61 protein-coding genes and 2 pseudogenes (1 of these 63 only partly in view) are annotated in these 54804 nt (G+C 63.2%); 30 read left to right on the top strand and 33 right to left on the bottom strand.

What is annotated here, in order from left to right; genetic code table 11:
* The 8 genes and pseudogenes from ureC to ureG all read left to right on the top strand — a co-directional run.
* Positions 1-160: the final stretch of an urease subunit alpha gene (gene ureC, locus ACR65N_RS13155; RefSeq protein ID WP_440457394.1), read on the top strand. 1553 nt of this gene lie to the left of the window's left edge; the window shows 160 of its 1713 coding nt (coding positions 1554-1713); its start codon lies off the left edge, out of view; its stop codon occupies positions 158-160.
* Between the two features lie 42 nt (positions 161-202).
* Entirely contained in the window at positions 203-475 is a 273-nt protein-coding gene (locus tag ACR65N_RS13150; protein WP_440457393.1) for a hypothetical protein, read from the top strand.
* A 49-nt stretch (positions 476-524) separates the two neighbouring features.
* Positions 525-761: pseudogene (locus tag ACR65N_RS13145) on the top strand (type II toxin-antitoxin system RelE/ParE family toxin); the annotation flags it as partial.
* Positions 762-849: 88 nt separating this feature from the next.
* Positions 850-1092, top strand: a complete 243-nt coding sequence (locus ACR65N_RS13140) for a hypothetical protein (RefSeq protein ID WP_440457392.1) — start codon at positions 850-852, stop codon at positions 1090-1092.
* Positions 1093-1145: 53 nt separating this feature from the next.
* Complete coding sequence (locus tag ACR65N_RS13135; protein WP_440457391.1) at positions 1146-1814, top strand: TIGR02117 family protein; 669 nt, start codon at positions 1146-1148, stop codon at positions 1812-1814.
* Positions 1815-1929: 115 nt separating this feature from the next.
* Entirely contained in the window at positions 1930-2463 is a 534-nt protein-coding gene (gene ureE / locus ACR65N_RS13130; RefSeq protein WP_440457390.1) for an urease accessory protein UreE, read from the top strand.
* Positions 2464-2469: 6 nt separating this feature from the next.
* Positions 2470-3141 carry an urease accessory protein UreF gene (locus tag ACR65N_RS13125; protein WP_440457389.1) on the top strand — a complete coding sequence of 224 codons (672 nt, stop codon included), beginning with the start codon at positions 2470-2472 and terminating at the stop codon, positions 3139-3141.
* Positions 3142-3222: 81 nt separating this feature from the next.
* The gene (gene ureG / locus ACR65N_RS13120) at positions 3223-3843 is read left to right on the top strand and encodes an urease accessory protein UreG (protein ID WP_440457388.1); all 621 of its coding nucleotides are present in this window, start codon (positions 3223-3225) and stop codon (positions 3841-3843) included.
* A 12-nt stretch (positions 3844-3855) separates the two neighbouring features.
* Here ureG and ACR65N_RS13115 read toward each other — a convergent pair whose 3' ends face one another.
* The 7 genes from ACR65N_RS13115 to ACR65N_RS13085 all read right to left on the bottom strand — a co-directional run bounded on the left by ACR65N_RS13115 (position 3856) and on the right by ACR65N_RS13085 (position 13726).
* Entirely contained in the window at positions 3856-4560 is a 705-nt protein-coding gene (locus ACR65N_RS13115) for a Crp/Fnr family transcriptional regulator (RefSeq protein WP_440457387.1), read from the bottom strand.
* Positions 4561-4662: 102 nt separating this feature from the next.
* Positions 4663-7998, bottom strand: a complete 3336-nt coding sequence (locus ACR65N_RS13110; protein WP_440457386.1) for an efflux RND transporter permease subunit — start codon at positions 7996-7998, stop codon at positions 4663-4665.
* Positions 7999-8011: 13 nt separating this feature from the next.
* On the bottom strand, positions 8012-9223 hold the full coding sequence (locus ACR65N_RS13105; RefSeq protein WP_440457385.1) for an efflux RND transporter periplasmic adaptor subunit: 1212 nt from the start codon (positions 9221-9223) through the stop codon (positions 8012-8014).
* A gap of 327 nt (positions 9224-9550) precedes the next feature.
* Positions 9551-10543, bottom strand: coding sequence for an ABC transporter substrate-binding protein (locus tag ACR65N_RS13100; protein WP_440457384.1), 993 nt, complete (start codon positions 10541-10543; stop codon positions 9551-9553).
* A 22-nt stretch (positions 10544-10565) separates the two neighbouring features.
* Entirely contained in the window at positions 10566-11432 is an 867-nt protein-coding gene (locus tag ACR65N_RS13095; protein ID WP_440457383.1) for an ABC transporter permease, read from the bottom strand.
* The gene (locus ACR65N_RS13090; protein ID WP_440457382.1) at positions 11429-12316 is read right to left on the bottom strand and encodes an ABC transporter permease; all 888 of its coding nucleotides are present in this window, start codon (positions 12314-12316) and stop codon (positions 11429-11431) included. Before ACR65N_RS13090 ends, ACR65N_RS13095 begins: the two co-directional genes overlap by 4 nt.
* Before the next feature lie 624 nt (positions 12317-12940).
* Positions 12941-13726, bottom strand: coding sequence for an ABC transporter ATP-binding protein (locus ACR65N_RS13085; RefSeq protein ID WP_440457381.1), 786 nt, complete (start codon positions 13724-13726; stop codon positions 12941-12943).
* A gap of 127 nt (positions 13727-13853) precedes the next feature.
* Between ACR65N_RS13085 and ACR65N_RS13080 the strand changes: the two genes are divergently transcribed.
* Complete coding sequence (locus ACR65N_RS13080; RefSeq protein WP_440457380.1) at positions 13854-14267, top strand: cupin domain-containing protein; 414 nt, start codon at positions 13854-13856, stop codon at positions 14265-14267.
* A gap of 93 nt (positions 14268-14360) precedes the next feature.
* On the opposite strand, the pseudogene ACR65N_RS13075 reads toward ACR65N_RS13080, so the two are convergent.
* From ACR65N_RS13075 to ACR65N_RS13055, 5 genes and pseudogenes are all read right to left on the bottom strand, one after another.
* Positions 14361-14714, bottom strand: a pseudogene (locus tag ACR65N_RS13075) (endonuclease domain-containing protein); the annotation flags it as partial.
* Positions 14715-14870: 156 nt separating this feature from the next.
* On the bottom strand, positions 14871-16325 hold the full coding sequence (hydA, locus tag ACR65N_RS13070) for a dihydropyrimidinase (protein ID WP_440457379.1): 1455 nt from the start codon (positions 16323-16325) through the stop codon (positions 14871-14873).
* 25 nt (positions 16326-16350) lie between these two features.
* Entirely contained in the window at positions 16351-16776 is a 426-nt protein-coding gene (locus ACR65N_RS13065; RefSeq protein WP_440457378.1) for a VOC family protein, read from the bottom strand.
* Between the two features lie 205 nt (positions 16777-16981).
* Entirely contained in the window at positions 16982-17185 is a 204-nt protein-coding gene (locus ACR65N_RS13060) for a hypothetical protein (protein WP_440457377.1), read from the bottom strand.
* Between the two features lie 49 nt (positions 17186-17234).
* Entirely contained in the window at positions 17235-18488 is a 1254-nt protein-coding gene (locus ACR65N_RS13055) for a Zn-dependent hydrolase (RefSeq protein WP_440457376.1), read from the bottom strand.
* 291 nt (positions 18489-18779) lie between these two features.
* Here ACR65N_RS13055 and ACR65N_RS13050 point away from each other — a divergent pair, with 291 nt between their 5' ends.
* The gene (locus tag ACR65N_RS13050; protein WP_440457375.1) at positions 18780-19424 is read left to right on the top strand and encodes a TetR family transcriptional regulator C-terminal domain-containing protein; all 645 of its coding nucleotides are present in this window, start codon (positions 18780-18782) and stop codon (positions 19422-19424) included.
* 9 nt (positions 19425-19433) lie between these two features.
* Here the strand turns inward: ACR65N_RS13050 and ACR65N_RS13045 are convergent, their stop codons facing one another.
* Entirely contained in the window at positions 19434-20468 is a 1035-nt protein-coding gene (locus ACR65N_RS13045) for a YeiH family protein (RefSeq protein ID WP_440457374.1), read from the bottom strand.
* Between the two features lie 109 nt (positions 20469-20577).
* Here ACR65N_RS13045 and ACR65N_RS13040 point away from each other — a divergent pair, with 109 nt between their 5' ends.
* Entirely contained in the window at positions 20578-21459 is an 882-nt protein-coding gene (locus ACR65N_RS13040; protein ID WP_440457373.1) for a LysR family transcriptional regulator, read from the top strand.
* Between the two features lie 72 nt (positions 21460-21531).
* Positions 21532-22125, top strand: coding sequence for a hypothetical protein (locus ACR65N_RS13035; protein WP_440457372.1), 594 nt, complete (start codon positions 21532-21534; stop codon positions 22123-22125).
* 42 nt (positions 22126-22167) lie between these two features.
* On the opposite strand, the gene ACR65N_RS13030 is transcribed toward ACR65N_RS13035, so the two are convergent.
* The 3 genes from ACR65N_RS13030 to ACR65N_RS13020 all read right to left on the bottom strand — a co-directional run bounded on the left by ACR65N_RS13030 (position 22168) and on the right by ACR65N_RS13020 (position 24009).
* The gene (locus tag ACR65N_RS13030) at positions 22168-22368 is read right to left on the bottom strand and encodes a hypothetical protein (protein WP_440457371.1); all 201 of its coding nucleotides are present in this window, start codon (positions 22366-22368) and stop codon (positions 22168-22170) included.
* A gap of 275 nt (positions 22369-22643) precedes the next feature.
* Positions 22644-22943: a putative quinol monooxygenase gene (locus ACR65N_RS13025; RefSeq protein WP_430304329.1), complete on the bottom strand. Its 300-nt coding sequence runs from the start codon at positions 22941-22943 to the stop codon at positions 22644-22646.
* Positions 22944-22986: 43 nt separating this feature from the next.
* Entirely contained in the window at positions 22987-24009 is a 1023-nt protein-coding gene (locus ACR65N_RS13020) for a zinc-binding alcohol dehydrogenase family protein (RefSeq protein ID WP_440457370.1), read from the bottom strand.
* 97 nt (positions 24010-24106) lie between these two features.
* On the opposite strand from ACR65N_RS13020, the gene ACR65N_RS13015 reads away from it, so the two are divergent.
* Positions 24107-25003: a LysR family transcriptional regulator gene (locus ACR65N_RS13015; RefSeq protein WP_440457369.1), complete on the top strand. Its 897-nt coding sequence runs from the start codon at positions 24107-24109 to the stop codon at positions 25001-25003.
* A gap of 156 nt (positions 25004-25159) precedes the next feature.
* Here ACR65N_RS13015 and ACR65N_RS13010 read toward each other — a convergent pair whose 3' ends face one another.
* Positions 25160-25744, bottom strand: coding sequence for a flavodoxin family protein (locus ACR65N_RS13010; RefSeq protein ID WP_440457368.1), 585 nt, complete (start codon positions 25742-25744; stop codon positions 25160-25162).
* A 104-nt stretch (positions 25745-25848) separates the two neighbouring features.
* Positions 25849-26196 (bottom strand): DoxX family protein, encoded by a 348-nt coding sequence (locus ACR65N_RS13005; RefSeq protein WP_440457367.1) that lies wholly within the window; start codon positions 26194-26196, stop codon positions 25849-25851.
* 133 nt (positions 26197-26329) lie between these two features.
* Between ACR65N_RS13005 and ACR65N_RS13000 the strand changes: the two genes are divergently transcribed.
* On the top strand, positions 26330-26902 hold the full coding sequence (locus ACR65N_RS13000) for a TetR/AcrR family transcriptional regulator (RefSeq protein WP_440457366.1): 573 nt from the start codon (positions 26330-26332) through the stop codon (positions 26900-26902).
* Between the two features lie 63 nt (positions 26903-26965).
* On the opposite strand, the gene ACR65N_RS12995 is transcribed toward ACR65N_RS13000, so the two are convergent.
* Complete coding sequence (locus ACR65N_RS12995) at positions 26966-27769, bottom strand: AraC family transcriptional regulator (protein WP_440457365.1); 804 nt, start codon at positions 27767-27769, stop codon at positions 26966-26968.
* 74 nt (positions 27770-27843) lie between these two features.
* Between ACR65N_RS12995 and ACR65N_RS12990 the strand changes: the two genes are divergently transcribed.
* Entirely contained in the window at positions 27844-28785 is a 942-nt protein-coding gene (locus ACR65N_RS12990) for an NmrA family NAD(P)-binding protein (protein WP_440457364.1), read from the top strand.
* Positions 28786-29104: 319 nt separating this feature from the next.
* Here ACR65N_RS12990 and ACR65N_RS12985 read toward each other — a convergent pair whose 3' ends face one another.
* The 5 genes from ACR65N_RS12985 to ACR65N_RS12965 all read right to left on the bottom strand — a co-directional run bounded on the left by ACR65N_RS12985 (position 29105) and on the right by ACR65N_RS12965 (position 34395).
* A complete protein-coding gene (locus tag ACR65N_RS12985) occupies positions 29105-29860 on the bottom strand; it encodes an alpha/beta hydrolase family protein (RefSeq protein ID WP_440457761.1) in 756 nt (251 codons plus the stop codon).
* A gap of 108 nt (positions 29861-29968) precedes the next feature.
* Positions 29969-30466, bottom strand: a complete 498-nt coding sequence (locus ACR65N_RS12980; RefSeq protein WP_440457363.1) for a P-loop nucleotide/nucleoside kinase family protein — start codon at positions 30464-30466, stop codon at positions 29969-29971.
* 491 nt (positions 30467-30957) lie between these two features.
* A complete protein-coding gene (locus tag ACR65N_RS12975; RefSeq protein ID WP_440457362.1) occupies positions 30958-31578 on the bottom strand; it encodes a hypothetical protein in 621 nt (206 codons plus the stop codon).
* Positions 31579-31700: 122 nt separating this feature from the next.
* Complete coding sequence (gene preA, locus ACR65N_RS12970) at positions 31701-33014, bottom strand: NAD-dependent dihydropyrimidine dehydrogenase subunit PreA (protein ID WP_440457361.1); 1314 nt, start codon at positions 33012-33014, stop codon at positions 31701-31703.
* A 19-nt stretch (positions 33015-33033) separates the two neighbouring features.
* The gene (locus ACR65N_RS12965) at positions 33034-34395 is read right to left on the bottom strand and encodes an NAD(P)-dependent oxidoreductase (RefSeq protein ID WP_440457360.1); all 1362 of its coding nucleotides are present in this window, start codon (positions 34393-34395) and stop codon (positions 33034-33036) included.
* Positions 34396-34618: 223 nt separating this feature from the next.
* Here ACR65N_RS12965 and ACR65N_RS12960 point away from each other — a divergent pair, with 223 nt between their 5' ends.
* From ACR65N_RS12960 to ACR65N_RS12930, 7 genes are all read left to right on the top strand, one after another.
* Positions 34619-35050 (top strand): hypothetical protein, encoded by a 432-nt coding sequence (locus tag ACR65N_RS12960; protein ID WP_430304316.1) that lies wholly within the window; start codon positions 34619-34621, stop codon positions 35048-35050.
* 200 nt (positions 35051-35250) lie between these two features.
* Positions 35251-35715 (top strand): FliM/FliN family flagellar motor switch protein, encoded by a 465-nt coding sequence (locus ACR65N_RS12955; protein WP_440457359.1) that lies wholly within the window; start codon positions 35251-35253, stop codon positions 35713-35715.
* Positions 35716-35962: 247 nt separating this feature from the next.
* Positions 35963-36298, top strand: coding sequence for a DUF2325 domain-containing protein (locus ACR65N_RS12950; protein ID WP_440457760.1), 336 nt, complete (start codon positions 35963-35965; stop codon positions 36296-36298).
* The gene (locus tag ACR65N_RS12945; protein ID WP_440457358.1) at positions 36291-36533 is read left to right on the top strand and encodes a hypothetical protein; all 243 of its coding nucleotides are present in this window, start codon (positions 36291-36293) and stop codon (positions 36531-36533) included. Before ACR65N_RS12950 ends, ACR65N_RS12945 begins: the two co-directional genes overlap by 8 nt.
* A gap of 151 nt (positions 36534-36684) precedes the next feature.
* Entirely contained in the window at positions 36685-37023 is a 339-nt protein-coding gene (locus ACR65N_RS12940; protein WP_440457357.1) for a hypothetical protein, read from the top strand.
* Between the two features lie 76 nt (positions 37024-37099).
* Positions 37100-38647 carry a cryptochrome/photolyase family protein gene (locus ACR65N_RS12935; protein WP_440457356.1) on the top strand — a complete coding sequence of 516 codons (1548 nt, stop codon included), beginning with the start codon at positions 37100-37102 and terminating at the stop codon, positions 38645-38647.
* A 44-nt stretch (positions 38648-38691) separates the two neighbouring features.
* Entirely contained in the window at positions 38692-39396 is a 705-nt protein-coding gene (locus ACR65N_RS12930) for an SDR family NAD(P)-dependent oxidoreductase (protein ID WP_440457355.1), read from the top strand.
* Positions 39397-39399: 3 nt separating this feature from the next.
* Here ACR65N_RS12930 and ACR65N_RS12925 read toward each other — a convergent pair whose 3' ends face one another.
* Genes ACR65N_RS12925 through ACR65N_RS12915 form a run of 3 tightly spaced genes read right to left on the bottom strand, consistent with a single transcriptional unit; the run spans position 39400 to position 40978 of the window.
* Positions 39400-39825: a DUF3429 domain-containing protein gene (locus ACR65N_RS12925; protein WP_440457354.1), complete on the bottom strand. Its 426-nt coding sequence runs from the start codon at positions 39823-39825 to the stop codon at positions 39400-39402.
* On the bottom strand, positions 39822-40820 hold the full coding sequence (locus tag ACR65N_RS12920) for an NAD(P)/FAD-dependent oxidoreductase (RefSeq protein WP_440457353.1): 999 nt from the start codon (positions 40818-40820) through the stop codon (positions 39822-39824). Before ACR65N_RS12920 ends, ACR65N_RS12925 begins: the two co-directional genes overlap by 4 nt.
* On the bottom strand, positions 40817-40978 hold the full coding sequence (locus ACR65N_RS12915; RefSeq protein ID WP_440457352.1) for a DUF2256 domain-containing protein: 162 nt from the start codon (positions 40976-40978) through the stop codon (positions 40817-40819). Before ACR65N_RS12915 ends, ACR65N_RS12920 begins: the two co-directional genes overlap by 4 nt.
* Positions 40979-41171: 193 nt before the next feature.
* Between ACR65N_RS12915 and ACR65N_RS12910 the strand changes: the two genes are divergently transcribed.
* From ACR65N_RS12910 to paoC, 6 genes are all read left to right on the top strand, one after another.
* Positions 41172-42917: a flagellin N-terminal helical domain-containing protein gene (locus ACR65N_RS12910; protein WP_440457351.1), complete on the top strand. Its 1746-nt coding sequence runs from the start codon at positions 41172-41174 to the stop codon at positions 42915-42917.
* A gap of 196 nt (positions 42918-43113) precedes the next feature.
* Positions 43114-44757 carry a Na+/H+ antiporter gene (locus ACR65N_RS12905; protein WP_440457350.1) on the top strand — a complete coding sequence of 548 codons (1644 nt, stop codon included), beginning with the start codon at positions 43114-43116 and terminating at the stop codon, positions 44755-44757.
* 140 nt (positions 44758-44897) lie between these two features.
* Positions 44898-45293 carry a (R)-mandelonitrile lyase gene (locus ACR65N_RS12900; RefSeq protein ID WP_430304304.1) on the top strand — a complete coding sequence of 132 codons (396 nt, stop codon included), beginning with the start codon at positions 44898-44900 and terminating at the stop codon, positions 45291-45293.
* 240 nt (positions 45294-45533) lie between these two features.
* Positions 45534-46172 (top strand): aldehyde dehydrogenase iron-sulfur subunit PaoA, encoded by a 639-nt coding sequence (gene paoA, locus ACR65N_RS12895; protein ID WP_440457759.1) that lies wholly within the window; start codon positions 45534-45536, stop codon positions 46170-46172.
* Entirely contained in the window at positions 46169-47119 is a 951-nt protein-coding gene (locus tag ACR65N_RS12890; RefSeq protein ID WP_440457349.1) for an FAD binding domain-containing protein, read from the top strand. Before paoA ends, ACR65N_RS12890 begins: the two co-directional genes overlap by 4 nt.
* Before the next feature lie 3 nt (positions 47120-47122).
* Entirely contained in the window at positions 47123-49321 is a 2199-nt protein-coding gene (gene paoC / locus ACR65N_RS12885) for an aldehyde oxidoreductase molybdenum-binding subunit PaoC (protein ID WP_440457348.1), read from the top strand.
* A 76-nt stretch (positions 49322-49397) separates the two neighbouring features.
* Here paoC and ACR65N_RS12880 read toward each other — a convergent pair whose 3' ends face one another.
* The gene (locus ACR65N_RS12880; RefSeq protein ID WP_440457347.1) at positions 49398-50513 is read right to left on the bottom strand and encodes a metallophosphoesterase; all 1116 of its coding nucleotides are present in this window, start codon (positions 50511-50513) and stop codon (positions 49398-49400) included.
* 261 nt (positions 50514-50774) lie between these two features.
* Here ACR65N_RS12880 and ACR65N_RS12875 point away from each other — a divergent pair, with 261 nt between their 5' ends.
* Positions 50775-50945 (top strand): hypothetical protein, encoded by a 171-nt coding sequence (locus ACR65N_RS12875; RefSeq protein ID WP_440457346.1) that lies wholly within the window; start codon positions 50775-50777, stop codon positions 50943-50945.
* 74 nt (positions 50946-51019) lie between these two features.
* Here ACR65N_RS12875 and ACR65N_RS12870 read toward each other — a convergent pair whose 3' ends face one another.
* The 3 genes from ACR65N_RS12870 to ACR65N_RS12860 all read right to left on the bottom strand — a co-directional run bounded on the left by ACR65N_RS12870 (position 51020) and on the right by ACR65N_RS12860 (position 52204).
* The gene (locus ACR65N_RS12870; protein ID WP_440457345.1) at positions 51020-51262 is read right to left on the bottom strand and encodes a hypothetical protein; all 243 of its coding nucleotides are present in this window, start codon (positions 51260-51262) and stop codon (positions 51020-51022) included.
* Positions 51263-51392: 130 nt separating this feature from the next.
* Positions 51393-51740 (bottom strand): DUF3140 domain-containing protein, encoded by a 348-nt coding sequence (locus tag ACR65N_RS12865; protein WP_430304296.1) that lies wholly within the window; start codon positions 51738-51740, stop codon positions 51393-51395.
* Entirely contained in the window at positions 51737-52204 is a 468-nt protein-coding gene (locus tag ACR65N_RS12860) for a pyridoxamine 5'-phosphate oxidase family protein (RefSeq protein WP_440457344.1), read from the bottom strand. The genes ACR65N_RS12865 and ACR65N_RS12860 overlap by 4 nt, the downstream gene beginning before the upstream one ends.
* Before the next feature lie 209 nt (positions 52205-52413).
* On the opposite strand from ACR65N_RS12860, the gene ACR65N_RS12855 reads away from it, so the two are divergent.
* Positions 52414-53316, top strand: coding sequence for a DMT family transporter (locus ACR65N_RS12855; protein WP_440457343.1), 903 nt, complete (start codon positions 52414-52416; stop codon positions 53314-53316).
* Positions 53317-53358: 42 nt separating this feature from the next.
* Here the strand turns inward: ACR65N_RS12855 and ACR65N_RS12850 are convergent, their stop codons facing one another.
* Positions 53359-53988 (bottom strand): hypothetical protein, encoded by a 630-nt coding sequence (locus tag ACR65N_RS12850; protein ID WP_440457758.1) that lies wholly within the window; start codon positions 53986-53988, stop codon positions 53359-53361.
* A gap of 239 nt (positions 53989-54227) precedes the next feature.
* A partial coding sequence (locus ACR65N_RS12845) for a hypothetical protein (protein WP_440457342.1) occupies positions 54228-54804 on the bottom strand: 577 nt, incomplete at its 5' end.

Here is a 54804-nt window from a genome sequence, read left to right as displayed (position 1 = left end):
CACGCGCGGCGGGATCTCCAAGAAGTCGATGATCCTCAACGACCTCACCCCGCATATCGAGGTCGATCCGGAAACCTACGAGGTGCGCGCCGACGGCGAGCTTTTGACCTGCGAACCGGCAACCGTGCTGCCTATGGCGCAGCGGTATTTCCTGTTCTGAGCGCCCCTTTGGCAGGCTGATGGTCTGTGATAGGATGTCGTCATGAGCGTCAAAGAGACTGTCAGCATCGATGGCGATTTGAAAAAGCGTCTCGCTGTCATAGCGGAACGCGAAGGCTCGACCGTGTCTGAACTGGCTGAGGGCGTTTTGCGGCTTCATGCGGAGGATGTGGAGCGCCAGGAGGCCGAGTTTGCCGAGGATGATCGCCGATGGGCGAGATATCTGGAAACCGGCGAATGCATTTCTGGTGAGGATATGCAGGCCAAATTGCGAGCGCTTGCCGATGAAGCGGGGCGCAAGGCAAGATCAGCGTGAAGATACGCTTTCTGCCCGAAGCCGATCAGGATATTGACGGCTTTACAGCTTTCTGGCGAGGCAGAATTCCTCAGCAGCGCGGAAGGCAATGTTGGCCATCGACAATGCTATCGACCGCCTTCAGCAAAGTCCCCACATTGGCGCCCTGATGCGAGAACGCACTGGAGACCGGCAGCTCTTCATCCCCTTCGGCAATAGCGCATACGTTCTTCGCTACAGACTGGAAGAGGCGCGGGATACTCTGATCGTGGTGCGGGTATGGCATGGGCGAGAAAGCAGAGACTGAGGCGTGCAGGTCTCTTATTCCTTCTGTTGCCTGATTGTCGGCGCCGGCATTTGTTGTAGACTTGGGCTCTGACGCTCAGGGTAACACCATGGCTGAAGACATCAACACTCTTGTCCTTGAACATGTGCTGGCTGTTCGTGCGGACCTGCGTGGCATGCGCGACACCCTGTCGGAGCATTGTCATCGGCTGACGCGGATCGAGATCGGATTGGCGAGCCTGCGCCGGGACTATCGGACGGACGCTGCAGGCGTGGCGGAGATGGGCCTGCGTCTGGACCGTCTCGGAGACAAGGTTCAAAGAATTGAGCGCCGGCTTGAGATCCTTGACTGAAGCGTCCCGGAGGTTTGGTTGCATTTAGGCATTGCGAGGTCTACGTCGGCCCCATGACGAAGATCTTCCGCCGGCTGCTGCTGCTCGTTGCGATCCCCTTGCTCGCTGTCATCCTCGGCACGCTCGTGCCACGTCCTCTCTTTTCAACCTCCGCCAATGAGGGTCCGGCCACCCGCGAGGTGCTGGTTCTCTCCAACCCGATCCATACCGACCTGGCGCTGCGGCTCGACGACGATCTGCGCCGGGAACTCGGTGACCTCGGGCCGCTCGGATTTGAGATCGACCATCCGGGTGCTGCCTATCTGATCATCGGCTGGGGCGGGCGTGCCTTCTACATCGAGACGCCGACCTGGGGCGAGCTCAAGCCCGTGCCGCTGTTCAAGGCGCTAACGATCGACAGCTCGGTCATGCATGTGGATCTGGCTGGCGAGATCTCGCCCGCAGATCCGACGGTGCGCCGGTTGCTGGTGACCGACGACGGCTACCGGCGACTGATTGCGGCGATCCGCGACAGCTTTGCCCGCAAGGACGGTCAGCCACAGCGGGTGGCGGATGCGGCCTACGGCGAGTACGACGCGTTCTTCGAGGCGAATGGCGGCTTCAACGCGCTGCTCGGCTGCAACACCTGGACGGGTGCGATGCTGCGCACGGCCGGCATCCGTACGGGCTGGTGGACGCCGCTGCCGCCGTTGCTCGCCTGGTCGCTTGATTTGCACCAATGACAGGCAGCATGCGGCACGGACGGGCGCCGCGGATTTTGCCGCGCATCGGCAATCACCGCTTGTCATGGCCGGCGCGCTTGGCAATGATGCGGGCATCATCACAGGAACCTACCCCATGCAGCATGTCCACAGCTATCGCCCGGCCGGCGAGATTTCCGATCCGCCCATCGACACCGTGACGCTTCCCCACGACCTGCGCCACCTTCGCCGCAAGCTCCTGCATCTGTCGAACGGCGACATGGTGATGCTCGACCTCAAGGAGGCGGTGCTGTTCCACGATGGCGACCGGCTGGTGCTCGACAATGGCGAGACGGTGGAGGTGAAGGCGGCGGCGGAAAAGCTGTTCGAGGTGCGGGCCCGCGACACGCTGCATCTGATCGAGCTCGCCTGGCACCTGGGCAACCGGCACCTGCCGGCGCAGATCGAGGACGACCGGATCGTCATCCTGCGCGACCACGTGATCCGCTCCATGCTGCAGGGGCTCGGCGCCACGGTGCTCGACGTCGAGGAACCATTCCAGCCGGCCCGTGGCGCCTATCATTCGCATGGCAGCCACGACCATGGCCACGCGGCACACGATCACGCAGGCAATGACCATTCCGGACATGACCATTCGGGGCATGACCACGCCCATCACAAACATGATTGAGCCGCGGTGAGCTTAACCCGCGACACGCAGTCGCTGCTGCGGCTGATGGCATGGCTGTCGCCGGCCTTTCCGGTCGGCGGTTTCGCCTATTCCAGCGGCCTGGAGCGTGCGGTGCATGACCGGCTGGTGACGGATGCCGAGGGATTGCGCGGCTGGCTTTCGGCGACGCTGGAGGCCGGAACACTGTGGAACGACGCGGTGCTGCTGGCCGGTGCCGCGCGCGCCGTAGATGACGGGCGCCAGCTTGCGGAACTGTCGGAACTTGGGCTGGCGCTGGCCGGCTCGACGGAACGGCATCTGGAAACCCTGTCGCTCGGTCGCGCCTTCGTGTCAGCCGCTGGGGCCTGGCCGCAGGCAGTCTTCGAGCGCCTGCCGCGCGATTGTCCCTTTCCGGTGGCCGTCGGTGCGGTCGCCTCCGCTCATGGCGTGTCGACCGAGCAGGCGCTCGCCGCCTTCCTGCATGCGGCGCTCTCGCAAGGCGTGTCGGCCGGCATCCGCCTTGGTATTTGCGGTCAGCAGCAGGGCGTAGCGATGCTCGCACAGCTGGAGGCCCGGGTGGTAGAGGCCGCCGCCCGGGCCGCCGCCTCTACCCTCGACGATCTGGGATCCTCGACGGTGCAGGCGGATATTGCCTCGATGCGGCATGAGACGCAGCATTCGCGGCTGTTTCGTTCCTGAACTGCGAAATGCCGGCGGTGCCGGCTTGTGCGGCGCAGCAGGTCGGATAGTCTGGCGCGACAAGAATGAAGGGCATGCAAGATGAAATCGGCAAACGGACCTCTGCGCGTCGGCATCGGCGGGCCGGTCGGCTCGGGCAAGACGGCGCTGACGGAAAAGCTGTGCAAGGCGATGCGCCAAGACTATTCGGTGGCCGTCGTCACCAACGACATCTACACCAAGGAGGATGCCGAGGCGCTGGTCCGGATGCAAGCTCTTTCCTCGGACCGCATCGTCGGCGTGGAGACCGGCGGTTGTCCGCACACTGCCATTCGCGAGGATGCGACGATCAACCTGCAGGCGATTGCCGGGCTGAACGAGCGTTTTCCCGATCTCGACCTGATCTTCATCGAGTCGGGCGGTGACAATCTTGCCGCGACCTTCTCGCCGGATCTTGCCGATATCACCATCTACGTCATCTCGACCTGCCAGGGCGAGGAGATCCCGCGCAAGGGTGGTCCCGGCATCACGCGCTCGGACATGCTGGTCATCAACAAGAAGGACCTGGCACCCTATGTCGGCGCCGATCTCGACGTGATGGACCGCGACGCGGCGCGCATGCGCGATAACAAGCCGTTCATCTTCACCGACTTGAAGCGCGGCGAAGGCGTCGACCACATCGTTCGGTTTCTCGAGACCCAGGGCGGGCTGTCCACCGCGTAAGGATCCGGCCCCTCAGATCTTGCGGAGAGCCTCGACGTCGCCGATCTGCACGATCCGGCCGCGAACGGTAACGCCGTTCGCCTTCAGGCTGGCGAAGGCCCGCGACAGTGCTTCCGGCGCCAGACCCAACAGGCCGGCAATCAGGCTCTTCTGGTAGGGCAGGCGGATGGAGGCGGCGCCGTCGTCGCTCGGGCAGCAGGCCAGCAGGTAGTCGGCGACCCGTTGCGGCGCCGTGTAGAGACGATCATTGGCCATGCAGTCCATGATCGTCAGCAGGTGCGACGACAGAAGCGCACTGATCGCGCTCGACACCGTCGCGTCCCGGTCGGCAAGCCGGCGGACGTCGGTGATCCCGAAGCTGGCGATCGTTGCGGTTTCGGCGACTTCCGCAGAGGTGCGGTATCGCTCGCCGCCGTGGATCAGACATTCGGCGAACACCTCGCCGGGGCCGCAGATGCGCAGGTCCGCCTGACGGCCGTCGCGGCCGGTGCGAAACAGCCTGACATAGCCGTAGAGCACGCAATAGAAGTCGCGGGCTCTTTCGCCTTCGTCATAGAGGGTCGAACGGGCGGGCAGGGTGGTAAACAGAGCCGTGTCGATGAGATGGGCGGCGGCCTGCGGCGATACTGACTGCAGCAGCGGACTGGCGGCGAGCAGATTACGCTCGCGACTGTGTATCTTCGCCCGACCTTCGGCCATCGTCTCCGCGTCCCTCATGCTCCACGGCGCCCAAACCGTCTTTGGCACATGGCGTAGCATGCGGGACACCAGACCGGCTTGACCAAGATCAAGCCGGTCTGGTTCTGGTCGAGCCCTGGCCTATTCCGCCGCCAGCGGCGGCAGGCGCAGAACGTTGTTGCCGCCAGACCGCGTGCCGCGGTCGTCGTGATCGTTCGCCGCCTGCCCCTCGACCTGCTTCAGCCGTTCCTGCAGCGCGGCGATCTGCCGTTCGCTGTCGCGGGCGTTGCGGCTCAGCTCCTCGCTGGACAGCACCGGCTCCTCGATCTCCTTCTTGCCGACAAAGCGGCTGAAGATACGGCTGAGGAGGCGCGACAGGTCGTCCATGATCAGGAAGAAGGCCGGCACGACCACCAGGCTCAGCACCGTCGAGACGATGATGCCGCCGATGACGGCGATCGCCATCGGCGCGCGGAACGAGCCGCCTTCGCCGACGCCGAGAGCCGAAGGCAGCATGCCGGCCGACATGGCGATCGATGTCATGATGATCGGCCGGGCACGCTTGCGGCCGGCTTCGACCATGGCATGCACCCGTTCCAGTCCGTGGCGGCGCATCTCTATGGCGAAATCGACCAGCAGGATGGCGTTCTTGGTGACGATGCCCATCAGCATCAGGATGCCGATCAGCACGGGCATCGACAGGGCGTTGTTGGTGACGATCAGCCCGACCGCCACGCCGCCGATGGCCAGCGGCAGCGAGAACAGGATGGTGAAGGGCTGGATGACGTCCTTGAACAGCAGGATCAGCACCACCAGCACCAGCAGCAGGCCGAGCAGCATGGCGTTGGCGAAGCCCTGGACCATCTCGCCCTGGATCTTCGCATCGCCGCTTTCGGCAAGGCGAACGGTCGGCGGCAGGTTGGTTTCGGTAACGATCCGGCGGAACTCGTCGGTCGCCGTGTCCAGCGCCGTCCCCTGGGGAACGTCGGAGCCAATGGACACGACACGGTTGCGGGAGTTGCGCTTGATCGAGCTTGGGCCTTCCGAATAGTCGACATCCGCGACGCTCGACAGTGGCACGGTGGCACCGCCTGCCGTCTTGACCCTCAGGGCACGGATGGCCTGCAGGTCGCGGCGCAGATCGAGAGAGGCCTGGACGCGGATGGGGATCAGGCGGCTGTCGAGGGCAATCTTCGGCAGCGCCGCATCGACATCGCCGATGGTCGCGACGCGCACGGTCTCGGAGATCTGCTGCGGCGTGATGCCGAGACGGGCGGCCTCGTCCTTGCGGGGACGGATCTGCAGCTCGGGACGCGGCAGCGAACCTTCCGAAGAAACGTTCGCCAGGATCGGCGAGGCGCGCAGGCGGCTTTCCAGCCTGGCGACGGCGTCGTTCAGCTCGTCATTGTTGCTGGCAAGGAAGTTGAACGACAGTTCGCGCTCGCCCCGGTCGTTGAGCTTGGTGATGCGCACATCGGGGATCGAACGAACCTTGGCAAACAGCTCCTTCTCGATCTCCCACTGCGGCCGCACGCGGCCTTCGGTCGGGAGCTTCGGAAGATGCTCGCCGATGAGGGGCAGGGAGCCGAGCCCCTTGTTGACCAGGGTCCGGACCAGCGAATGGTCGAGCGTGCCGAGAATGACGCGCACCGTTGCAAGACGCAGTTCCAGATCGCCCTTCGGCGAGGCACCGCCCAGGACGAAGACGCTTTCAACGCCGTCGAGACCCTTGATCGTGTCGTAGATCTTCGTCGAGGTGGCGGCGGTCTCGTCCAGCGTCGCGTTCGGCGGCAGTTCCACCGCCAGCACGATTCGCGAGGAATCTTCCGGCGGCAGGAAGCTGCCGGGCACCTGCATGAGCAGCATGATGGAGCCGATCAGGAAGACGATGGCGCCGGCAAGCGTCGCATAGCGCATGTACCAGCGTCTGGTGGTGCCGGTGACCAGGCGCGTGTAGGCCTTCATCAGCCAGCCGTCATTGTCGTGGTGATCGTCCATCGCGTCTTCGGCGCGCATCAGGTAGGCCGCCATCAGCGGCGTGATGAGACGCGCCACAAGCAGCGAGAAGAATACCGAGAAGGCGACGGTCAGGCCGAACTGGATGAAGTACTGGCCGGGGATGCCGGGCATGAACGAGACCGGCACGAAGACCGCGATGATGGTAAAGCTGGTGGCGATGACCGCCAGCCCGATCTCATCGGCGGCATCCAGCGCCGCCTTGTACGGTGATTTGCCCATCTTGATGTGGCGGGCGATGTTCTCCACCTCGACGATCGCGTCGTCGACGAGAATGCCGGTCGCCAGCGTCAGGGCGAGGAAGCTCACGAGGTTGAGCGAGAACCCCATGATGTCCATGACCCAGAAGGTCGGGATCGCCGACAGCGGCAGGGCGACGGCGGAAATCAGCGTGGCGCGCCAGTTGCGCAGGAACAGCATGACGACGATGACGGCGAGGATGGCGCCCTCGATCAGCGTGTGGATCGCCGCCTCGTAGTTGCCGTAGGTGAAGTAGACGGAATCGTCGACCATCTGGATGTTGACGTTCGGATGGCCTTCGCGGATCGTCGCGAGCTCGGTTTCGACCGTCTCGGCGACCGAGACTTCGCTGGAGCCCTTGGAACGGAAGACCGCAAACGTCACCGTCGGCTCGCCGTTGAACCGCGAGAAGGATTTTGGCTCCTCATAGGTGTCGGTGATGGTGCCAAGCTCCGACAGCTTGACGAAGCGTCCGCTCGACAGCGCGATGGTGGTGTCGGCAAGATCGGAGACCCGGCGGGAATCGCCGAGCGTGCGGATCGTCTGCTCATTGCCGGCCACCTGTCCGCGGCCGGAGCCGAGGTCGACATTGGTCGAGCGCAGCTGAGCATTCACGTCCGGCGCGCTGATGCCGTAGGAATTCAGCTTGTCCGGATCGAGCGCGACGCGGATCTCGCGGTCGGCACCGCCGTAGCGGTCGATCCGGCCGATGCCGGGCTGGCCCTGCAGGGCTCGCTTGATCGTGTCGTCGACGAACCACGACAGTTCTTCGAGCGTCATGTCGGCGGAAGACACGGCAAAGGTCTGGATCGCCTGGCCTTCGACGTCGACCTTCGAAACGATCGGCTCCTCGACGGCCGCCGGCAGGTCGCCGCGGATGCGGTCGATGGCGTCCTTGGTATCCTGGACGGCTTCGTCCGTGGGCTTTTCGATGCGGAACAGGACGACCGTCTGCGATTGGCCATCGCTGACAGTGGAGGTGATCTCGTCGACGCCGCTGATCGAGGCGACCGCGTCTTCGATCTCCTTCGTCACCTGCATCTCGAGCTCGGAGGGCGAGGCGCCGCTCTGTGCGACGATGATCGACACCACCGGCACGTCGATGTTCGGGAAGCGGGTGATCGGCAGCTTGTTGAAGGACTGGATGCCCATGAACAGCAGCAGCGCGAAGGCCAGTAGCGGTGCGATCGGATTGCGGATCGACCAGGCGGAGAAGTTCATCGATCTGAGCCCTTCAATTGGCGGCTACGGGTTCGGCAGGCACGGGCGAAATGCGGTCCCCATCACGCACGAAGGCGCCGGCCTTGGCAACGACCAGATCCCCGGCTTCGAGCCCCTTGAGGATCTGCACGTAGCCCTGGTCCTGGATGCCGGTCTCGATCGACACCTGCTTGACGACGTTGTCGTCAACCCTGCGGGCGATGGCGCCGGTGCGTTCCGTGGTCACCGCCGACTGCGGCAGCGTCAGTGACGTGGTTTCCTCGATGATGATCCTGGCATTGCCGTACATACCGGAGCGGGCGCCGCTGTTGGCGTCGACGACGATGTGCACCGAGCCGAGACGGGTCGCCGGATCGATGACCGGAGAGACCAGACGGACGGTGCCGGGCAACGTGTCGCGGGCGCCGGCGAATGTGATGCGGGCGGGCATGCCCTGGCGGATGCGCCGGATATTGCTTTCCGAGACGTCGGCGACCAGTTCCACCGCGCCATCGAGGATCATCGTAAACAGCGGCGTGCCGCTGCCGGCGGCAATCGCGCCGACCTTGGCATCACGCACCGATACGACGCCGTCGACAGGTGCCTTGATCTCGGTCCGCTCGAGCTTCAGGTCGAGATCCTTGATCTGCGCGTCGACGACCTTGATGTCGGCCTCGCCGACGGCGACCGCCTGCTTGGACGCGTTTAGCCGGGCAAGCGCGGCTTCGGCCGAGGCAGTCTGCTGCTCGACCTGCGAGGTCGAGACGGTGCCGTTCCTGCTGAGATTGACCGACCGGTCACGCTGGCGAACCGCATCATCGGCATTCGCCTGCGCCTCGATCACCTGTGCCTTGTACTGGGCAAGGCCTGCTTCCGCCTTGGCGCGGTTGGCCTCCAGCTGGCTCTTCTCCAGCAGCAGCGCATCGTTGTTGAGCTCCGCCATCACGTCGCCGGCCTTGACGCGGTCGCCGACATCGACGTTCAGCGACTTGATCGACAGGCCCTCGACGAGCGGCTGCACGAAGATTTCCTGGACCGGGCGGACGGTGCCGCTCGCAACGACGCTGTCGGTCATCGGCCGGGTGACGACCTCCGTCACGACGATCGACGGCAGGCGGCTTTCCGTGCGCTGGCCTTCCTGACCTGCTGCCGGCTGCTGGTCCTGCGCCAAGCCCGGCAACGGCGAGACCGTCGTCGCTGCAAGCGCAATCAGGGCGGTGGCGAGAGAAGGCAGTCGGGAAACCATGGGCACGTCCGATCCGGATAAAGCAAAACGCAGGCAATCGTCATCTGCGGGATGCGCTCGGATAAGGCCCGGCAGGTTCATTCGAACCGTTGCCGATGTAACGAAGCAAAGCGGCTGCCGCTGCACTTCGTCGTCCTCCGCCCACTCCCGGCAATTTCATCTGTAACTGGTTACGCGCATTCGTGCCCGCAAGGTCGTTACACAACAAAACGTGATGACGTGTAGCGGTGCAATCAATGCCGATCAATCCCGGCACTGTTATGGCGGTGGATTGCTGCCAGGAAGGTAAAGAAGGACGCGCTTCGGATAGCGCGTCCTTCTTGTTCGTTACTTCAGCGCGGCATTGGTGATGTCCATGGTGTAGGCGCCGGTCGGCTCCTTGGAGATCACCGGATCCGAGCCGCCGCCAAGCAGCGTCTTGACCGTGCGCTTGTAGTCGGGCTCATCCAGCGCGCCGTTGGAGCCGGCGGTGAGCTTCGCCACTTCGCCCATCATGCGCTTCTGGTGAACTTCGGTCTGGGCGCCGGAGGCATCGTTTTCGAGAACGATCCCGGCTGCCTCGTCGGCATTGCTCTCGGCATATTTCCAGCCCTTCATCGAAGCGCGGACGAACTTGACCATCTTCTCCTTGAAGGCCGGATCCTTCAACTTGTCTTCCAGCACGTAGAGACCGTCTTCCAGGGTCGCCACGCCTTCGTCCTCGTACTTGAAGGTCACCAGCTGGTCGGGCTTGATGCCGGCGTCGATGACCTGCCAGTACTCGTTGTAGGTCATCGTCGAGATGCAGGCCGCCTGCTTCTGCAGCAGAGGATCGACATTGAAGCCCTGCTTCAGCACCTTTACGCCTTCGGCCGAACCGTCGGTCTTGATGCCGAGCGTCGCCATCCACGAGAGGAACGGATACTCGTTGCCGAAGAACCAGACGCCGAGCGTCTTGCCCTTGAAGTCGGCCGGCTTGGTGATGCCGGTCTCCTTGAGGCAGGTCAGCATCATGCCCGAAGACTTGAACGGCTGGGCGATGTTGACGAGCGGAACGCCCTTTTCGCGGGTTGCGAGCGCAGACGGCATCCAGTCGACGATGACGTCGGCGCCGCCGCCGGCCAGAACCTGCGGCGGTGCGATGTCGGGGCCGCCCGGCTTGATCTCGACATCGAGGCCTTCGGCTTCGTAGAAACCCTTTTCCTTGGCGACGTAGTAGCCGGCGAACTGCGCCTGCGTCACCCATTTCAGCTGCAGCGTCACCTTGTCGGCGGCGGCAGCCTGCAGTGCGGTCAGCGACACGGCGGCCGCCAGCATCAGCGATGCGATCCGGATTGTCATGATTTCGTTCCCTTTTTTATCGTTACCTCCGTCCACCGCGGACGGAAGGATGCCAGAAGGTGACCGCGCGTTCTGCGAGTGCCACCAATCCGTAGAAGATCGAGCCGGCGAGTGCGGCAACCGCGATCTCGGCCCAGACCATGTCGACATTGCTGCGTCCCACTTCCGTGGAAATCCGGAACCCCATGCCGACGATCGGGGTGCCGAAGAATTCTGCAACGATGGCGCCGATCAGCGCCAGCGTCGAGTTGATCTTGAGCGCGTTGAAGATGAAAGGCCAGGCCGCCGGCAGCCGCAGCTTGATGAGCGTCGGCCACCAGCCGGCCGCATAGGTGCGCATCAGGTCGCGTTCCATATGGCTTGCGGCAGAAAGCCCCTGCACGGTGTTCACCAGCATCGGGAAGAAGGTCATGATGACGACGACGGCGACCTTGGAGGGCCAGTCGAAGCCGAACCACATGACCATGATCGGTGCCACGCCGACGACGGGAAGGGCGGCGACAAAATTGCCGATCGGCAGCAGGCCCTTCTGCAGGAAGGGCGAGCGGTCGATGAGAATGGCGACGAGGAAGCCCAGCCCGCAGCCGGCGATGTAGCCGGTGATCACCGATTTGAGGAAGGTCTGCTGGAAATCCGCCCAGAGGATCGGCAGCGAGTTGGTCAGCCGGACCCAGATCGCCGACGGTGCCGGCAGCAGGATGGGCGGGATGTTCAGCCCGCACACGAGGCATTCCCAGATGACCAGCAGCGTGGCGCCGAAGATCAGCGGCACGGCAATGCCGATCAGCCGTGAGATTGAAGCGCTCGCCGGCTTCAGCCGCACCAGGTATTCGTTGAGCCCCCAGGCGCAGATCCAGAACAGGACGGCAAACATTAGGTAGGCGCTCATGGCTTTGCCCCCATGCGCTTCAGCACCCGGGTATGGGCAAATCCGACGATTGCGACCAGCAGGGCGGCAAGACCGGCCGCCATGAAAAGGGCCGCCCAGATCTGGATCGTCTGGCCGTAATAGGAGCCTGACAGCAACCGCGCGCCGAGGCCGGCGACCGCTCCGGTCGGCAGTTCGCCGACGATCGCGCCGACCAGCGAGATGGCGATCGCCACCTTCAGCGAGGTGAACAAATAGGGCATCGAGGCCGGCCAGCGCAGTTTCCAGAAGGTCTGGCCCGGACTGGCGCCGTAGGTGTGCATCAGGTCGATCAGCAGCGTGTCGGGGCTGCGCAGGCCCTTCACCATGCCGACGACGATCGGGAAGAACGAAAGATAGGTGGAGATCAGCGCCTTCGGCATCAGCCCGGAAATGCCGATCGAGTTCAGCACGACGATGATCATCGGCGCGATAGCAAGGATCGGGATCGTCTGGCTGGCGATCACCCAGGGCATCAGCGAGCGGTCCATGGCCCGGTTGTGGACGATGCCGACGGCGAGCACGATGCCGAGCACGGTGCCCATGGCAAAGCCGGCGAGCGTCGCCGAGAGCGTGATCCACGCATGGTAGACGAGGCTGCGCTTGGAGGTGATTGCCTTGTTGATGGTGGTATCCCAGAGCTCGACGGCGATCTGGTGCGGGGCAGGCAGCACCGGCCGATCCTGGGCAAAGGTGCGCTGGACGATCTGACCGAGCGTCACCGTCTCGTTGGCGCGTGCCGCCTGGTCTCTCACAAAGGGCGCGTTCAGGTAGACGACGAAACCGTGCCAGACGACGAGGATGACGGCGATTACGGTGAGCACGGGCAGGACCCGGTCGCGGAAGAGAGACGGGGTTCGGATCATGGGGCCGGCTCCTGCGGCCTGCCTGGCGTCTCACCAATGCCCCTAAATCGCCTGCCAATCTGTCGGGCTGATTTGCACCCCCCTCTGTCCTGCCGGACATCTCCCCCACACGGGGGGAGATCGACTCGCGGAGTCGTCCTGCCCCACCTTTCAGGCACCAGTTGCTTTTCACTTTGCTGGGTGACAGTCAGAATGACGCCGGTGCGCCCATCCGATCTCCCCCCGTGTGGGGGACATGTCCGGCAGGACAGAGGGGGGCGCCGCAGGACGCCGACTCGCGTCTCGCGAAAATCCCGCAGAAGATCCCACATCTCCCGCTCGGCTTTCGTCAGTTCGCGACGAAGCGATCTTGCCCGTCTACGCGTTTTTGCGTCGATGTTGGAATGCGGCATGTGAGCGTGCCTTCCACCGAGTGCTGAGCGAGCCGTTTCCCCTCCCAAACCCTCCCCACAAGGGGGAGGGCTTAACCCAGCCTCGCCCTTGTCGATGCGGTTCGGGCGTGGCCGCATGTCTTCTCCCCCCTTGTGGGGGAGATGGCCGGCAGGCCAGAGGGGGTCGTCTTCCCCCTCCTGAAAGCCCTTCAAGTGAGGAGAGTGCCGGTACGAAGGAGAAATGTAGCAAACACTACTCCTCATAAGAATGCCCCGCCTTCAGGCCCTGGCGCACACGGTGGGCGATCTGTAAAAATTCCGGTGTCTCGCGGATGTCGAGCGGGCGGTCGCGCGGCAGCGTCGATTCGATGACGTCGATGACACGGCCCGGCCGCGGGCTCATGACGACGATTTTCGTCGACAGATACACCGCCTCCGGGATCGAGTGGGTGACGAAACAGATGGTCTTGTTCGTCGTTGCCCAGAGCTTCAACAGCTGCTCGTTCAGGTGATCGCGGACGATCTCGTCGAGCGCGCCGAACGGCTCGTCCATCAACAGCAGGTCGGCATCGAAGGCGAGCGCGCGGGCAATCGATGCCCGCTGCTGCATTCCGCCCGACAGCTGCCAGGGAAACTTCTTTCCGAACCCTCCGAGGTTGACGAGCTCCAGCGTCCGCTCGACGCGCTGTTTCTGTTCAGCGGCGCTGTAGCCCATGATCTCCAACGGCAGGGCGATGTTCTTGTCGATTGTCCGCCACGGATAAAGCGCCGGCGCCTGGAAGACGTAGCCATAGGCGCGCGCAAGCCTTGCCTGTTCCGGCGTCATGCCGTTGATCTCGATCGAGCCGGCCGTGTGTTTTTCGAGATCGGCGATGACCCGCAGGAACGTCGTCTTGCCGCAGCCGGACGGACCGATGAACGACACGAAATCGCCCTTGCGGATATCGAGGTTGACCTCTGACAGCGCATGCACCGGACCGTCGCCGGTCTCGAAGGTCAGCCCGAGGCCACGGGCGGAGACGACGGAGGCGGCGGTCATCGCCTGGCTCCGGGGTGGCAAAGGTTGGGCATTTGACGGGCCATGTTTTCTGCTATCATCGGGTTGAGGGGCTGGCCGCCCTTGCCACCACGGCGGGTGCGGGTCGGGTCGAGGGAGGATGGTTGCCATGGACACATCAGCAAAGCCCACCTGCCGGCTGGTGAAGCCGGGCGCCACCTATGACGGAAAACAGGGGCTGAGCTATTTTGCCGGCATCGCCGCCGAAACGGTCGGCGCCCAGGGCATCTGCATGCACATCCTGACGATCCCGCCGGGCGCGCGGGCGAAGGCCCATCTTCACGAGAACCACGAGACGGCGATCTACATGCTGTCGGGCAGGGCCGACACCTGGTACGGCGAGCGGCTGGAGAACCACGTCGTCGTCAGCGCCGGCGAGCTGTTCTACATTCCCGCCGGCGTGCCGCACCTGCCGGCGAATTCGTCCGACGAGCCGGCGACCGCGATCATCGCCCGTACCGATCCGAACGAGCAGGAAAGCGTTGTGCTGCTGCCGGAGCTGGATAGGTTGGTGAAGATCTGATGGGAGGCTCCAGCCAATCTCCCCCCTTGAGGGGGAGATGCCCGGCAGGGCAGAGGGGGGTGAGCCACGGTCACTTCGCACAAAGTGCTCCACGCCGATCGTGCGGATGATGCCTGAGCAAACATCGTCGATATTGTTCAGGACTTCGTCATTCCAGACCCGCAAGACCTTCCAGCCGACGGACTCCAGTTGCTCCGTTCGAGAGCGGTCATATTCCTGATCGACGTCATTGCCATGTTGCGAGCCATCGACCTCGACAACCAGTTTGTGCGACGGGCATGCAAAATCGACGATATAGCCGGCGACTGGCATCTGCCGGCGGAAGCTCAGACCCATCAGTCGATGGGCTCGAAGCTCGTTCCAGAGCTTCAGCTCGGCGTCTGTCAGCGCTCGCCTCATGCGCTTGGCATTCTTTCGATTGGCCGTAGCAACTTCAAAATGCGTCATGGCCCGTCTCCAAGGCAAGATGCCCCCCTCTGTCACTTCGTGACATCTCCCCCTCAAGGGGGGAGATTGGATAGGCCGCAGCGGTTCGATCCTCTTTCGCCTTGAGAGGAAGCGAGCAGAAGCGGTAAGCAGCGCGCCGCGTCCTCTTGCCCATCATCACACTCCACTCGCCGGGATGCCCGACCGCTCCACCTTGCGGGGAGCCGTCAATTCCTTCCAGGTCGACAGCGCCCGCGAGACGGCAGGGAAGGGTTCGCGGGCGACGAATGCCCCATGGCCCTCGCGCGTCTTCACCATGCCGTCCTCGATGGCAACGACGCCGCGCGTCAGCGTGAAGCGCGGCAGGCCTTTGACCTGCTTGCCCTCGAAAACGTTGTAGTCGATCGCCGACTGCTGGCTGCCGGCGGTGATGGTCTTCGATTTGTTCGGGTCGAGGACGACGATATCGGCATCGGCGCCGACAAGGATCGCGCCCTTCCGCGGATAGAGGTTGAGGATTTTTGCGATATTGGTCGAGGTTACCGCGACGAACTCGTTCATGGTGATGCGGCCAGTCACGACGCCGTGGGTCCACAGCATCGGCAGGCGATCTTCCAGACCGCCGGTGCCGTTCGGGATCTTGCGGAAATCACCAAGCCCGGTGCGCTTCTGCGCGGTGGTAAAGGCGCAATGGTCAGTCGCCACCACCTGCAGCGAGCCGGAGGCAAGCCCCGCCCAGAGACTGTCCTGGTGCTGCTTGTTGCGGAACGGCGGCGACATCACCCGGCGGGCCGCGTGGTCCCAGTCCGGGTTGGCATATTCGCTCTCGTCGAGCGTCAGGTGCTGGATCAGCGGTTCGCCATAGACCCGCATGCCGGACTGCCGCGCCCGGCGTATCGCCTCATGCGCCTGTTCGCAGGACGTGTGGACAACGTAGAGCGGGCTGCCGGCCATGTCGGCGATGATGATGGCGCGATTGGTTGCCTCGCCCTCGACCGAGGCCGGCCGCGAATAGGCATGCGCCTCGGGTCCGTCATTGCCTTCGTCCATCAGTTTTTGCTGCATGGCGGCGACCACGTCGCCGTTTTCCGCATGCACGAGCGGCAGCGCACCCAGTTCGGCGCAGCGCGAGAACGAGGCGAACATCTCGTCGTCGTTCACCATCAGCGCGCCCTTGTAGGCCATGAAGTGCTTGAAGGTGTTGATGCCTTTGTCCTGAACGACGGTCTTCATGTCGTTGAAGACCTGCTCGCCCCACCAGGTGACGGCCATGTGGAAGGAATAGTCGCAGGTGGCGCGGGTCGCCTTGTTGTCCCAGCGCTTCAGCGCATCGAGCAGCGACTGGCCGGGATCGGGCAGACAGAAATCGACGACCATGGTGGTGCCGCCGGAAAGCGCCGCGCGCGTGCCGCTTTCGAAATCGTCGGCGGAATAGGTGCCCATGAACGGCATTTCGAGGTGCACGTGCGGATCGATGCCGCCCGGCATGACGTAGCAGTCCGTTGCGTCGAGCACGGTGTCGCCGGAGAGATTGGGGCCGATCTCGATGATCTTGCCGCCGTCGATCTTGACGTCCGCCTTGTAGGTGAGGTCGGCGGTGACGATCGTGCCGTTCTTGATGACTGTGGTCATGCTGGTCTCCCGTGGGTTGCGATCGTCACCCTTGCGGCTCCGCCTGTGGCTGGCCGATGCGCTCGACGGAAATGCTGTCGGCGGATCTGCGGGTTTCGCCGTGCCAGACGGCCTCGATATTGTTGCCGTCGGGATCGATCAGGAAGGCACCGAAATAGCCGGGATGATAGTCGCGCGGACCGGGCGCACCGTTGTCGCCGCCGCCCGCGCCGAGGCCTGCCGTATGAAAGCGCCGCACGTCCTCCTCTCCCGAGGCCTGGAAGGCGAGATGAATGCGCGAAATGTAGTCGTCGGCCGGGGAGACGTAGAGCTCGTCGGACCAGAAGTCGCTGCCATCGCGGGTCAGGGGCCGACCAAGAGCCTGCAGGATCGCCGAGTAGAAGCGGAAGCTTGCCTCCACGTCGGCGACACGGAGATGAACATGGTCGATCAGCCGCCCCAGATGGTCCATCGCCTACCCCACAACCCCCGAGGTTTCCAGCACGGCGTGGAACAGCCCATTGCAGCCGGCGGTTCTCCTGCTGGAGTTCCAGATCCCCGCCGACGGGGCCTGCCGGGACGTTCCAAGGGACGGGACCGCACGTGGACCGGTCCCTGCGCAAGCCGCGTTCGCGTATCTTGCCGTCCCGCACCCACCGGCGTGCCGGTCAAAGGTCTCAGACCTCGACGAGTTCGAGACGTCTTTCCACACGGTCGAGCCGCTGGTCGATAAGGTCAACTCGGCGCGAAATGCTGGCGTATTGCTGCTCCAGAAAACCAAGCCATTCCTTGATTTCCAGAAGGTCTTTGGAGTGCTTCTCCTGCGTCGCGCGGATCGCGCGCAGCATCTCAAGGACCAGATTTTCTGTTGAGGGCGACACGGCTCTCTCTCCGAGACTGCGCTACGTCCCGAATGTAACGCGAAAACGGTCACCCCACAATCTCCGCCGTTTCCAGCACCGCGTGGAACAGCACGTCGCAGCCGTTAGCGGCCCATTCGCTGGAGATCTCCTCAGCCTCGTTGTGGCTGATGCCTTCGACGCAGGGGCAGAAGATCATCGTCGAAGGCGCAAGCCGGGCGGCCCAGCAGGCATCGTGGCCGGCGCCGGAGATGATGTCCATGTGGCTGTAGCCGAGCTTGTCGGCGGCCGAGCGGACGCGCTCCACCAGCGCCGGATCGAATGTCACCGGATCGAAATGGCCGACCGCTTCCACCGAGCAGCCGACGCCGAGCGCTTCGCAGATGCTCTTGGCTTCCGCCTCGATCTTCGCCCGCATGCGATCGAGCTTCTCCTGGGAAGGCGTGCGCATGTCGACGGTAAACACCACCTTGCCCGGCAGCACGTTGCGCGAATTGGGCGAGAAGAACGCCTGGCCGACGCCCGCTACCGCACCGGGCTGCTCTTCCATCGCCACCGCCTGGACCATTTCCAGAATGCGGCCAAAGGCAAGCCCGGCATTGACGCGCATGGTCATCGGCGTCGAGCCGGTATGCGCTTCGCGTCCGGTGAGCGTGAATTCCAGCCACCAGAGGCCCTGGCAGTGCGTCACCACGCCGATCTGCCTGTTCTGCGCCTCGAGGATCGGCCCCTGCTCGATGTGGTATTCGAAATAGGCGTGCATCTTTCGGGCGCCTACCTCTTCGTCGCCCAGCCAGCCGATGCGCTTCAGCTCGTCGCCATAGGTCTTGCCTTCGGGATCCTTGCGCGCATAGGCATAGTCGAGCGGATGGATGCCGGCGAACACGCCGGAGGCCAGCATCGCCGGTGCAAAGCGGGCGCCTTCCTCGTTCGACCAGTTGGTGACGGTGATCGGATGCTTTGTCTGGATGCCGAGATCGTTCAGCGTCCGGATCAACTCAAGGCCCGCCAGCACGCCGAGCACGCCATCATACTTGCCGCCGGTCGGCTGAGTGTCCAGGTGACTACCGACATAGACGGGCAGGGCGTCGGGATCGGTGCCGGGGCGGGTGGCAAACATCGTGCCCATTTGGTCGACGCCGGTCGTCAGACCCGCCTCGTCGCACCAGCGCTTGAACAGGTGGCGACCTTCACTATCGGCATCCGTCAGGGTCTGGCGATTGTTGCCGCCGGCAATGCCGGGGCCGATCTTCGCCATCTCCATGAGGCTGTCCCACAGCCGATCGCCGTTGACGCGCAAGTTCTCGCCTGGTGCTGCCACCATTCGCTCATTCCTTCGATTGCTCAGCCTGGTGGGGTGCGATGCCCGGCTGCTGTTCCCTGGCGGCCCGGCGCGCATCTTCTTGAGGGTCGGGCTGCCTTGGACTTGCCTTCGCCGAATGCGTCGCCGATAAATTGACCGGTTGGACAAAGCTTACAACGTCCCGGCTCGCACTCAAGTCGAAAAGCGTCTGGCGGCAGGAAAAATGAACAGAATTCCGGCAGCTCAAATCCGGGATCAAAAACTGTGCATCTGCGTCCATTGGGGCGCGCAGTGCACCGAGGAAGCGGCGGCATGGTGGCGAGAGCGGCAAAGACCCAGCGGCGGACACGCATCCAGGAGGAGAAGGAGGAGAAGATCCTCGAAGCCGCGCTCGGGGTGTTCTCCACCTATGGGTTCCGTGGCTCGACCATCGACCAGATCGCCGAAGCGGCCGGCATGTCGAAGCCCAACCTTCTCTACTACTTTCGCACAAAGGAAGCGATCCACCGGACGCTTCTCGACCGCATGCTGTTCACCTGGCTGGAGCCGCTGAGGGCCTTCGACGCAGACGGCGATCCGGAGGCCGAGATCCGCTCCTACATCCGCCGCAAGCTGGAAATGTCCCGCGACTTTCCGCGGGAGAGCCGGCTGTTCGCCAACGAAATCCTGCAAGGCGCTCCGCATATCGAAGACGAGCTGAAGGGGCCGTTGCGCGAACTGGTGGATGAGAAGGCGCGCATCATCCGCGGCTGGGCGGAGGCTGGAAAGATCGCCGCCTGCGATCCGCATCACCTGATCTTCTCGATCTGGTCGACCACCCAGCATTATGCCGATTTCGACGTGCAGGTGCGGGCGGTGCTCGGTGCCGATGCCGGGAAGGAGCGCTTCGAGCAGGCCGCCCATTATCTGGAGGGGCTGTTTCTGCGCGGCTTGAGAGCGGCGGCCAAGGACACCTGACGGTCGGGATCAAAGCCCGGTCAGCGTCACCATCACATAGCCGAACACCGAGATGAACAGCCAGCCGAAGGCGCCGAGCGCCAGCGGCCGCAGACCCTTGGCCCTCAACGCGCGGATGTCGGTCTGCAGGCCCATCGCGGCAAGGCCGGTCGCCAGCAGGAACGTGCTGGCGAGGGCGGTCAGTCCCTCCAAAGCCTTTGGAATGTCGACGACGCTGTTGAGCGCGGCCATGGCGATGAAGCCGACTACGAACCACGGAAAGGGCGCTGCTCCGGCGGAATGCTCGCCGCGCGCGGTGCGGAACGCCGTCAGGCCGAGGATCATCACCAGCGGCGCCAGCAGCACAACGCGCGCCAGTTTCGAGATCGTGCCGAATTCGCCGGCCTCGTGGCCCGCCTGGAATGTCGCCGCGACCACCTGCGCCACCTCGTGCACGGTCGCACCGGTCCACACACCATAGGCCATGGCGTCGAGGCCGAGCGGGGCGGCAAGCAGCGGGTAGACGAGCATCGAGATCGAGCCGAAGATCGTCACGCAGGCCACCGCATAGGCAACATCCTCCTCGCGACCTCGGATAGCCGCATTGGCGGCGATCACTGCCGAGGCGCCGCAGACGGAGGTGCCGGCCGCGATCAGGCCGGTGGTCTGGCGGTCGACCCCCAGCCACCGCCCGACCATGGTGATCGCCAGGAAGGTTGCGGCAAGCGTCGCCACGACGGTTACGAGCCCGGCGGCGCCAAGCGCAACAACCTGGCCGGCGGTGATCTGCAACCCGAGCAGCACGATGCCGAGCCGCAGCTGCCGTCGCAGCGAAAAGCCGATGCCGGCTGTGGCCGCCTTGGGTACGCCGGGGAGATTGCGGACCAGCATCCCGCAGATGATGGCGAGGATCAGCGGGCTGACAGCCTGCCAGCCGGTGAGGGTCCGGAAGGCAAGACAGCCGCCGGCGATCAGGCCGCAAATCAGGAGACCGGATGCGATGCCGTCCGCCAGTCCGGAGAAGGGCTGGGTAGGTCGTTTCGTCTGAGCAATATGCGAGAGCATGGTGTGCTGATCCTGCCGATAACGGAGCGCTATTATTCTCCTGCAGGCATTTCCAGCGGTCCAACAGATTGGTATGATCAAATCCATCGCTTTAGACGAACGAAATTCGATGACCCTTGAACAGCTGCGGATTTTCCTGGAAGTGGCGGAGCGCCAGCACGTGACGCGGGCGGCCGAGGTGCTGAACCTGACGCAGTCCTCGGTCAGTGCGGCGATCGCGGCGCTTGAGGCGCGCCATGCGGTGCGGCTGTTCAACCGGGTGGGGCGCGGCATCGAGCTGACCGAGGCCGGTCGGCTTTTCCTGCCGGAGGCGCGCAAGCTTCTCGATCAGGCGGCCGTTGCGGCCCGCCTGCTTGCCGATCTCTCCGGCACGGCCAGCGGAAGCCTGCGCATCCACGCCAGCCAGACGGTGGCGAGCTACTGGCTGCCGCAGCGATTGATGCGCTACCACGCAGAGTATGCGCAGGTGGATCTCGGGCTGACGGTCGGCAATACCCATAGCGCTGCGGAAGCCGTGCTGGCGGGCCGGGCGGAACTCGCGGTTGTCGAGGGTGACGTCGATCTGGATGCGCTGACGGTCACCAGGGTCGGTGAGGACCAGCTGGTCCTGGTCGTCGGCGGACGTCATGCCTGGGCGGACGGGCGTTCATTGTCTGCGGCCGATTGTCTGGAAACCAGCTGGATCCAGCGAGAGCCCGGATCCGGCACGCGGGCCGCCTTCGAGACGGAGATCCGGCGTCTCGGGCTGCAGCCGGACGAGTTGCAGGTGGTGCTGGAATTGCCGTCCAACGAGGCAGTCATCGCCGCGGTCGAGGCGGGCGAAAGTGCTGCCGTCCTGTCTTCCCGCGCGGTCGAGGCGCATGTGGCGCAGGGGCGGCTGCGGATTGCCGCCCTGCCGATGCCGAACCGGCCGTTCTTCCTTCTGCGCCACTCCGAACGGCACGTGACGCGCGCCATGCGGGCGATGATCGACGTGCTGGGCGAGGGGTAGGGGCGGCTGCGCTCGCTTCCATCAGACGCCGGGCTCGCACCATTGCCCCGGTGCACCGGGAGAGCCGACGCTGTGCACGGCGAAGTGTTGTCAGTCGCAAGCGGTTGCCGGCATCGTCGCTTTCATTTCGCGCGAAGATCGCTATCTACCGGGGATGAAAATTCTCTTGAGACGGAGGGGCGCCTGATGGCTTGGACTTCGGCCATCGCTTTCCTCGTCATCGGCCTGGCGTTCCTGATCGATCGCCGGATCGGCGCCGGACTGGCAGCTCTCGCGGCCCTTGTGGCGGCCATCGTCTTCGTTCCGACGTTCTTCGGGCACGCCGAGCGAGGCGGCCGGACCGACGCCGTGATCGCCAGTGCAAGGCTGGATGCCGAGGCATGCCGCGATCCGGGCATGCCCATCCTGATCGAGTTGAAGAACGGTAACGACCGGACCGCCGTGAAGCGCCTGTCGTTCACGCTCCTTGGCAGGCTCAAGGGGCAGACCTCCGTCGCGTATCGGGCATTCCTGCGCGAGGACCGGGTGCTGGCGGCAGGCGAGACGTCAAGGATCTGTCACGCGCTTCTTCCGCATGCCTTCGCGCCGCCGCGGCCCGAGGAGATCATTCCCGGGAACTACGACTGGTCCGTGGATCTCTCGCTGGTGGATTTCGCCGGCGCGTGAGGATGACGGTGCGCCGGGAGGGACGCCGGCGCTCTTCCACTCTCAGGTCCTGCGGGCTTCCAGTCGCCGCCGGTCACGTTCCAGATGCTGGACGCCGAGTGCCGTCAGGCGGATCTGTCGTTTCTGAAACTCGCCGCGGATTTCGATGAAACCCTTTTCCTCGGCTTCGCCCAGCGTCTTCAGGCTGGTGCCCTTCGGCGGAGGCTGCCAATCCGCACCGACAGTGCTGTGCAGCAAGACCATGATCTTGATAATGTGCGTATCTCCAAGCGCGGATAAAGAGAGTGGCGACTGCAGCGCGCGCCGATGGCGGCCCGTGAGCCAAGCCGGTCCTGCTCTTAACGCACCGCGCGTGGTTTGTAATGGCCAAAGGAAAGCCTATCCGTATTCATGCCACCGAGCGCTGATTGAGGTCCGTTAGGTCGATATCAAATCGACCAAGTTCTTCAGCCGAAGTCGACGGCGTCGTGCCCCGATCGTCCGGCCTGTTGGCCGCACCATCGGGGCTGGGTTCACCTTCAATCCCTTGGCGATCGTTCGTTGCTGGCGTCGTACAACTTGACCTCGTTTCGCATTCGCCCAGACCAACGGGTGAAGATCGCGACGACCTCCGGCCGGGCTAGGTATGCATCAAGCGAGGCCCTGTCGTTCCACCGTTCCAGAACCGTCACGCTTCCCTCGGCCGGATCGTCTAATGTAAACGAGAAGAACAGGTTACCTTTGGCGGCCCTGCCGATCGACAAGGTACTACGAGCGTCCGCGACAAAGGCATCGACCTCGGACGGAGCCACGAACACGTGGCCTGCAACAATCAGCATGTGCTTACTCCGGTATGTGATTCAGATGGCGACGGTTCGTACGTCAGGGCAACGTCACGACAATCTTCGTTGCCGTGACGCCAGCCTTCTGAGCTTCCAAAGCCGCCTGGAGCGCTTCGAGCCCGCTACCAGATATTTTCGCGGGAGGTGCTGCGACGAAGGTGCCATCAGCGAGCCCTTTCGGAAGAAACTCGCGGTAGATCATTGGTCCAACATCGTCGTCCTTCAGCATCGTTCCGAAAATGTGAGTTGCATCGACGCTCGCCGGTCGATCTTCGGGCGGCGGAAGGGTCGCTGCGATCTTCCTCACGCCTTCGCAACGGCTGACGACGGTCATGCAGGCGGCGATGTCGCCGGTCGCATGCAGCGTGCCAGCAAGGTGCTGCCCGCTCAGCCGATTGACGAGGTCATCGACGAGTGTATCGCTCTTGTAGTCGAATACTTCTGTCGCGCCGAGCTTCTTGAGCATCTCCGCGTTCCTTTCCGACGCAACGGTTATGCACCGGTACCCTGACGCGACCGCAAGCTGGATTGCGTTACATCCGACGCTGGACGATCCTCCCCATACAAGCACCACCTCAGCGCTCGATACTGCTGCCGCCGTGGGCGGCCTTAACGCCAGTTGAGTGCTTCCATACAATCCGCTTGCGGCTGTGCCGAGACCGAGCGGAAGCACGGCCGCTTCGATGAATGTCATTTGATCCGGGATTGGCGAAGCCATGTGCTCGAGCACGATCGTATGGTCCTGGAAGGCGCCATGATCAGCCTTGTTCACCGTCGTGCCGACCGCCTGGCCGAGGACGCGATCCCCCACCTTCAGTCGCGTGACACCATCGCCGATCGCAACGATTTCGCCGGCTACGTCACTGCCCAGGATCGTCGGGTAGTCGAGCCACGGCAGGATGGCGTTGTCCTGTAACAGCCAGTCGATCGGGTTGATCGCGATGGCTGCGTTGCGGATCAGGATTTCGTTTGCATCCGGCTGTGGCAGGGGCGCGGCCCCGACTTGCAGCGGCTCGCCTGGTGCTTTCTGCCAAGCGGCTCGATTGGTGGTCGTTGCAGACATGAGGCTAACTCCGGTTGTTTCAGTTCCGAAATATGACCTCGCCTCTGTCCCATAAAGAGCATAATGTGGGATGGGTTGTTGATCTGAGAGAACTAATGTGGATGGCAGGCATTTTGCCGAGTTGACGGCTTTCATGGCTATCCATGAGACACGGAGCTTTCGAGACGCCGCCGCGAGGCTCGGCGTGACGGCCTCGGCGCTCAGTCGCACTTTGCGGCGTTTGGAAGACAGGCTTGGCCTTCGGTTGATCAACCGGACGACGCGCAGCGTGAGTTCTACCGAGGCGGGCTTGCTTCTGTACGCGAAGCTCGCTCCGGCAGTCTCGAGTGTCGAAGCTGCGGTTGAAGACGCGATCGCGCTTCGCACAGACCTCATGGGCACGGTCAAACTCAATCTTCCCCGGCTGGCAGCCGAGTTGATCATGATGCCACGACTGTCGAAGTTCAGAGCGCTCTACCCGGGCGTGCGTATCGACATGGTGATTGACGACGCGCTAACGGACATTGTCGCAAAAGGGTTTGACGCTGGCATACGGATTGGCGAGCGCCTCGCCCAAGACATGATCGCCGTTCGTCTCACGAAACCCTATCGTATTGCAGTCGTCGGCTCTCCAGCCTACTTCCTGGACCGCCCGCGACCAGAGACGCCGTACGATCTGACGGCGCATGACTGCATCAATTACCGGTGGTCCACCAACGGCCAGATTTATCGCTGGCCGTTCACGGATTCGGATTCCGCATTGGAAGTCGACGTAGATGGCTCGCTTGTGCTGAACGACACTGGTTTCATTCGTGAAGCAGCACTCGCAGGACTTGGGCTGGCCTGCCTGCCGGAGGCGATCGTTGAGGCTCATTTCGAAAACGGCGAGCTTGTCCGTGTACTCGATGACTGGTGCGCACCGTTCCCCGGTTTCTACCTCTATCACCCCAGCCGCCATCAAACTCCGGCGGGCTTGAAGGCACTCATATCGTTCCTTCAGACGGAAGAGCGTTAGCCCGGCTCGTTTCCGGTCATGCGTTTGCGATGCGCTTCGGTGAGTGTCCGTCGCCAATCACAGTAGAAAGGTCGGCCCAAGCCGGTCATCGGCTTTGAACCAAGCCTCCCGCACCGTGGCGCGGGAGGGACTTCATCGAGTTCACCCTGGTCCAGATTATCCTCGGCCAGTCGACTTGAGCTGTCGAGCGACGCCCGCCACTCGCGCCCCATAGAGACTTGCAGTTTCAAGATCGCCGACGGACATCTCCTCCGGTGACGCGTCGGCGTCCGACTGCGCCATCGGGCCGATATAGGAACCCATTCGATTTGCATCATCGCGCAGCGACGACTTCAGGTTCGCTGGCTTGATGCCCAGGCTTACCCAGAGGCCACCATGCTGGCCCGCAAGAAGAGCGAAATACTGCAGGGTGTTCAGCTTGTCGCCGTTGAGGCTGGCGCTGTTGGTGAAGCCGCCGAAGACCTTGTCCTGCCATTTTGCGGAAAACCATGGCTTGGAGGAGGCGTCGGCGAACTTCTTGAACTGCCAGCTCGGTCCGCCCATGTAGGTCGGCGCGCCGAAGATGATGGCGTCAGCGGCATCGAGTGCCGCCCATCCTTCGTCGGAAAGATTTCCCTCTGCATCGATCGCATGGAGCGCCGCTGCGGCTCCTTCGGCGACCGCCTCCGCCATGCGCAGCGTATGGCCATAGCCGGAATGATAGAGGACGACGGTGTCCGGGGAGGGATTGGATGTGGTCATGACAGGCTCCTTTTGTGTCGTGGTCTTGCGCCTCGCCTGTCGAGCAGGCGCGGTTCAAAACTCACTGGTTTGGTGGATGAGGCTGACGGTATTCTTTGCCGAAGCTACGAGAACCGGACGAATGCAGCGATCAGCAACAGCAGCAGGAATGCCGCTGGCGGCAGTAGGTGGCGGACGTCGCCGGCGCGGAGGATCGCGACGATCGCGGTCAGCATGATGCAGCTCCCGAGTGCCACGCCAGCCGCGAATGTCGGGCGCAGGACAAGAAGAACAGCGGTCATCAGTTCAAGCAGTGCGGTGACCCAGCACCACCACCATGGAAATCCGTAGTGGACGAATTCCTCGCGGATCGGCTTGCGGGCGGAGGCGTTGGCGACGCTGCCGACGAGAAACGCGGCGGCCGCTGCGAGCGTCGCAGCATTGGCCAGCGAGACGGAGATCAGGTTCGACATTCGGAGACCCCAACGGTGCAATCGCCGTAATGACGATAGCGTTGAACATAAATCTAGCAATGCTAGATTGTCAATCGTTGAAACGGATAATCTTAGTCGCTAGTGTCTCTGAAGAACCAAGCAGGGGCGAACCATGGGTATCAACGAGCGCAAAGAGCGGGAGCGGGCCGAGCGGGAGCAGCGCATCATCGCCGCAGCACGCAAGCTTGCCGAACGGGATGGCTGGGCCTCGGTCACCGTCCGGCGCCTTGCCCAGGAAATCGAATACAGTCAGCCCGTCCTCTACGCCCATTTCGAAAACCGCGATGCGATCGTCGGGGCGGTTGCGCTTGAGGGGTTCGGAGAACTTGCGCCGACGTTGCGCGCGTCGATCCGCCGAGACGCCCGTCCGGCAGAGGCTATGGAAGACGTCGCCACGGCCTATCTCCAGTTCGCCTTCGAAAGGCCGGCTCTTTACGAAGCCATGTTCGTTCTGCCGAGCGGCCTCCGGTTCGCAAGGTCCGACACGCCCCAGGTGCTGCGTGACACGTTCGGAGCGATGATGGCGGTCGTCGAGCCGTTTTCCGCCGAGCCTGAAATCTCGACCGAAACGTTCTGGGCGGCTTTACACGGTTTGGCGGAGCTTGAGCGCCATGGGCGCATCAGAGCAGCGTTCCGGGGCGAGCGGGTGAGGCGGATCGTCGAGATGTTCGCGGCTGCGAACTGAGACGTCTGCACGACGCCGAGGCGCAGTGCATGACGAGCACTGCCGAACGGGCCATTCGGCAAATCAGCTGGCGAAGTAGCGGGTCGGCGTCGTGCCCAGGGCCTTCTTGAACATGACGATGAAGGCGGTGGCGGATTCGTATCCCAGGTCGCTCGATACCCGCTGCACCGTCGCGCCACCGGCCAGTTCGCGCAACGCGATCACCAGGTGTAGCTGCCGCCGCCAGCGGCCGAAGGTCAGTCCGGTTTCCTCAACCATCAGCCGCTTCAGGGATCGCTCGCTCATGGCAACATGTGCCGCCCATTCCACGAGCGTGCGACGGTCGCTCGGCTCCGCCATCAGGGCCGCGGTGATCGCGGCGATCTTGGGATGGCTGGAGGCGGGCAGATCCAGCCCCTGAATCGGCATTTGCGCCAGTTCATCCAGCAAGACCCGCACCATGCGCCCGACATGCTCCTGCGGAGCGGAACTGGCCGGGACATCCGCCAGCCGCAGGATCATCTCGCGGATCATCGGCGACACCGACAGAGTGCAGCACTCCTGCGGCAGCGTCGCGGCGCCCGGTTGAACGAACAGATAGGAGAGGCGCGCGTTGGCCGTGACCTGATTGCTGTGGAGCACGCCACCCGGGATCCACACGCCGCAGTCCGGGGGGACGATCCAGAGACCGTTTTCCGTCCTGCAGGTAACCGCGCCGTGCAGCGCCAGGATGAGCTGCCCTTGCCTGTGCTGGTGCTGTGCCACTTCAGCTTCATAGTCTTTGAAATCGAGGCGAACAGCGACGGCCGGGTGATCCGACTGGTCGATATCGAGGTCGTCGAAGCAGGAACGCAGCAGCTTTGCCGATTGGCCCGATTTGGAGATCATTTGGCATTATCTCCAAATTCGCGCGGCCTGCAACAGTCTACCATCGGGCGATCAACAATCGAATGGAGACTGTCATGCGAATTTCTGTCGTTGGCGCCACGGGACGCGTGGGTGCCAAGCTGACCCGGACGCTGCTGAGCGCCGGGCATCAGGTCAGAGCCTTGTCGAGAGGTGGCCCAGCTTTGGATGCGTTGGTCGCGCTCGGTGCCGAGCCGTTTCTCGGAAGCTTCGACACGGGAACGGGAGAGCTCGACGGGTTCTTCCAGGGTGCCGATGCGGCGTTCCTGATGGTGAAGACCGATTGGAACAACATCGAGGGACACTACCCCGCTGTTGCCCAGCGGTTTGTCGATGCGCTGGAAAAATCCTCGGTCAAGCTGGCCGTCAGCCTGACGGCCATGGGTTCGGACGTGAAGGGGAAGACCGGTCATTTCGAGTGCTTCCACGACCTGGACCAGAAGCTCAACGAACTCGGCAAGATCGATCTGGTCCACTTGCGCGCCGCCTGGTTCATGGAAGATGTGGCGGCGTGGACAGCACCGGTTGCGAAATACGGGCGCATTGCCTGGTTCTGCAAACCCGACTTGAAGATGCCCTGGGTGGCGACCGATGACATTGCCTGGCTGGCAGCCAGGGAACTGACCAATGCGAGGGGCAGGCACCGCGTCACTCTGGAGGTGGGCTCGGAAGATGTCTCGATGAACGAACTGGCCGAGATCATCGGCAAGGAGATCGGCAAGCCGGTGGAGTACCGATACATCGAGACGACCCGCAAGGACGTGGAGGCGGAATTTCTGGCGCGCTTCGGAACGCCGGAGAAATGGCAGGACGACACCCGGAGTGCCGACGCCTTGAACAATGGCATCGTAAGGTTCCATGGGGAGCACGAGGATCGCCCGAGACTGCCGACGACCATGAAGATGTTCATCGGTGACGTCTGGAAGCCGCGTTACTTCGAGGCGGTCAAAGCGGGTGACCAGCGGGAGACATTTCCCCTGTGGGCCGCCCGGGACTAGCCTGATGTCATGCTGGTTCTTTGAGGCGTCCCAGCATTAAAGTCCCAACCGGATGCTGCCGCGACGATGGAATTGCGGCAGCTCATTTAGGGTGTGCAGGCTTTCAGGGGGCGCATGTCAGGCTCGACGCCCATCGCCGGCTCGTATACGAAGCCGGTCCTGATCTTGTCTCACCGTGCGTCATTTTGGATGTGCGGCGAAGGTAAGCGAGCCACCAACGCCGCCGTTTCTTGAGTTCCGGTGGATCATGGCGATCGCTGGCGGAAAGCCGGTCGCGATGACGACTGGTTCGTCTGCTTCCGGCCCGAAGGACGTTAAGTTAGTGATGCTTGGGCTTCTCGGTAAATCTTCGCTCAAGAAAAGCGCGCAACACGGGAGTCATTTGCTCCTGGGGAATGCGATGACCGCAGTCAAAGGAGCGGAAGGTTACGGTAGTGCCTACCCTCGACAGGGCCGCTGCAAGCTTGTCCGCTTGATCGAAATATGCCCGATCGTCACGCTTCCCATGCAGAATAAGCGTTTCTGCCCTAATTTTCGATACGTGATGCAAAGCCGAGCGGTCTTCAAATGCCTTGTCCGAAAGGCCAGCTTCCATTTCGATTGCTTGTTGGATACCTGCCGAGCTTGTCCGGAACGCCGCCTTGAGATCATAAACGCCGCTCATCAGTATGAGTGCTCCTAGCTCAGGCATTTTGGTCGCAGCCATTGCAGAAGCGACAGCACCGCGACTGTTGCCGAATAAAGCGAAGCGACTTGGATCAATAGCCCATTGATGCTGAATGAAACGGATCGCAGCAGATATTGCTTGTTGAGTCGTCGGCCCGCAGAAGTCAGAGGGGCCATCAGACGCCCCGAAGCCAGGTTGTGAAACAGCAGCGGCTACAATGTTAAATCGTGAGGAGAACCGAGCAAGCGTTCCACTCTCCGCGGCCTCCTGGCCGCCCAAGAGAAGCCCCCGCTGGTAGCCATGGACGAAGAGTATGGCTCCTTTCGGAGAATCTGGTGGCTGGGCTTGAAACAGTTCAACAAGAGCGCCGTCGCCGCGATCAATGAGGTGGCGTGTTACAGTGGTGATGTGCTTTCTCCCGCCGAGCTTCTAGGAGATTATGGCGGCCTTAAGCCATGTCAATAACCGGTATTGTCGCACTCTTGCCATGAGCTGTCGGCTCACCGCGACGGCCGCTCAGAGCAGCTTCGTGACTTCAGCGACGCTTTCTTCAATTGAGAGGAGGAACGTGTCCAGCCGTAGATCAGCGGACCACGGCTCGTAGTCGCGTTCCTGTATCTCGGCCCATGTTGGATTGGCTCGACCCTCTATCGGAGGCGATCGTGTCTCGGCACGATAGCGGTGCGTCGTGGCATCGGAGCAGACGACTTCAACTTCGAGGAAATTGCTGCCAGTTTCGAGTGCTACATCTCTGAATGCAGCACGGGTGGTTTCAATGGGATTCACGGAGTCCGCAATGACGGCCCGGCCCAAACGCAGGTTATCCGCTGCCAGCCCATAAACCGCAACGTACCCCGCTGGCCCGATATTCTGTCCTTCCGTCAGTGGTGAAGACGATACGATAGCTTCTTCTATAGTATCAACGCGAAGGTAACATGCGCCTATCCGCCTGGCCAAAGCCTGCGCTATAGCGCTCTTTCCGGAGCCCGGTAGTCCCCCGAAAACAATCAGCACTCGTCCCTCCCGTCTTACCTCTGATTGAATGGCTGAAGCACGGCTTCCATCTCAAGGTGAGACCGGAGTACGGCCACAGGAACACGAGGCCCGTGTTGGTCGATCTGCCTGATGAAGAGAGGGGCGTAACGCTTTTCGAAGTTCCAGATGTAGGAAAGAAAATCCCTATCGGTCAATGGCTCTGGACAACCCTCGGCCATTTCGGGGCGAATTGACCCATAGTATCGGAAGACGCGTTTAAACAACCCGAGAAGAGCGATGCTCTTGGGACTCGAACCCAGAAAACTAACTCTGTTCGTGGAAGCCGGATGTCGAACGAAGATGCTCCACTGCCGTCCATGACCCAGCGCTCACGCCGAGCTAACTGCTCAATCATCACTCGATAGTTTATCTAAAGTTGTTTTAGTGCTTAGCGGGATGAGTATTTCCGCTGTAAACGCCTTACTGCTGCGGCGGCGGTCGGCTGAAGCTGGGCCTGATGTGAAACGAGGTCAACGTCGGCTGCCTTCCAACGAAGACGCGAGGCGGTTAAACACATCTATGTCGTACCGCAGTTCATTTGGCGGAGTGACGTTGTAAGGCAGGCCGTCGTCCGGCAAAGTCCAAAGCACTCCGCCTCCCAATGCCTCTTCCAGATGCTGATACCAGTGGATGAGGAATGGCTGCAGGCGAAAGTGCAGCTCGAACCGATCCCGCACGCGAGAAATGTCTTGCTCACACTGCTGTTTAGCTGTCTGATAGTCGATGACCTTGATGAGATAAGCATCGGCGAACCCGAGTTGCTTTTGCTGAAATGAGGCTCTCGTTGCCTTTAGTTGAAGTTCCCATTGGCGTTTCGGGAATGCGCCGATCTGGCAAAGGCACCAGGAGTAGTGCAGCTTCAAAGGGTCTGTATCGCAGACAACCACACCCTTTTCCCGTTCCATCAGGAGGGCATCCCCCCACCTCTTTGCATTCCAGTTCGTCCAGTACTGGGCGGTTGCCTCGCCAGTACGCGGCTGAGCCTTTCGATCTGACGGAAACGTTTCGGGTATCAAGTATAATTGGCCGTGCGATCTGCACCAGGTGGTCTTGCCAGCCGCACTGACGCCTTCCACGACAATAATCATCATCCAGCTCCGGTCACCACCACAACCATATCGCCTTCCATCGCAGCGCCGCAATGTCCGCTATTGCCGCCTTCCTGCCGCCGATCTCCGCACCCCCCAGCAATCGCCAGCACCCACCTTCCCGATCACTCTGCCGCCAACCGTGCCATCGGGTTGTTGGGATGCGTCGTCCAGTTGGCGTAGGCAGGTTCCACGAGACGGCCGGTGCGCCGGTCCAGTTCGCCGGGATTGAGCGGTACCAGTGTGATGCAGTTCTCCACCGGACAGACGTTGACGCAGAGATTGCAGCCGACGCATTCCGCCTCGATCACCTCGAAGTGGCGCACGCCGTCGACCATCCGGGTGATCGCCTGGTGCGAGGTGTCCTCGCAGGCGATGTGGCAGCGGCCGCACTGGATGCAGGCGTCCTGGTCGATATGGGCCTTGGCGACATAGTTGAGGTCGAGATACTGCCAGTCGGTGACGTTGCCGACGGCGCGGCCGCAGATGTCGTCGAGGCTGCGGTGGCCCTTCTCGTCCATCCAGTCGGAGAGGCCGGAGATCATTTCCTCGACGATCCGGAAGCCGTAGGTCATTGCCGCCGTGCAGACCTGAACATTGCCGGCGCCGAGCGCCAGGAATTCTGCCGCATCCCGCCAGGTGGTGATGCCGCCGATGCCGGAGATCGGCAGGCCGCGGGTTTCCGGATCGCGGGCGATCTCGGCCACCATGTTGAGCGCGATCGGCTTGACCGCCGGGCCGCAATAGCCGCCATGGCTGCCCTTGCCGGCAATCGACGGGTTGGGCGAGAAGGTGTCGAGGTCGACCGAGACGATCGACGAGATGGTGTTGATCAGCGACACGGCATCGGTGCCGCCGCGTCTTGCCGCGCGGGCAGGGTGTCGGATATCGGAGATGTTCGGCGTCAGCTTGGTGATGACCGGCATGCGGGTGTACTGCTTGCACCAGCGCACGACCATCTCGATATATTCCGGCACCTGGCCGACGGCCGAGCCCATGCCGCGTTCCGACATGCCATGCGGACAGCCGAAGTTGAGCTCGATGCCGTCAGCGCCGGTTTCCTCGACAAGCGGCAGGATCGAGCGCCAGGCATTTTCCTCGCAGGGCACCATGATCGAGGCCACCAGCGCCCGGTCCGGCCAGTTCATCTTGACCTGTTTCATCTCGCGCAGATTGGTCTGCAGGTCGCGGTCGGTGATCAGCTCGATGTTGTTCAAGCCGAGAAGCCTGCGGTCGGCGCCCCAGATCGCGCCGTAGCGCGGTCCGTTGACGTTGACGATCGGCGGGCCTTCCTCGCCGAGTGTCTTCCACACCACGCCGCCCCAGCCGGCCCGGAAGGCGCGCTCGACATTGTAAGCCTTGTCGGTGGGCGGCGCCGACGCCAGCCAGAAGGGGTTGGGCGATCGGATGCCGACGAAGGTGTTGCGGATGTCAGCCATGTCTCATCCTCCCCGGATCTCAAGCGACAGCCGCTGCCGGCTGACCGGCAGAGGCAAGAGCAAGATGGATGGCGTCTGCCGCATCGCGGCCATGGGCGACCGCCTGAACCGTGAGGTCCTCCCCACGCTGGACGCAGTCGCCGCCGGCGTAGACACGGTCCATGGAGGTGCGACAGTGTTCGTCGACAATGATGCGGCCGCGCTCCATCTCCAGCGCTCCGAGGCCAACTGGCCGGAAACGCTGGCCGATCGCCGTCATCACCTGGTCGCAGGCAATCACGCCGATCTCGCCGGTCGAAACAAGCTGGCCGTCGCGTAGCGCCGTGTAGTCGAGCTCGATGCCGGCGACAGCGCCGTCGCTATCGAGGATGCGCCGCGGCGAAAGCCAGTGACGAATGACGACGCCTCTGGCGGCTGCCAGTTCCTGCTCGTAGACCGAGGCGTTCATCTGGTCCTTGCCGCGGCGGTAGCAGATCGTCACTTCCTCGGCGCCCAGCAGTTTCGCCTGGATCGCCGCGTCGACGGCGGTCATGCCGCCGCCGATCACCACCACCCGCCGGCCGATCGGCACCAGCGACCGGTCACGCGCCTGTCGCAGAGCGGCGATGAAATCCACGGCATCGTCGACACCGGCCAGATCGTCTCCCTCGATGCCGAGCTTGTTGGTGTCGGCAAGTCCCAGCCCGAGGAACACCGCGTCATAATCCGCCGTCAGATCTGAAAGAGAGAAGTCCCGGCCGAGCGCCTGGCCGTTGCGGATCTCGATGCCGCCGATCGCCAGCAGGTAGTCGATCTCCTTCTGGGCGAAATCGTCGACGGCCTTGTAGGTGGCGATACCGTATTCGTTGAGGCCGCCGGCCTTCTGGCGGGCATCGTAGATGATCGCCGAATGGCCGTTCATCGCCAGCCGGTGGGCGCAGGCAAGGCCGGCCGGCCCGGCGCCGACCACCGCGATCGTTCTTCCTGTATCAGCGGCGCGGGCAAAGAACTGCCGGCCGCGATCCATGGCGATATCTGTCGCATAGCGCTGCAGCCGGCCGATTTCGACGGGACGGTCCTCGGCGGTGTGGCGGACGCAGGCCTCCTCGCACAGCGTTTCGGTGGGACAGACGCGGGCACACATGCCGCCAAGTATGTTCTGGCTGAAGATGGTGCGCGCCGAGCCGAGCGGATTGCCCGTGGTGATCTGTCGGATGAACATCGGGATGTCTATCGCCGTCGGACATGCCGCCATGCATGGTGCGTCATGGCAGAAATAGCAGCGATCGGCAGCAACGAGAGCCTCGTGTCTGTCGAAGCGCGGATGAAGGTCGGCGAAATTCTCTGCGTAGTCTGCGGGCGTCAGCCGCGCGCCTGCGATACCGCTTTCCAGCCGGTGCATGTTGCTTCCCCTTTTGGACGGAATTCTTGATGCAACTGACAGAGCGTAACACGCGCCGAATATTTATCAATCGGTAAAAAACGCCTGCGGCACACGCCGGCATGCGCCTTTCTTCTGCGCCACCCGGTCAGCCGACTACGTACAATTTGAAGTATTGCCGCCCTCCAGGGGTCGGGCTATATGCTTAACAATTGGTAAATTCCTTATATCTCGAGTAGCTTAGATGACGTCGACGCAGAAGCCTCGCAACTATCTGTCGCAGTATTATGCCGGTATCGATCGGCAGGAAGCGCCGTTCCGCAAGGTCAATCTCGTCGCGCGCGCGGTCTATTCGGTGGCGGGGGTCAAAACCTTCTCGGTCATGCAGGTCCGTATCGTCGGGCTGTCAGACACCGGCGCCATCATCCAGTCGAGCATGCTCGACTACCTGTCCGATCATTTTTACCTCTGCCTCGGCGACCGCGAGATCTTCATCACCTGCGCCAAGCGCAACGAGGTGAAGGGCGACATGGTCGTGGCGTTCGCGCAGCGGGAGAAGCCGGATTTCATCGCCGCCCTGGCGCGCATCACGTTTCCGCTCACCACGCTGAAGCGCCTGCGTGGTGCCTGCGGGCCGGTGATCGAGGGCCGAATCACGCGTCGGCACGACAACTGACGCGATCGGAGGGCGCTGCGGCCTGCGCGGCGAGGGACGGGTTGGCCGTCCGTGTGCCGGAATTTGCCAGCGGCGGCGCTGGTGAAGCCCGCGATTGTGGATCTTAACGCAGCGTTAATACTAACCGACAACGAACATCCCCCGGCTGCCCAAACGGTCCTATTACCTCAGTATTGTCAACTGCACGACGAGGTGGACCCATGAACGGGCATGACGACAGTTTCCCGATGATCGACGGCGAAGGCGACACGGCGGTGCTGCTGCCGCAGGCGCAGCCCGGAGAGCCGTTTGCGGCGCCGCTTCTGGAGCCGGCGGACCTCATCGAGCCGGCGCCTGTTCTGGACGCCGCGCCGATCCGCGAGCTTCGCCAGGGCGAGGATGCCCTTGCCAGCCGGCTGGTCACGGAGCCGCCGCGCCAGCATGCAAGGCCCGGCACGCTTCAGGATATCCCTGTCGACGTGCAGGCGGTGCTCGGCCGCACGAAGATCTCCATCTCGGAACTGATGGCGGCACAGCAGGGGCACTGCTTCCTGCTCGACCGCAAGTTCGGGGAAGCGGTGGAGTTGCAGATCAACGGCCAGGTGATCGGCTATGGCGAGATCGTCTCCGACGACTATCACAACCTCATCGGCATCAAGCTTATTTCGGTCGGTCCGACGGAGTAGGTGCTGGGGGCAGAGCCAGGTCGCAAAATGAGGTTTCAGTGCTTGAGATCCAGCCCATTAAGCGACCGAATTTAATATGAGTATCGCAATCAAGTTTTAACTTTACTCCTTTTGTCATGTTATCTATGTTCCTCCCGACCGCTCCCGAGGGGGCATGACTCGGACAAAGGGATGACGAGCCGTGGCAAAGAAGGACAAGCGCAAGGCCGACAGCCGGCAGCGTACGGCTGCACAGCCTGTAACGAAGGTGGCCGAGGCCGTCAGCGTCAAGAGCTTCCTCTATGTCGGCGGGCGCGATTGCCAGGTGGCCCATCTGCGGCAGATCGCCAGCAATTTCGGCGCCGAGCTCATCCACCACGATGGCGGCCTGCGCGAGGCGGTATCGCGCATCGATACGGTTTTGCCGTCCGTCGACTGCGTCTTCTGCCCCATCGACTGTATCAGCCATGATGCGTGTCTGCGCGTGAAGACAGGTTGCAAGAAGTTCGGCAAGACGTTCATTCCCTTGCGCAACGGGTCGAAATCCAGCCTTGAGCGGGCACTGCAGACGATGAGCGACCGGAGGGCCGGTATCAATGGATGACGATAGACGCGATCCTTCGCTGCTGATCGGACTGCACAAGCTGGCGCAGCACAACGGCGATGGCCTGGTTCCGGAACTCTACGAGCTGTTGAACCGCCGGCCGGACGAATTGCCCGAAGGTGAGGGCATCGTCCGCTTCCCGATCGGCCGCACCCGTCCGCCGACCGTCGAGCCTCTTCGGCAGGCGGAGGGCAACGGCGCGACGATCCTGCCGCTGCGTCGCTCAGGACGCTGATCGCTGATCCAGTTGCCCACCCGTCCGCCCCGCGTTCGGGCCGACCCTCCCGGTCCGGCACCGTAGCTTGCCTGTGGACAGCCGATCCCGTTCATCCAATCTGAACCTCTCTCTGCCTACAACCGGGGTCGTAGTCAGCGGAGACATGACCATGCGGCGAATACTCGCGCTTCTATTTCTGGCGGGTATCGCCACGCCATCCATCGCCCAGCAGACCCCGGAGGCAGCCCTGGCCGATTTCGCCGCCTATTCGCTGCTGCTCGTTGCCAACGACAACTGTGCGGATCTGCATCTCGATCCGGCCAAGCTGAAGCTCGGCCTGGACAGCGCCGCCGACACCATGGGCTGGCTGGAATACCAGCGGCGCGAAGAAGCTGCGGCGCGCGTGGCCACCCATACGCAGCAGTTGCGCAGCGATCCGACTGCCTTCTGCGCGTCGGCGAACACTGCAATGAAGGCATATGAAGAGACCGGCATCCGCTATCGCTGACGCGATCTTGTAATCCACCGCGCGCCATCCGCCGTAGGAAACGGGCAAACCTCGTTTCGCATCAATCGGCAGCGCCATGACCCCCATCCGTCACCTCATCCTGATCCTCGGCGACCAGCTGTCCACCGGCATCAGCAGCCTTGCCGACGCCGATCCGGCGCAGGATGTCGTGCTGATGTGCGAGGTGATGGCGGAAGCCACCTATGTGCGCCACCACAAGCAGAAGATCGCCTTCATCTTCTCGGCCATGCGTCACTTCGCCGAGGAGCTCCGGGAGAAGGGCTTTCGCGTCCGCTACACGCGGCTCGACGACGGAGACAACGCCGGTTCGTTCGGCGCCGAAGTTCTGCGCGCGGTCGCGGATGTGGCACCGCAAACGATCGTCGTGACAGAGCCCGGCGAATGGCGGGTCCTCGACGACATGAAGCACTGGCAGGCGGAATTGCGCTGCCCGGTCGAGATCCGCCCCGACAGCCGTTTCCTCTGTTCGCACGCGACGTTCCGGCAATGGGCGGCCGGCCGGCGCGATTTCACCATGGAGTTCTTCTACCGCGAGATGCGCAGGCGCACCGGTCTGCTGATGGAAGGCGACGCGCCGATCGGTGGACGCTGGAATTTCGACAGCGAGAACCGCAATCCGGCACGGCCGGATCTTTTCCGCCCGCAGCGAAAGCGGTTCCCGCCCGACGCCATCAGCCGCGAGGTCATCGCGCTCGTCGCGGAACGGTTCGAAGGGCATATCGGCCGGCTCGACCGCTTCGGCTTTGCCGTCACGCGGGCGCAGGCGGAGGAAGTGCAGGATGCCTTCATCGCAGACTACCTGCCGCATTTCGGCGAGACGCAGGACGCCATGCTGGCTGCCGATCCGTTCCTCAACCACGCGCTCCTGTCGTTCTACATCAATATCGGCTTTCTCGATCCGCTGGCCGTCTGCCGGGCGGCGGAGCGCGAATATCTTGAGGGCCGCGCGCCGATCGCCGCCGTCGAAGGCTTCATCCGGCAGATCATCGGCTGGCGCGAATATGTGCGCGGCGTCTACTGGCTGAAGATGCCGGGTTATGTGGAGAGCAATTTCTTCGGCAACACGCGTGGCTTGCCCGGCTTCTACTGGACCGGCGAGACGGACATGCGCTGTCTGGCGACCGTGATCGGCGAGACGATCGAGCATGCCTATGCGCATCACATCCAGCGACTGATGGTGACCGGCAACTTCGCGCTGCTCGCCGGCGTCGATCCGTATGCGGTGCATGAATGGTACCTGGAGGTCTATGCCGATGCCTACGAGTGGGTCGAGGCACCGAACGTCATCGGCATGAGCCAGTTTGCCGATGGCGGGCTCCTCGGATCCAAGCCGTATGCCGCAAGCGGCAACTACATCTCGAAAATGTCCGACTACTGCGAGACGTGCCGCTACGACGTGCGCAAGAAGACCGGCGAGGATGCCTGCCCGTTCAACGCACTCTACTGGGATTTCCTTGATCGCAACGGCGCGGCTCTGTCGGGTAACCGTCGCCTGGCGCAGCCCTATGCCACGTGGCAGCGGATGAGTGACCAGAAGCGCCACGAGTACCGCGCCTCGGCGCAGGGTTTCCTCAAGCGGCTCGATGCCGGCGAGCGCGTCTGACCAGACCGGAAGCCTAGAGCACAAAGCACAGGAAGGAGCCTGCCATGACCGATCCTATCCTCACTTCGCTGCCTGCCGGATATCGGGCGCTGGTGATTGGCGCGAGCGGCGGCATAGGCCAAGTACTGGTTTCGGTGCTGGAGGAGGACGGAAATTGTGCAGAGGTGGTTGGCTTGTCGCGCCGCAGGGACGGGCTGGACATCACCTCAGACACCAGCGTCGCTGCCGCCGCCGACAGGCTTTCGGGCGAGTTTCATCTGATCCTCTGCGCCACCGGCGGGTTGACGATCGACGGCGTAGGGCCGGAAAAATCGCTGAAGCAGGTGAGTGGCGAGGCGATGATGAAGCAATTCGCGCTCAACGCGGTCGGACCGGCGCTGGTGATCAAGCACTTCGCGCCGATGCTGGCGCGGCGGGAGCGGGCGCTGATGGCGTTTCTGTCGGCGCGCGTCGGTTCGATCGGCGACAACCGGCTGGGCGGATGGATCTCCTACCGAGCCTCGAAGGCTGCCCTCAACCAGATCGTCCGGACCGCCTCGATCGAGCTTGCCCGGACGCATCCGCTTGCCATCCTTGTGCCGCTGCATCCCGGCACCGTCGCAACCTCCCTGTCAGAGGCATATGCCGGCAGTCACCCGCGTACCAGTCCGCCGGAGAGTGCCCGGCAGATGCTCGGCGTACTCGACGGCCTCAGCCCCTCGGACAGTGGCTGCTTCTTCGCCTATGATGGAACACCCATCGTCTGGTGAAGGTCAGCCTATGACGATCCGCGTCAGGAAGAACACGCAGACGATCGCCGTGACGCGCATGCGCATCCGCCAGTACCACGGCTTTTCCGCGTGTAGCGGAGCCCGACTGCCTTCCATCGCCAGAAGCGCCAGGAACAGCACGAGCTCGACGATGAGCGTCACCCGGCCGGCCGGAAAGGCGAGGCAGGCACAGCAAGCGAGCGCCACGAAATTGCTCATCACCAGCAGCTTCGCGTCGGGCTCCGTGTCGCGCTGGACCATGCCCCACAGCGTGCCGGCCATGAAGGTGGCGATGATCGCCCCGTAGGCGGCAAACAGCGGCATCGTTTCGTCGCCGACCACCGGCAGGTCCGGCAGCAGAAACAGGGCAAACGGAATTGTGCCTGCGTAGGTAAGGGTCTGGGTCAGGGTACGCGTACTGGTGGTCATCGTCTCTCGCTCGAGATGTCTGTGCGCAGACGCTCGCCCAGTTCCAAGCCGCTCAGGAACGCCGCCTCGACCCGGTTGCCGATACACCAGTCGCCACAGGCAGCGATGCGGCGGTCGGTGTCGATCAGGAACGGACGGCCGAGCGGCTCTGCAACATTGGCAAAGCGCCAGCGGTGAAGCTCGAGGGAAACCGCCTTGTCGGGATTCAGTTGCGGAAAAAGCTGCCGAAAGCTGGAGAAAATCAGCTGTTTGACGATCTCCGGTGGATCTTGCAGATGATCTTCAGACCAGCGGTTGTCGGCGTGCACGACGAGGCAAGTTTCCGGGTCGCGGCCGGGCTTCGTGTTGTTTGCGGCGATCCACGAGATCACCGGATGATCCACCCGGCTGGCTGCCGGTACGGGGACGGCCTCCGTGCCGAGCCGGATCATCAGCGTGAAGCAGCCGTTCATCCGCACGCCGGCGACTGCCTCGCGGTCGGTGTCCGCGAGCGGCAACAGGTCGAACGTTTGTGGGGCGGGAGCCGCCGACACCACCCAGTCGAATGGCCCCAGTCGTCCGCTATCGGTCTCCAGATGCCAGCGGCCCGGATCACCCGTAAGCGACAGCACACGCACGCCGAGGCGCAGGTCGAGGCTCTGTGTCATCGCCTTGGCAATCGCCGTCATCGTCGGAACACCGACGAAACGCGGCGCGCGGTCGGCCAACTGCGCCACCATACCCGTTTCGTCGATGCTCGACAGCGGCACGTTCCACGCCTCGATGACCCCGGCATCGAGCAGGGGATGCATGGCGGCATGGAAACGCGCGTCGCGGATGGTGAAATACTGGGCGCCGTGATCGAAGGCAGCGCCGTCGCTGCGCCGGGTGGCCATGCGTCCGCCGACGCCGCGGCTTTTCTCGATCACCGTGACAGCGGCGATGCCGAGCAGTCGATCGGCGGCCGACAGACCGGCAATGCCGGCTCCGATGATGGCGATGCGCGGTTCGGTCATCGGAGCTCCTTCGAATGCTCGCCCTTGACGCGACAGCGGTCCGAGCAGAATTTCACCGCCTGCCAGTCGCGCTTCCATTTGCGGCGCCAGGCAAATGGCCGTCCGCAACAGTGACAGGTTTTCGTCGGCAACTGGCTCTTCGGTAGGTGCTTCGGCATTCGGTTCACGATTGTCTGTCGCACTCGCTACGCTCCGGTCTGCGAGCCGGATCAGACAAAGTGACCGCACGTCTATCTTATTTTCCTAAAATTCCATATCCGCGTTAGGACTGTGTTAACCAAGTCTGATCCAAATAGTCGCGTTGTTTTCGCTTATGAAAAGCGCTTCACCCCCGACATCTTGGACATGGCCATGACCAGTCTTCTCACGAACGCTGGCGCAATTTCTGCGCTCAGCACGCTGCGCAGCATTACGCGTTCCGCCGATCAGACACAGGCGCAGGTCGCCAGCGGCTACCGTATTGCCGACGCTGCGGACAATGCTGCCTACTGGTCCATCGCGACGACGATGCGCTCCGATCACAAGGCCATCTCGGCCGTCGGAGACGCGCTCAACCTTGCCGATGCGACGGTCGCCGTCGCCTACGAGGGCATGAGTGCGACCATCGACATTCTTGCGGACTTCAAGGCGAAGCTCGTGGCATCGGCCGAGCCCGGCGTCGACCGATCGAAGATCCAGAAGGAACTGGACCAGTTGAAGGACCAGGTTTCGGCCATCGCAAGTTCGGCAAGCTTTGCCGGGCAGAACTGGCTGAGCACCGAATTTCCCGACATCTACGACGACACCCAGGCAAAGACCTCGCTGGTGGCGTCGTTCACCCGGCAGCAGTCCGGTGTCTCGCTGGACAGGATGGACGTGCAGTTGTCGAAGCTTGCGCTGTTCAATTCGACCGGCGGCGGCATGCTGCAGGCGGATCCGCGTGATCCGAAGACGCTGGGCGGCATCCGCACGGAATACAACAACGGCAACAACCACCTGGTCCGCAGCACCTCGAACCTGCGGGCAGCGACGTATGCGTCGTTCGACTTCAACTTCAGCGGCCCCTTGTCGTTCAACGCCGGCGAGACGATCGCCTTCGACATCACGGTGGACGCCGACAATCCCGCGGACGGCCTGCCGGGCGCGCAAAATCCTGGCAAGACAACGGGTATCGTGATCGACCGCGCGCTGGTGGATACTGTGCTCGGCGTCGGTGCAAACGGTGTCATCAGCACCTATACCGATTACGCTCAGGTGCTGAACAGCATTCTCGGTTCGAGCGGATCGGGCGCCCGCGCGACCACCTACCGCGACTACCGGAACGATCCGATCATCGACCGGATCGGCATCTGGACGCAGCAGAACTCCGGTCTCGACGGGTCCTTCGTCGGTGTGACCAACATGACCAGCACCGTCAGCTCGGGCGGCCTCGGCAATTCCTCGGATTTCTCGCAGCGCGGCCAGGAGATAGCGCTCAATTTCACGCCCTTCCGGATCTTCGACGGCGTCGAGGTCAGCTTCAATTTCGGCGTCAACAATAGCCCGACCCAGGCCTACACGTTCAACAGCGACTTCGTGAACACGACGCTCGGCAAGACGGATGGCGGCATCGACACGTCCGGCGAGATGGAGACGCTGCTGCGCGCGCTGCTGTCCACCGACTGGCCCGACGTCAACATCGACGCCACCTCCGGCAGCACGATCATGATGGAAACCGACGTCAATGCCGACCGCAAATCCGGATCCGGCACCTATATCGGTTTCACCGGCATCTCGGTGAACATCGAGCCGATCCCCACCCTCAACTTCCTCGACATCGACATTGTCGCCAACCCGCAGCTGATCGAGACCTACATCAACTATGTCGACGTGGTGTCGGAACGCGCCATCGACGGTGCGGCTCTGCTCGGCTCGCTGCAGAGCCGGATCGGCATGCAGAGCGACTTCGCCGAGCGGCTGACGGACAGTCTGGAGCGCGGCATCGGCAAGCTGGTGGATTCCGACATGAACGAAGCCTCGACGCGGCTGAAGGCGCTGCAGACGCAGCAGCAGCTGGGTGTTCAGGCCTTGTCGATCGCCAATGCCGCCAACCAGAATATCCTGCAGCTGTTGCAGTAACGCTGCCGCCGACAGCCGGGCGAGAGCCGGGCGGGGAACAAACAGGCGGTGCGATGGCGGCGCGGCCCGGGACGGCTGCGACGCTCGCCGTCGCCGAGCGCTCGGTTTGGCTTGACGCTCAAGAGGCTGCCCCTAGGTTAGCGCCTGAGGGCAGTATCCTTGCCCTTCCAGACATCGAGCCGGGCGAGGGGAGAACATGGAGAGCATCACCATTGCTCTGGTCCTGCTGCTTGCGGTGGTCGTCAGCGGAACGCTGACGCGGCTTTCCCCCATCGCGATCCCGGTGCCGCTCGTGCAGATCGTGCTCGGCGCGGCAATTGCCGGCATCACGGGGTCGGGCGTCGAGCTCGATCCGGACATCTTCTTCCTGCTGTTTCTGCCGCCGCTGCTGTTTCTCGATGGCTGGCGCATTCCGAAGGAAGGCCTGTTCCGCGACAGGGCGACGATCCTCGAGCTGTCGCTGGGTCTGGTGGTGTTCACCGTCATCGGCATGGGTTTCTTCATCAACTGGATGATCCCGGCAATGCCGCTGACCGTCGCCTTCGCGCTGGCGGCGATCATTTCGCCGACCGATCCCATCGCCGTCTCGGCGATCGCCACCCGGGTGCCGATCCCGCGTCGGCTGATGCATATCCTGGAAGGTGAATCGCTTCTCAACGATGCGTCTGGCCTCGTCTGCATGCGCTTTGCCGTCGCCGCTGCGCTCACCGGATCCTTCTCGCTCACCTCGGCGCTCGGCACCTTCCTGTGGGTGGCATTCGGCGGCATCGCCATTGGTGCCGGCGTCACCTGGTGCACCGTCATCGCCAAGGAATACGTGTCGCGCAAGCTCGGCGAGGAGACGGGGTCGCAGATCCTGATCAGCCTGCTGATCCCGTTCGGCGCCTATCTGGTGGCCGAGCATCTGGACTGTTCGGGCATTCTTGCAGCGGTAGCGGCCGGCATCACCATGAGCTACGCCGAACAGCGCGGACACGCGCTCGGTGCGACCCGCGTGCGCCGCAGTGCCGTATGGGACACGCTGCAGTTCGCGCTGAACGGCATCATCTTCGTGCTGCTCGGCGAGCAGTTGCCGCGCATCATCACCGGTGCCGCACGCGTGGTCCAGGAGACGGGCCACCACCAGCCGATCTGGCTCATCGTCTACATCGTCGCCATCACCGTGGCGCTCGGCGTGCTGCGTTTCATCTGGGTCTGGGTGTCGCTGCGCTTCACCCTGCTGCGCGCCGTCTGGCGCGGCACGCCACGCACCCGGCCGCACTGGCGGCTGATCGCCGCAACCTCGGCCGCCGGCGTGCGCGGTGCGATCACGCTTGCCGGTGTGCTGACGCTGCCGCTGCTGCTGGACGACGGCTCGCCGTTCCCGGCCCGCGACCTGGCGATCCTGCTGGCAGCCGGCGTCATCGTCCTGTCGCTGATCGCCGCGAGCCTCGCCCTGCCGCCACTGCTGAAGGACCTCGAACTGCCGGCCGAGCCGCATCACGAGCGCGAGGAGGACAATGCCCGGATCGCCGCCGCACAGGCCGCCATCCAGGCAATCGAGAAGCTGCAACACGAACTGGGCGAGGGACGCAGCGACGTGGACATCTATGCCGATGCCGCTGCGCGGCTGATGGAACTCTATCGCCGCCGCATCGAGGGACGGTCCGGCAGCACGGAGAATGCCGAGCAGGTGCGCGCCGTCGAAGCGGTGGAGCGCCGTATGCGGCTGGCAGCGGTGAAGGCGGAGCGTGACACGGTCTTTGCGCTCGGCCGCGCGCGGCGGATTTCCGACGAGGTGTCGCGCAAGCTGGTTCGGGAGGTGGATCTTGCCGAAGCCCGGCTGAACGCTCTTCCCTGAGGCATGACGCGCCACGTCGGTAATCTTGGCCTTGCCACCTCACATTCCGCGCGTCGCGCGTTATCTCCTCCCCAGGCCACGCGTGCCGGTCGTCTGAAGGGCGGCCGCCGTCATGTTTCTGCCGATGAAAGGAAATTCTCATGGACATCACCCGCAACGGTTCGCAGCCCTCGGCCAAGGGCCCCTCCGACTGGTTCACCGGCACCGTGCGTGTCGATCCGCTGTTTGCCGCCAATGATGCACGTCGTGCGGCGGCCTCCACCGTCACCTTCGAGCCCGGCGCCCGCACCGCCTGGCACACGCATCCGCTCGGCCAGACGCTGATCGTCACGGCAGGCAAGGGGCTGGTGCAGCGCCACGGCGGTCCCATCGAGGAGATCAATCCCGGTGACGTGGTGTGGTTCGAGCCCGGCGAGAAGCACTGGCATGGCGCATCGCCAACCACGGCCATGACCCACATCGCCACTCACGAGCATGTGAACGGCAAGGTCGTCGACTGGATGGAGCAGGTTAGCGACGCAGAATATGCCGGCTGAGGCAGCCGCCATATTGCGTTTTTAAGCCACGAAAGCCTTCTAGGACAGGGCTTCCCGAGCATGGCCTGTCTAGGCCTGACATCATCGTCCGATGCCGTGCTTGACAGGTTCCCGCCGGCTCTGCGATGCCTGATTGTATGCTTGCCGGTCTGCCCTTCGGGCATTGCTGTTCTACTTCATGGATTGGAGCGCGCGAACCACTTTGCGCCGCCGATCCTTCCAGAAAGAAGTGGACCAGACATGCAAAGCCCGTTCGAGCTTGAAATCTCCCGGCGAGGGTTACTTATCTCTTCGGCCGCGACCGTCGCGGTCACCGGAGCCGCGCCAAGCCTCGCGGCAGCTCAGTCCGCAGGAACAGACATGGCCTTGACCAGCAAGTTATCCTTTACCGTCAACGGCGAAAGCCGAAGCATCGATATAGACAACCGCACCACGCTTCTCGATGCGCTGCGCGAGCATCTGCACCTGACCGGCACCAAGAAGGGCTGCGATCATGGCCAGTGCGGCGCCTGCACGGTGATGGTCGACGGACGGCGGATCAATTCCTGTCTGTCGCTGGCGCTGATGCACGAGGGCGACGAGATCACCACGATCGAAGGCCTTGGCGAACCGGGCAACCTGCACCCGATGCAGGCCGCCTTCGTCAAGCATGACGGCTTCCAGTGCGGCTACTGCACGCCGGGCCAGATCTGTTCCTCCATCGCCGTGATCGAGGAGATCAAGGCGAACATCCCGAGCCACGTCACCGGCGACCTCAATGCCGCCGCGCAGATGACGCCGACCGAGATCCGCGAACGGATGAGCGGCAACATCTGTCGATGCGGGGCGTACTCCAACATCGTCGATGCGATCGTCGAAGTTGCGGGAGGCAAAGCATGAGAGCCTTTACCTTCGAACGCGCCGCCTCCGTCGAAGCGGCTGCGAAATCCGCTGCTGCCAATCCGCAGGCCAAGTTCATCGCCGGCGGCACCAACCTGCTCGACCTGATGAAGCTGGAGATCGAAACGCCGACGCATCTGATCGACGTCAACGGCCTGGGGCTGGACACGATCGAGGCGACGCCGGACGGCGGGCTGCGGGTCGGGGCGCTGGTGCGCAACACCGAGCTTGCCGCCGACCAGCGGGTGCGCCGCGACTACGGACTGCTGTCGCGGGCGCTGCTGGCTGGCGCCTCCGGCCAGCTTCGCAACAAGGCGACGACCGCCGGCAACCTGCTGCAGCGGACGCGCTGTCCCTACTTCTACGACACCAACCAGCCGTGCAACAAGCGGACGCCGGGAAGCGGCTGTTCCGCCATCGGCGGCTATAGCCGCCAGCACGCCGTCATCGGTGTCAGTGATGCCTGCATCGCCACCCATCCGAGCGACATGGCGATCGCCATGCGGGCGCTCGATGCCGTGGTCGAGACGACGAAGGCCGACGGCACCACGCGCTCGATCCCGATCGCCGATTTCCATCGCCTGCCGGGCGAGACGCCGCATATCGAGACGGCGCTCGAACAGGGTGAGTTCATCACTGCGGTCGTCCTGCCGCCGCCGATCGGTGGCAAGCAGATCTATCGCAAGGTTCGCGACCGGGCATCCTACGCGTTCGCGCTGATCTCGGTGGCGGCGGTCATCCAGCCGGACGGCACGGGCCGTGTGGCCGTCGGCGGCGTCGCCCACAAGCCGTGGCGTGTCGAAGACGCCGACGCGCAGCTGAAGAGCGGTGCGCGGCCAAGCGCCCAGGCGCTTCTGTCGGGCGCCCGCCCGACCGAGCAGAACTCCTTCAAGGTCACGCTGGTCGAGCGCACGCTCGGCGCCGTGCTTGCCGAAGCAAAGGGTTGATCCATGCAGTTCGATACACCAGCGACCACCAACCCGATCGACCGCCTGAAGGTTGTCGGCCAGCCGATCCCGCGCATCGACGGGCAATTGAAGACCAGCGGCCGGGCGATGTACGCCTATGAATGGCACGATCCGAACATGCGCTACGCCTATGGCTATCCGCTGGGAGCGGCGATTGCCAAGGGCCGCATCACCGCCATGGACACGTCGGCGGCGAAGGCTGCCGATGGCGTGTTGGCCGTCGTCACGACGCTCGATGCCGGAAAGCGCGAAAAGGGCAAGTTCAACACCGCCAACCTGTTTGGCGGCGATGTCGTCCAGCATTACCACCAGGCGATCGCCGTGGTGGTGGCGGAAAGCTTCGAGCAGGCGCGTGCCGCCACCGCACTGATCAAGGTGACCTATGCCGAAGAGAAGGGCGTCTTCGATCTCGAAGCGGCCAAGGGCGATGCCGTCAAGCCGTCGGAAGACAGCGAGCCGGATTCCAGCCATGGCGATTTCGCCGGGGCGTTCGCCTCGGCTGAAGTCACCCTCGACGAAGCCTACACGACGCCCGACCAGAGCCATGCGATGATGGAGCCGCATGCGTCGATCGCCGCCTGGAACGGCGACGAGCTGACGCTCTGGACATCCAGCCAGATGATCGACTGGTGGCGGGGCGACCTTGCCACGACGCTCGGCATCGACAAGGAGAAGATCCACCTGATGTCGCCGTTCATCGGCGGCGGTTTTGGCGGCAAGCTGTTCCTGCGCGCCGATGCGGTGCTTGCCGCGCTCGGTGCCAAGGAAGTCGGTCGTCCGGTCAAGGTGGCGCTGCCGCGGCCGCTGATCATGAACAACACCACCCACCGTCCGGCAACTATCCAGCGCATCCGCATCGGTGCGGGACGTGACGGCAAGATCACCGCGATTGCCCACGAAAGCTGGTCCGGCGACCTGCCGGGCGGCGGACCGGAAACCGCCGTCATGCAGACGCGTCTGCTCTACGGCGGAGAGAACCGGATGACCGCCATGCGGCTTGCGACGCTCGACCTGCCGGAAGGCAATGCGATGCGGGCGCCCGGCGAAGCGCCGGGCCTGATGGCGCTGGAAATCGCCATCGACGAGATGGCCGAAAAGCTCGGCCTCGATCCGATCGGGTTCCGCATCCTCAACGACACGCAGGTGGATCCGGAAAACCCGGAGCGTCCGTTCTCGCACCGGGATCTGATCGGCTGCCTGAAGCTTGGGGCCGAGCGCTTCGGCTGGAGCGGGCGCACCACGCCCGGTGCCCGTCGCGAGGGCAACTGGCTGATCGGCACCGGCGTGGCGGCCGCCTTCCGCAACAACCTGCTGCTGCCCTCCGGTGCCCGTGTCCGGCTTGGCCAGGACGGCGTGGTAACGGTGGAGACCGACATGACCGATATCGGCACCGGCAGCTACACGATCATCGCCCAGACGGCGGCTGAGATGATGGGCCTGACGGTCGACAAGGTCGGCGTGCATCTCGGCGATTCGCGCTTTCCGGTGTCTGCCGGTTCAGGCGGCCAGTTCGGCGCCAACTGCTCGACGAGCGGCGTCTATGCGGCCTGCGTCAAGCTGCGCGAAGCGGTGGCACAGAAGCTCGGCTTCAATTCGGAGGATGTCACCTTCGAGAACGGCATGGTGCGCTCCGGCAATCGGTCGGTGCCGCTTTCCGAAGCTGCCGGTCCCGAAGGGCTGACCGGCGAGGACAAGGTGGAGTGGGGCGATCTTTCGAAGACCCACCAGCAATCGACCTTCGGCGCCCATTTCGTCGAGGTCGGCGTCGACGTTGCGACAGGCGAAAGCCGGATCCGGCGCATGCTGGCAGTCTGCGCGGCCGGTCGTATCCTCAACCCCATCACCGCCCGCAGCCAGGTGATCGGCGCGATGACCATGGGCGCCGGTGGCGCGCTGTCGGAGGAACTGGCGGTCGATACCCGCCGCGGCTTCTTCGTCAACCATGATCTGGCGGGCTACGAGGTGCCGGTGCACGCCGACATCCCGCACCAGGAAGTGATCTTCCTCGACGAGACCGATCCCTATTCGTCGCCGATGAAGGCCAAGGGCATCGGCGAGCTCGGCCTTTGCGGCGTCTCGGCCGCGATCGCCAACGCCATCTACAATGCGACGGGCATCCGCGTGCGGCACTATCCGATCACGCTCGACAAGATGATCGGCGAACTGCCCGACGTCGCCTGAGCGATGTCCACACACAACAACGGCGGCGGGACATCCATCCCGCCGCCGTTTGTCGTTCTTCCTGCCGCAAGAACCGTTACCCCTTGCGCAGGGTTATGACGGTCAGTTCCGACGGCCGGCCCAGCCGCAGCGCAAAGCCCGGCCACAGCGCCGTGCCGTTATTGACGTAGAGCGTCATGCCACCGACCTCGTAGCGGCCGGAGACGAAGCCGTTGTTGGCGCGGGCGACCAGACGGTCGAGACCGACGACCATGCCGCCATGCGTATGGCCCGACAGCTGCAGCGCGACGCCGGCCTCGGCCGACCGAGGTGCGAGCCTCGGCTGGTGTTCGAGCAGTATGACCGGCGCATCCTGTGGTGCACCTTCGAGGGCGGCTGCAAGATCCGGTGCCGGCGAGGGGCCGCCCAGTGCCGCAAGATCGGTGACGCCGGCGACCACCAGTTTATCCCCGCCGCGCTGGATCACGGCGTGGTCGTTCAGCAGCATCCGCATGCCGAGGCTCGCGTCATGCTGCATCCAGGTCTGATAATCGAAATAGTATTCGTGGTTGCCGGGGATTGCCAGGATCCCATCCGGAGCCCGCAACCCGGCCAGCGGCGCCACGTCGGCGCGCCGGTCCTGCAGGCTGCCGTCGATGAAATCGCCGGTCACGACCATCAGGTCGACCCCCAGCGCATTCGACCGCTGGACGAGCTCACGCGTCCAAGAGGCCGGAAACAGCCGGCTGATATGCAGGTCCGTCAGTTGCAGCAGGCGGTAGCCTTCGAAGGCTGGCGGCAGGTTGCGGATCGCGACCTCGATGTTCTTCACCGGCGGAACGCGTACCGCCTGGGCAACACCGTACGCGGAAAGACCGAGGGCGACGGCGCCCATGGCATAGCGCAGTTCCGGCGGCACGGCCGGGAAATGTCCGAGGATCGGCGTGACAACGACGGACACCACATCGAGCGCGATCTGGAATACCGCCAGCAGGATGAGCGTGGCCATCAGCAGGTTGAAGCCGATGACCAGCGGTCTTGGAAACTCCGGTGAGAAGACCGAGCCGGAGGAGAGCTTGTTGAACAGGTGATACTGGGATGCGACGAGGAGGAGGCCAGCGACCAGAAGCTTGACGGACCACAGCCAGGGCAGCGGCTGGATGAAACGCAGAAGGACGACCAGCCAGGGAAGCCCGAAGATCAGATGGAACATGAAATATGCCTGCTTGCTGCTGCACTGAAACTTGGAAGCGGTGCGCGGCGCCGCGCCGGGGCCGTTTTGTGGCCGGTGCCAGAAGTGGCCCCGCACCGAGCCTATTGCAAGTGGCCTCGAACCGAGCGGTCCGCCGTCGATGCGCCGATCGGACTTCTGTACGGTTTGCGTTGAAAGCAAATGGGTCGATCTGCCCTCTGCCACTGGAAACACCGGGGCCTCGCTCCTAACTTCTGGCGGAGACCACATACGGGGTGCGCCATGGCAGACATTTCCCTCGTCGAGCAGACAGAAGCCGAGATCGAGATCATTCCCCCGACGCCGTCACGCGGCACCGAGACGCGCATCTGCGCCTGCTGCGGAAAGCGCAAGGATTCCAACCAGTTCGATGAAGACTGTTGCGGGATCTGCGAGGAATGTCTCTACGCCTGAGGTGGGCAACAGCTGAGGTCGCGCGACCTGCCAGCCGTCGATCTGCCAGCCCTTAGCGGCTCACTGCCGCGCCGTCAGTTGAAGTCGCCGGTCGTGCCCGTCCTGAAGACAATCTCGGGATCGCCTTCCTCGCCGACCACCGGGTCGCCCTGCCGCTTCCAGACCAGAACCCCGGCATGGTCCTGCGCGAGCGCCTTCGCCTCGTCGATGGCTGCCGCTTCCGTATCGACCTGCCGTGGATCGAAGGCACGGATGGCCTGTTGGCGTTCGTCGAGGTCGAAGGCGACGAGGAAGACACTGGTAAACGATCCTGGCATTGCTGATCCGGAAGCTCCTTGTTGCATTCTTTCAGTGCGACATGCGGTCGATATTGCTGCGGTCGGGCGCACTTGCACGGCGCATATGCGGCTGCGAGGGCCAGCCACCCGGGTGGCCCAGGCGATGGCGTCAATCCTTCAGCGGATCATGGCCCCAGTTCATCAGGGAGTGCCGCCAGGTCGATCCTTCTCGATCTTCCTTCGGGCCGCCCTGTGCGAGATGGCGATGGACGTAGCCGACCACCTTTCGCATATGGGCATAATCGTCATCGGTGAGATCGGCTTTCGCCTTGTGCTTGATCTCGACGATGCGGCGGCCGGAATGATGGCCGATCGTCTCATCGGCTCCATCCTGCGTCCAACCGGCCGCCTTGCTCTCGTCGGTTGCCAGCCACCTGTCGAGGGCGGCCGGCGTCATGTTGACGGCATCGCCGAAATCCTTCCAGATCTTGTCCCGGTCGATGCCGTTGTCGCTCATACGGCGCCTCCGTCGGAGGCACTCGTGCCGCCAAGCGCGATCCGGCCGTTGTCCTCGCCGTCCCAATACTCGATGTTGCGCGCCGAGACCTTGATCAGAACGATGCCGGGCGTGTCGATGCCCTGCGGAAACCAGCGATCCAGGTCGCTCACCCAGTGTGCTTCAAACTGCGCCTTGTCGCGGATCACGCTGGCGTTTCCGTCGACGGCAATGAAGACCCCCGGCTTGCCGAGCAGGCTCGGCGGCGCGGTGAAGGTCAGCGAAACGACGCTTTCGCTTTCGATCTCGCGCACCTTGCGGGTGTCCTCGTAGGAGAAGAACCAGGAATCGCCGTCATACTCGACGTCGCCGTTGTTGCTCATCGGGCGGCTGTTGATTGTTGCCGATCCGCCGGCGGTGTTGAACATGCAGAAATCGATCTTGCCGAGTTGCTTCGACAACTCCTTCAAAGTCATGGTCGTCATCAATATCTCCTAAATCTCACAGGGTCAGAAACCGCGGAGGTTCGGACTTGGTTCCGATGAAACCTCCGGAGGCCGCCGCACGCGAAGCGTCAGGATGCTGGAGCAGGTGACGGGAGCCTGTCCGGTCGTCGGACCGAATTCGGTTGCCCTCCCGGCCGGTTGCGTTCAAGGAGTGGCTCCCCGCAACGCGCATCTCAGCATTCCATCCGATGAAAACGAATATTGACGACGGCCGGCCACTTCTCGGGATTGCCCTGGCATCGGCCGGCTATGCCTGCTTTGCGCTTCAGGACGCGATCGTGAAATGGCTGGTGGCGGATTACGAGGTGCCGCAGGTGCTCTTCATGCGCAGTCTGGTGATCGTCTTGATCACCGGTGCGCTCGCCAGGCATCTTCGTCATCCGTCGATCATGAAGAGCCGCTACCGGGGCACGGTGGTGCTGCGCGCCGGGCTGATGCTCGTTGCCTGGCTTCTGTTCTACAATGCCGCCAAGCATCTGGGTCTTGCCGAGTTGACGACGCTCTACTTCTCCGCGCCGCTCATGGTGGTGTTCCTGTCGATCCTGGTTCTCAAGGAGACCGTCGGCGCCGGACGGTGGATTGCCTGCATCGGCGGCTTTCTGGGCGTTCTGATCGCGGCCAATCCCGCCCACTCGCCGAACCTTTTGCCTGCAGCGATGTGCGTCATCGCCGGCTTCTGCTGGGCCTGGAGCACGATCCTCATCCGGCTGGTCAGCCGCAGCGAAACGACGTTGACGCAGATGTGGGCGACGAGCCTGCTGTTTGCGCTCGCCTGCGCAGTGTCGTTCCCCTGGCTGTGGAAGACACCGGACCTGACCGGGTGGGCGCTGATGATCTGCCTCGGTCTGGTCGCGACGATCGGCCAGTATCTGCTCTACGAAGGTTTTCGCTACGCGCCGGCGTCGGCTCTGGCACCCGTCGAATATACGGGGCTGATCTGGGCCTTCGTCTACGGCTATCTGATCTGGGCCGAAATTCCGGCAGCCAACGTCTTCGTCGGTGCAGCGCTGATTGTCGGCGCAAGCCTGGTGCTGGTCATCTGGGAAAAGCAAAAGCGGCCGGCTGGCGAGCGCGCCTCATCGACGCAGTGAGGTGAGGGCCGGCGCGCATGCGCCAGCATCGAGCCGCCGCCGTTACCGAAGAAGGCCGTCGACGTCGAACTCGTCCCACCCTTTGAGCCTGGTGGGAGCCTCGGTCGAAGTGTCCTTGCTCGCTATCTTTGGCTTGCGGGTCTTCTTCAGCGACCGGGTCAGCTTTGCCTGGTAGGCGGCTTTCAGCCTCTTCTCCGCTTTGGCCTCGGCGTCCTCGACCCGCCATTCGTCGACCGCACCCCGGTCGAGAAGGTCTTCGACCGCTCTGGGATCGTAGACATGGAAGGTGATCTGCCGGGCGCGGCCGTTCAGCCGCACGGTTCGCGTCCCGGCGCTTTGAAGGCGGCCGTCCGCAAGCCATCGATGCCGTTCGCTTGTCTTGATGGTCAGGATGTCCTCGATCTCGCGCGGAATCACCGGCAGGCTCGGCGCCTCCTCCACCGCCTTTGCGACGATGGCCTCGGCTGCCTTGAACGCCGACTTGTCGCTCGCCGGCATCGCAAGCGTCAGGTCGCTGCCTTCCAGGATGATCGACTTCTTCAAAGCCGACGGAAGCCGTGCCTGTATCTCCTGAAGAATACCCTTTGCGCGCACGAAGGACCCGAGCGTCGCCGCCGGCGAGAGCGTCCATGTCCGCAGGAGTTCTACTTCATTTTTCTGGTGTTTCGGCATCACGCACAGGTGGGTTCAGCGGCCGCCAGAGTCAACGAAGGAGCGCTATGATGGGAAAGGATATGTCGCCGCTCGATCAGCAGCATCAGAGGACCGGCAATGTGGCGCACCCGACAGGATTCGAACCTGTGACCTTTGGAATCGGAATTGGGAGAAAAGGGTTGTAAATGTTTGCAATTATTGGATTCTGAAAAGACATGTGCTGGGTCTGTGCTTGGGCATAATCCCTACGCGGCACATCAGCCTCCGATCGACGCTAGAAAATTTGTTGCATGTGCGATTGCTTCGAAGAGTACTGGAGCAAGTCCTGTGGCCTTTACTACAACGACCGGTGCAGCAAGAGCTAAGGTGACATCTACGAACTTAGTAGTTCTCTCTCCGACCCAAAGAGCAACTTTCAGGCCGAACTTCATCAGGCTCTTAACCGCGGCACTAGTTTCAGGATCGTGTTTGAGCCCTTCGCTTACATCCTTCTCTAGATCGTCGATATCCCTACGTGCTTGCCGAAAATCCTCGCGGGTCAGACCGTCGGTTGTTAAAGTCGTCGGCGGCTCATTGTGGCCGACACCCAAAATTTCTCTTTCCAGATCATCGATATGCTTACGCAGGGCAGCTAAGAACTGGAGAGGATTTTCAGGAGGCAAAGAAAGGGCATAAGATTCGCCTTTTTCGCCTTCTGCGCGAATTGCTTCAAAGTTGAGGTTGTTTCGAAGTAGATCTTCGATTTTGCGATATACGTTGTTGATTTCCACTGAGAGCTGACCCGGCGTTTCCACCGAGAATTGACCCGCCTTTAGGTATCGTTCGTGTTGTTGG

This window comes from Rhizobium sp. SAFR-030, assembly GCF_059415005.1.
Note: the sequence above shows the minus strand (reverse complement) of the source record. Positions and strands in the feature narration are given on the sequence as shown.

Coding starts and splice junctions, on each gene's coding strand:
- ACR65N_RS13095 (WP_440457383.1), bottom strand. CDS start 11,432: ATGAGCGCCTACCTAATGTTTGCCGTCCTGTTCTGGATCTGCGCCTGG.
- ACR65N_RS12920 (WP_440457353.1), bottom strand. CDS start 40,820: ATGACCGAACCGCGCATCGCCATCATCGGAGCCGGCATTGCCGGTCTG.
- ACR65N_RS13065 (WP_440457378.1), bottom strand. CDS start 16,776: ATGGACCATCTGGGGCGGCTGATCGACCATGTTCATCTCCGTGTCGCC.
- ACR65N_RS13020 (WP_440457370.1), bottom strand. CDS start 24,009: ATGTCTGCAACGACCACCAATCGAGCCGCTTGGCAGAAAGCACCAGGC.
- ureG (WP_440457388.1), top strand. CDS start 3,223: ATGAAATCGGCAAACGGACCTCTGCGCGTCGGCATCGGCGGGCCGGTC.
- ACR65N_RS12880 (WP_440457347.1), bottom strand. CDS start 50,513: ATGTTCCATCTGATCTTCGGGCTTCCCTGGCTGGTCGTCCTTCTGCGT.
- paoC (WP_440457348.1), top strand. CDS start 47,123: ATGCAGTTCGATACACCAGCGACCACCAACCCGATCGACCGCCTGAAG.
- ACR65N_RS12930 (WP_440457355.1), top strand. CDS start 38,692: ATGACCGATCCTATCCTCACTTCGCTGCCTGCCGGATATCGGGCGCTG.
- ACR65N_RS13040 (WP_440457373.1), top strand. CDS start 20,578: ATGACCCTTGAACAGCTGCGGATTTTCCTGGAAGTGGCGGAGCGCCAG.
- ACR65N_RS13030 (WP_440457371.1), bottom strand. CDS start 22,368: ATGGTCTTGCTGCACAGCACTGTCGGTGCGGATTGGCAGCCTCCGCCG.
- ACR65N_RS12910 (WP_440457351.1), top strand. CDS start 41,172: ATGACCAGTCTTCTCACGAACGCTGGCGCAATTTCTGCGCTCAGCACG.
- ureE (WP_440457390.1), top strand. CDS start 1,930: ATGCAGCATGTCCACAGCTATCGCCCGGCCGGCGAGATTTCCGATCCG.
- hydA (WP_440457379.1), bottom strand. CDS start 16,325: ATGACCACAGTCATCAAGAACGGCACGATCGTCACCGCCGACCTCACC.
- ACR65N_RS13055 (WP_440457376.1), bottom strand. CDS start 18,488: ATGGTGGCAGCACCAGGCGAGAACTTGCGCGTCAACGGCGATCGGCTG.
- ACR65N_RS12855 (WP_440457343.1), top strand. CDS start 52,414: ATGAAAACGAATATTGACGACGGCCGGCCACTTCTCGGGATTGCCCTG.
- ACR65N_RS13100 (WP_440457384.1), bottom strand. CDS start 10,543: ATGACAATCCGGATCGCATCGCTGATGCTGGCGGCCGCCGTGTCGCTG.
- paoA (WP_440457759.1), top strand. CDS start 45,534: ATGCAAAGCCCGTTCGAGCTTGAAATCTCCCGGCGAGGGTTACTTATC.
- ACR65N_RS13080 (WP_440457380.1), top strand. CDS start 13,854: ATGGACACATCAGCAAAGCCCACCTGCCGGCTGGTGAAGCCGGGCGCC.
- ACR65N_RS12905 (WP_440457350.1), top strand. CDS start 43,114: ATGGAGAGCATCACCATTGCTCTGGTCCTGCTGCTTGCGGTGGTCGTC.
- ACR65N_RS12860 (WP_440457344.1), bottom strand. CDS start 52,204: ATGACGACCATGACTTTGAAGGAGTTGTCGAAGCAACTCGGCAAGATC.
- ACR65N_RS12875 (WP_440457346.1), top strand. CDS start 50,775: ATGGCAGACATTTCCCTCGTCGAGCAGACAGAAGCCGAGATCGAGATC.
- ACR65N_RS12925 (WP_440457354.1), bottom strand. CDS start 39,825: ATGACCACCAGTACGCGTACCCTGACCCAGACCCTTACCTACGCAGGC.
- ACR65N_RS13140 (WP_440457392.1), top strand. CDS start 850: ATGGCTGAAGACATCAACACTCTTGTCCTTGAACATGTGCTGGCTGTT.
- ACR65N_RS12955 (WP_440457359.1), top strand. CDS start 35,251: ATGAACGGGCATGACGACAGTTTCCCGATGATCGACGGCGAAGGCGAC.
- ACR65N_RS13110 (WP_440457386.1), bottom strand. CDS start 7,998: ATGAACTTCTCCGCCTGGTCGATCCGCAATCCGATCGCACCGCTACTG.
- ACR65N_RS13000 (WP_440457366.1), top strand. CDS start 26,330: ATGGGTATCAACGAGCGCAAAGAGCGGGAGCGGGCCGAGCGGGAGCAG.
- ACR65N_RS13025 (WP_430304329.1), bottom strand. CDS start 22,943: ATGCTGATTGTTGCAGGCCACGTGTTCGTGGCTCCGTCCGAGGTCGAT.
- ACR65N_RS13090 (WP_440457382.1), bottom strand. CDS start 12,316: ATGATCCGAACCCCGTCTCTCTTCCGCGACCGGGTCCTGCCCGTGCTC.
- ACR65N_RS13045 (WP_440457374.1), bottom strand. CDS start 20,468: ATGCTCTCGCATATTGCTCAGACGAAACGACCTACCCAGCCCTTCTCC.
- ACR65N_RS12865 (WP_430304296.1), bottom strand. CDS start 51,740: ATGAGCGACAACGGCATCGACCGGGACAAGATCTGGAAGGATTTCGGC.
- ACR65N_RS12915 (WP_440457352.1), bottom strand. CDS start 40,978: ATGCCGAAGCACCTACCGAAGAGCCAGTTGCCGACGAAAACCTGTCAC.
- ACR65N_RS13105 (WP_440457385.1), bottom strand. CDS start 9,223: ATGGTTTCCCGACTGCCTTCTCTCGCCACCGCCCTGATTGCGCTTGCA.
- ACR65N_RS12965 (WP_440457360.1), bottom strand. CDS start 34,395: ATGCACCGGCTGGAAAGCGGTATCGCAGGCGCGCGGCTGACGCCCGCA.
- ACR65N_RS12990 (WP_440457364.1), top strand. CDS start 27,844: ATGCGAATTTCTGTCGTTGGCGCCACGGGACGCGTGGGTGCCAAGCTG.
- ACR65N_RS12975 (WP_440457362.1), bottom strand. CDS start 31,578: ATGATGATTATTGTCGTGGAAGGCGTCAGTGCGGCTGGCAAGACCACC.
- ACR65N_RS12890 (WP_440457349.1), top strand. CDS start 46,169: ATGAGAGCCTTTACCTTCGAACGCGCCGCCTCCGTCGAAGCGGCTGCG.
- ACR65N_RS12870 (WP_440457345.1), bottom strand. CDS start 51,262: ATGCCAGGATCGTTTACCAGTGTCTTCCTCGTCGCCTTCGACCTCGAC.
- ACR65N_RS13010 (WP_440457368.1), bottom strand. CDS start 25,744: ATGACCACATCCAATCCCTCCCCGGACACCGTCGTCCTCTATCATTCC.
- ACR65N_RS12960 (WP_430304316.1), top strand. CDS start 34,619: ATGACGTCGACGCAGAAGCCTCGCAACTATCTGTCGCAGTATTATGCC.
- ACR65N_RS13115 (WP_440457387.1), bottom strand. CDS start 4,560: ATGAGGGACGCGGAGACGATGGCCGAAGGTCGGGCGAAGATACACAGT.
- ACR65N_RS13085 (WP_440457381.1), bottom strand. CDS start 13,726: ATGACCGCCGCCTCCGTCGTCTCCGCCCGTGGCCTCGGGCTGACCTTC.
- ACR65N_RS12850 (WP_440457758.1), bottom strand. CDS start 53,988: ATGCCGAAACACCAGAAAAATGAAGTAGAACTCCTGCGGACATGGACG.
- ACR65N_RS12900 (WP_430304304.1), top strand. CDS start 44,898: ATGGACATCACCCGCAACGGTTCGCAGCCCTCGGCCAAGGGCCCCTCC.
- ACR65N_RS12935 (WP_440457356.1), top strand. CDS start 37,100: ATGACCCCCATCCGTCACCTCATCCTGATCCTCGGCGACCAGCTGTCC.
- ACR65N_RS12940 (WP_440457357.1), top strand. CDS start 36,685: ATGCGGCGAATACTCGCGCTTCTATTTCTGGCGGGTATCGCCACGCCA.
- preA (WP_440457361.1), bottom strand. CDS start 33,014: ATGGCTGACATCCGCAACACCTTCGTCGGCATCCGATCGCCCAACCCC.
- ACR65N_RS13050 (WP_440457375.1), top strand. CDS start 18,780: ATGGTGGCGAGAGCGGCAAAGACCCAGCGGCGGACACGCATCCAGGAG.
- ACR65N_RS12945 (WP_440457358.1), top strand. CDS start 36,291: ATGGATGACGATAGACGCGATCCTTCGCTGCTGATCGGACTGCACAAG.
- ACR65N_RS13135 (WP_440457391.1), top strand. CDS start 1,146: ATGACGAAGATCTTCCGCCGGCTGCTGCTGCTCGTTGCGATCCCCTTG.
- ACR65N_RS13150 (WP_440457393.1), top strand. CDS start 203: ATGAGCGTCAAAGAGACTGTCAGCATCGATGGCGATTTGAAAAAGCGT.
- ACR65N_RS13005 (WP_440457367.1), bottom strand. CDS start 26,196: ATGTCGAACCTGATCTCCGTCTCGCTGGCCAATGCTGCGACGCTCGCA.
- ACR65N_RS12995 (WP_440457365.1), bottom strand. CDS start 27,769: ATGATCTCCAAATCGGGCCAATCGGCAAAGCTGCTGCGTTCCTGCTTC.